Source organism: Pseudomonas sp. BE134 (assembly GCF_031456105.1).
In the GTDB taxonomy this organism is placed as follows: Bacteria; Pseudomonadota; Gammaproteobacteria; order Pseudomonadales; family Pseudomonadaceae; genus Aquipseudomonas.
This window is the reverse complement of the sequence record NZ_JAVDUA010000038.1, coordinates 1-56477: the sequence shown is the minus strand read 5'-3', so window position 1 is coordinate 56477 and position 56477 is coordinate 1. Positions and strand designations below refer to the sequence as shown.

General features: G+C 57.4%; 56 protein-coding genes and 1 pseudogene (1 of these 57 running past the window's edge). 31 read left to right on the top strand and 26 right to left on the bottom strand.

The features are described from left to right. The 5 genes from J2Y56_RS25685 to J2Y56_RS25665 form a co-directional block, all read right to left on the bottom strand. On the bottom strand, positions 1–1067 hold the beginning of the coding sequence (locus J2Y56_RS25685; RefSeq protein WP_310353466.1) for an MMPL family transporter. 1468 nt of this gene lie to the left of the window's left edge; only the first 1067 of its 2535 coding nucleotides appear in the window; the start codon lies at positions 1065–1067; its stop codon lies beyond the left edge, outside the window. Between the two features lie 15 nt (positions 1068–1082). Next, positions 1083–2171, bottom strand: coding sequence for a YCF48-related protein (locus J2Y56_RS25680; RefSeq protein WP_007945677.1), 1089 nt, complete (start codon positions 2169–2171; stop codon positions 1083–1085). Between the two features lie 149 nt (positions 2172–2320). Then, positions 2321–3679: a DUF1329 domain-containing protein gene (locus tag J2Y56_RS25675; protein ID WP_310353462.1), complete on the bottom strand. Its 1359-nt coding sequence runs from the start codon at positions 3677–3679 to the stop codon at positions 2321–2323. A gap of 54 nt (positions 3680–3733) precedes the next feature. Continuing rightward, positions 3734–5737, bottom strand: coding sequence for a DUF1302 domain-containing protein (locus J2Y56_RS25670; RefSeq protein WP_310339118.1), 2004 nt, complete (start codon positions 5735–5737; stop codon positions 3734–3736). A 131-nt stretch (positions 5738–5868) separates the two neighbouring features. Next, a complete protein-coding gene (locus J2Y56_RS25665) occupies positions 5869–6435 on the bottom strand; it encodes an alpha/beta hydrolase (RefSeq protein ID WP_007947448.1) in 567 nt (188 codons plus the stop codon). Positions 6436–6788: 353 nt separating this feature from the next. Here J2Y56_RS25665 and J2Y56_RS25660 point away from each other — a divergent pair, with 353 nt between their 5' ends. Continuing rightward, on the top strand, positions 6789–7823 hold the full coding sequence (locus J2Y56_RS25660) for an AraC family transcriptional regulator (protein ID WP_007947450.1): 1035 nt from the start codon (positions 6789–6791) through the stop codon (positions 7821–7823). 245 nt (positions 7824–8068) lie between these two features. Here the strand turns inward: J2Y56_RS25660 and J2Y56_RS25655 are convergent, their stop codons facing one another. From J2Y56_RS25655 to J2Y56_RS25625, 7 genes are all read right to left on the bottom strand, one after another. Then, complete coding sequence (locus J2Y56_RS25655; RefSeq protein WP_007947451.1) at positions 8069–9079, bottom strand: YeiH family protein; 1011 nt, start codon at positions 9077–9079, stop codon at positions 8069–8071. Then, positions 9076–9402: a Rieske 2Fe-2S domain-containing protein gene (locus J2Y56_RS25650; RefSeq protein ID WP_007947452.1), complete on the bottom strand. Its 327-nt coding sequence runs from the start codon at positions 9400–9402 to the stop codon at positions 9076–9078. Before J2Y56_RS25650 ends, J2Y56_RS25655 begins: the two co-directional genes overlap by 4 nt. After that, on the bottom strand, positions 9399–10061 hold the full coding sequence (locus tag J2Y56_RS25645; protein ID WP_007947453.1) for a DsbA family oxidoreductase: 663 nt from the start codon (positions 10059–10061) through the stop codon (positions 9399–9401). The genes J2Y56_RS25650 and J2Y56_RS25645 overlap by 4 nt, the downstream gene beginning before the upstream one ends. Then, the gene (locus J2Y56_RS25640; protein WP_007947454.1) at positions 10058–11386 is read right to left on the bottom strand and encodes an MFS transporter; all 1329 of its coding nucleotides are present in this window, start codon (positions 11384–11386) and stop codon (positions 10058–10060) included. Before J2Y56_RS25640 ends, J2Y56_RS25645 begins: the two co-directional genes overlap by 4 nt. 92 nt (positions 11387–11478) lie before the next feature. After that, positions 11479–12531, bottom strand: coding sequence for a 3-keto-5-aminohexanoate cleavage protein (locus J2Y56_RS25635; protein WP_007947455.1), 1053 nt, complete (start codon positions 12529–12531; stop codon positions 11479–11481). An 81-nt stretch (positions 12532–12612) separates the two neighbouring features. Then, the gene (locus J2Y56_RS25630; RefSeq protein WP_310353459.1) at positions 12613–13461 is read right to left on the bottom strand and encodes a TauD/TfdA family dioxygenase; all 849 of its coding nucleotides are present in this window, start codon (positions 13459–13461) and stop codon (positions 12613–12615) included. 13 nt (positions 13462–13474) lie between these two features. Continuing rightward, complete coding sequence (locus J2Y56_RS25625) at positions 13475–14455, bottom strand: quinone oxidoreductase (protein WP_007947457.1); 981 nt, start codon at positions 14453–14455, stop codon at positions 13475–13477. A gap of 453 nt (positions 14456–14908) precedes the next feature. Here J2Y56_RS25625 and J2Y56_RS25620 point away from each other — a divergent pair, with 453 nt between their 5' ends. The 12 genes and pseudogenes from J2Y56_RS25620 to J2Y56_RS25565 all read left to right on the top strand — a co-directional run. Continuing rightward, positions 14909–15589 carry a DUF3313 domain-containing protein gene (locus J2Y56_RS25620; RefSeq protein ID WP_007947458.1) on the top strand — a complete coding sequence of 227 codons (681 nt, stop codon included), beginning with the start codon at positions 14909–14911 and terminating at the stop codon, positions 15587–15589. A gap of 150 nt (positions 15590–15739) precedes the next feature. Next, positions 15740–16201, top strand: a complete 462-nt coding sequence (locus J2Y56_RS25615; protein ID WP_007947459.1) for a YMGG-like glycine zipper-containing protein — start codon at positions 15740–15742, stop codon at positions 16199–16201. A gap of 521 nt (positions 16202–16722) precedes the next feature. Then, on the top strand, positions 16723–17541 hold the full coding sequence (locus tag J2Y56_RS25610; RefSeq protein ID WP_007947461.1) for a transcriptional regulator: 819 nt from the start codon (positions 16723–16725) through the stop codon (positions 17539–17541). Further along, a complete protein-coding gene (locus J2Y56_RS25605) occupies positions 17538–18020 on the top strand; it encodes a hypothetical protein (protein WP_310353454.1) in 483 nt (160 codons plus the stop codon). The genes J2Y56_RS25610 and J2Y56_RS25605 overlap by 4 nt, the downstream gene beginning before the upstream one ends. Before the next feature lie 341 nt (positions 18021–18361). Then, positions 18362–18757, top strand: coding sequence for a hypothetical protein (locus J2Y56_RS25600; RefSeq protein WP_310339102.1), 396 nt, complete (start codon positions 18362–18364; stop codon positions 18755–18757). A 200-nt stretch (positions 18758–18957) separates the two neighbouring features. Beyond that, complete coding sequence (locus J2Y56_RS25595; RefSeq protein WP_310353450.1) at positions 18958–19923, top strand: helix-turn-helix domain-containing protein; 966 nt, start codon at positions 18958–18960, stop codon at positions 19921–19923. 319 nt (positions 19924–20242) lie between these two features. Then, the gene (locus tag J2Y56_RS25590) at positions 20243–21229 is read left to right on the top strand and encodes an EAL domain-containing protein (RefSeq protein ID WP_310353447.1); all 987 of its coding nucleotides are present in this window, start codon (positions 20243–20245) and stop codon (positions 21227–21229) included. A 100-nt stretch (positions 21230–21329) separates the two neighbouring features. Continuing rightward, positions 21330–21830, top strand: a complete 501-nt coding sequence (locus J2Y56_RS25585) for an outer membrane beta-barrel protein (RefSeq protein ID WP_007947469.1) — start codon at positions 21330–21332, stop codon at positions 21828–21830. A gap of 142 nt (positions 21831–21972) precedes the next feature. Then, positions 21973–22575, top strand: a complete 603-nt coding sequence (locus J2Y56_RS25580) for a hypothetical protein (RefSeq protein WP_310339093.1) — start codon at positions 21973–21975, stop codon at positions 22573–22575. A 1211-nt stretch (positions 22576–23786) separates the two neighbouring features. Then, positions 23787–23975, top strand: coding sequence for a hypothetical protein (locus tag J2Y56_RS25575; protein WP_007947472.1), 189 nt, complete (start codon positions 23787–23789; stop codon positions 23973–23975). A 364-nt stretch (positions 23976–24339) separates the two neighbouring features. Continuing rightward, the gene (locus J2Y56_RS25570) at positions 24340–25722 is read left to right on the top strand and encodes a DUF1254 domain-containing protein (RefSeq protein ID WP_310353443.1); all 1383 of its coding nucleotides are present in this window, start codon (positions 24340–24342) and stop codon (positions 25720–25722) included. A 184-nt stretch (positions 25723–25906) separates the two neighbouring features. Then, positions 25907–26101: pseudogene (locus J2Y56_RS25565) on the top strand (transposase); the annotation flags it as partial. 261 nt (positions 26102–26362) lie between these two features. Here J2Y56_RS25565 and J2Y56_RS25560 read toward each other — a convergent pair. Continuing rightward, positions 26363–27205 (bottom strand): nitrilase family protein, encoded by an 843-nt coding sequence (locus J2Y56_RS25560; RefSeq protein ID WP_310353440.1) that lies wholly within the window; start codon positions 27203–27205, stop codon positions 26363–26365. Further along, on the bottom strand, positions 27202–28701 hold the full coding sequence (locus J2Y56_RS25555) for a cytosine permease (RefSeq protein ID WP_007947476.1): 1500 nt from the start codon (positions 28699–28701) through the stop codon (positions 27202–27204). Before J2Y56_RS25555 ends, J2Y56_RS25560 begins: the two co-directional genes overlap by 4 nt. Before the next feature lie 146 nt (positions 28702–28847). Between J2Y56_RS25555 and J2Y56_RS25550 the strand changes: the two genes are divergently transcribed. The 3 genes from J2Y56_RS25550 (at position 28848) to J2Y56_RS25540 (ending at position 33858) form a co-directional block, all read left to right on the top strand. After that, complete coding sequence (locus J2Y56_RS25550) at positions 28848–29750, top strand: LysR family transcriptional regulator (RefSeq protein WP_007947477.1); 903 nt, start codon at positions 28848–28850, stop codon at positions 29748–29750. A 221-nt stretch (positions 29751–29971) separates the two neighbouring features. Then, positions 29972–32827: an MFS transporter gene (locus J2Y56_RS25545; protein ID WP_310353436.1), complete on the top strand. Its 2856-nt coding sequence runs from the start codon at positions 29972–29974 to the stop codon at positions 32825–32827. 17 nt (positions 32828–32844) lie between these two features. Continuing rightward, a complete protein-coding gene (locus J2Y56_RS25540) occupies positions 32845–33858 on the top strand; it encodes an ABC transporter substrate-binding protein (RefSeq protein ID WP_310353433.1) in 1014 nt (337 codons plus the stop codon). Between the two features lie 128 nt (positions 33859–33986). Here J2Y56_RS25540 and J2Y56_RS25535 read toward each other — a convergent pair whose 3' ends face one another. The 3 genes from J2Y56_RS25535 to ggt form a co-directional block, all read right to left on the bottom strand. Then, positions 33987–34166 (bottom strand): hypothetical protein, encoded by a 180-nt coding sequence (locus J2Y56_RS25535; RefSeq protein ID WP_007947480.1) that lies wholly within the window; start codon positions 34164–34166, stop codon positions 33987–33989. Positions 34167–34337: 171 nt separating this feature from the next. Then, positions 34338–34871, bottom strand: a complete 534-nt coding sequence (locus J2Y56_RS25530) for a cysteine hydrolase family protein (protein ID WP_310353428.1) — start codon at positions 34869–34871, stop codon at positions 34338–34340. A gap of 68 nt (positions 34872–34939) precedes the next feature. After that, a complete protein-coding gene (ggt, locus tag J2Y56_RS25525) occupies positions 34940–36667 on the bottom strand; it encodes a gamma-glutamyltransferase (protein ID WP_007947483.1) in 1728 nt (575 codons plus the stop codon). Between the two features lie 151 nt (positions 36668–36818). Here ggt and J2Y56_RS25520 point away from each other — a divergent pair, with 151 nt between their 5' ends. Beyond that, a complete protein-coding gene (locus J2Y56_RS25520; protein WP_310353425.1) occupies positions 36819–37334 on the top strand; it encodes a methylated-DNA--[protein]-cysteine S-methyltransferase in 516 nt (171 codons plus the stop codon). 176 nt (positions 37335–37510) lie between these two features. Here the strand turns inward: J2Y56_RS25520 and J2Y56_RS25515 are convergent, their stop codons facing one another. Together J2Y56_RS25515 and J2Y56_RS25510 are read right to left on the bottom strand one after the other, a co-directional pair. Continuing rightward, positions 37511–38098, bottom strand: a complete 588-nt coding sequence (locus J2Y56_RS25515) for an NUDIX domain-containing protein (RefSeq protein ID WP_007947485.1) — start codon at positions 38096–38098, stop codon at positions 37511–37513. A gap of 73 nt (positions 38099–38171) precedes the next feature. Then, positions 38172–38609 carry a hemerythrin domain-containing protein gene (locus J2Y56_RS25510; protein WP_007947486.1) on the bottom strand — a complete coding sequence of 146 codons (438 nt, stop codon included), beginning with the start codon at positions 38607–38609 and terminating at the stop codon, positions 38172–38174. A 145-nt stretch (positions 38610–38754) separates the two neighbouring features. On the opposite strand from J2Y56_RS25510, the gene J2Y56_RS25505 reads away from it, so the two are divergent. Next, entirely contained in the window at positions 38755–39180 is a 426-nt protein-coding gene (locus J2Y56_RS25505; RefSeq protein WP_007947487.1) for a GNAT family N-acetyltransferase, read from the top strand. A gap of 133 nt (positions 39181–39313) precedes the next feature. Here the strand turns inward: J2Y56_RS25505 and J2Y56_RS25500 are convergent, their stop codons facing one another. Continuing rightward, entirely contained in the window at positions 39314–39664 is a 351-nt protein-coding gene (locus tag J2Y56_RS25500; protein ID WP_007947490.1) for a hypothetical protein, read from the bottom strand. 142 nt (positions 39665–39806) lie between these two features. On the opposite strand from J2Y56_RS25500, the gene J2Y56_RS25495 reads away from it, so the two are divergent. The 9 genes from J2Y56_RS25495 (at position 39807) to J2Y56_RS25455 (ending at position 44808) form a co-directional block, all read left to right on the top strand. Then, positions 39807–40055: a hypothetical protein gene (locus J2Y56_RS25495; protein ID WP_027925145.1), complete on the top strand. Its 249-nt coding sequence runs from the start codon at positions 39807–39809 to the stop codon at positions 40053–40055. A 14-nt stretch (positions 40056–40069) separates the two neighbouring features. Further along, positions 40070–40399, top strand: coding sequence for a DUF6388 family protein (locus J2Y56_RS25490; RefSeq protein WP_007947495.1), 330 nt, complete (start codon positions 40070–40072; stop codon positions 40397–40399). Positions 40400–40424: 25 nt separating this feature from the next. Next, the gene (locus tag J2Y56_RS25485) at positions 40425–41129 is read left to right on the top strand and encodes a YoaK family protein (protein ID WP_310353421.1); all 705 of its coding nucleotides are present in this window, start codon (positions 40425–40427) and stop codon (positions 41127–41129) included. A 207-nt stretch (positions 41130–41336) separates the two neighbouring features. Continuing rightward, a complete protein-coding gene (gene tusD, locus J2Y56_RS25480) occupies positions 41337–41729 on the top strand; it encodes a sulfurtransferase complex subunit TusD (protein WP_007947497.1) in 393 nt (130 codons plus the stop codon). A 1-nt stretch (position 41730) separates the two neighbouring features. Continuing rightward, positions 41731–42093, top strand: coding sequence for a sulfurtransferase complex subunit TusC (tusC, locus tag J2Y56_RS25475; protein WP_007947498.1), 363 nt, complete (start codon positions 41731–41733; stop codon positions 42091–42093). Next, positions 42093–42386 carry a sulfurtransferase complex subunit TusB gene (tusB, locus tag J2Y56_RS25470; RefSeq protein WP_007947500.1) on the top strand — a complete coding sequence of 98 codons (294 nt, stop codon included), beginning with the start codon at positions 42093–42095 and terminating at the stop codon, positions 42384–42386. The genes tusC and tusB overlap by 1 nt, the downstream gene beginning before the upstream one ends. After that, complete coding sequence (locus tag J2Y56_RS25465; protein WP_007947501.1) at positions 42383–42718, top strand: TusE/DsrC/DsvC family sulfur relay protein; 336 nt, start codon at positions 42383–42385, stop codon at positions 42716–42718. Before tusB ends, J2Y56_RS25465 begins: the two co-directional genes overlap by 4 nt. Then, on the top strand, positions 42715–43716 hold the full coding sequence (locus J2Y56_RS25460; protein ID WP_007947503.1) for a glycosyl transferase family protein: 1002 nt from the start codon (positions 42715–42717) through the stop codon (positions 43714–43716). Before J2Y56_RS25465 ends, J2Y56_RS25460 begins: the two co-directional genes overlap by 4 nt. Before the next feature lie 90 nt (positions 43717–43806). Next, positions 43807–44808, top strand: coding sequence for a glutathione S-transferase family protein (locus J2Y56_RS25455; protein ID WP_310353415.1), 1002 nt, complete (start codon positions 43807–43809; stop codon positions 44806–44808). A 122-nt stretch (positions 44809–44930) separates the two neighbouring features. Here the strand turns inward: J2Y56_RS25455 and cysG are convergent, their stop codons facing one another. The 6 genes from cysG to J2Y56_RS25425 all read right to left on the bottom strand — a co-directional run bounded on the left by cysG (position 44931) and on the right by J2Y56_RS25425 (position 52559). Continuing rightward, the gene (gene cysG, locus J2Y56_RS25450) at positions 44931–46325 is read right to left on the bottom strand and encodes a siroheme synthase CysG (RefSeq protein ID WP_310353411.1); all 1395 of its coding nucleotides are present in this window, start codon (positions 46323–46325) and stop codon (positions 44931–44933) included. Further along, positions 46326–47606, bottom strand: coding sequence for a serine--tRNA ligase (gene serS, locus J2Y56_RS25445; RefSeq protein WP_310353407.1), 1281 nt, complete (start codon positions 47604–47606; stop codon positions 46326–46328). It lies immediately after the preceding gene. Between the two features lie 16 nt (positions 47607–47622). Then, the gene (gene crcB, locus J2Y56_RS25440; RefSeq protein ID WP_007947507.1) at positions 47623–47997 is read right to left on the bottom strand and encodes a fluoride efflux transporter CrcB; all 375 of its coding nucleotides are present in this window, start codon (positions 47995–47997) and stop codon (positions 47623–47625) included. Then, complete coding sequence (locus J2Y56_RS25435) at positions 47997–49319, bottom strand: replication-associated recombination protein A (protein WP_007947508.1); 1323 nt, start codon at positions 49317–49319, stop codon at positions 47997–47999. The genes crcB and J2Y56_RS25435 overlap by 1 nt, the downstream gene beginning before the upstream one ends. A 146-nt stretch (positions 49320–49465) precedes the next feature. Next, positions 49466–50089, bottom strand: coding sequence for an outer membrane lipoprotein chaperone LolA (gene lolA, locus J2Y56_RS25430; protein ID WP_007947509.1), 624 nt, complete (start codon positions 50087–50089; stop codon positions 49466–49468). Positions 50090–50153: 64 nt separating this feature from the next. Next, on the bottom strand, positions 50154–52559 hold the full coding sequence (locus J2Y56_RS25425; protein ID WP_033049517.1) for a DNA translocase FtsK: 2406 nt from the start codon (positions 52557–52559) through the stop codon (positions 50154–50156). A 307-nt stretch (positions 52560–52866) separates the two neighbouring features. Between J2Y56_RS25425 and trxB the strand changes: the two genes are divergently transcribed. The 4 genes from trxB (at position 52867) to infA (ending at position 55654) form a co-directional block, all read left to right on the top strand. Then, positions 52867–53826, top strand: coding sequence for a thioredoxin-disulfide reductase (gene trxB, locus J2Y56_RS25420; RefSeq protein WP_007947511.1), 960 nt, complete (start codon positions 52867–52869; stop codon positions 53824–53826). A gap of 64 nt (positions 53827–53890) precedes the next feature. Then, positions 53891–54571, top strand: coding sequence for a leucyl/phenylalanyl-tRNA--protein transferase (gene aat, locus J2Y56_RS25415; RefSeq protein WP_007947512.1), 681 nt, complete (start codon positions 53891–53893; stop codon positions 54569–54571). Positions 54572–54627: 56 nt separating this feature from the next. Beyond that, positions 54628–55335, top strand: coding sequence for an arginyltransferase (locus J2Y56_RS25410; protein WP_007947513.1), 708 nt, complete (start codon positions 54628–54630; stop codon positions 55333–55335). A gap of 100 nt (positions 55336–55435) precedes the next feature. Then, the gene (gene infA, locus J2Y56_RS25405) at positions 55436–55654 is read left to right on the top strand and encodes a translation initiation factor IF-1 (RefSeq protein ID WP_002553999.1); all 219 of its coding nucleotides are present in this window, start codon (positions 55436–55438) and stop codon (positions 55652–55654) included. Positions 55655–56477 lie beyond the last annotated feature (823 nt).

Sequence of the window (56477 nt, the reverse complement as noted above, 5' to 3'; positions counted from 1 at the left end):
CGGAAGGTGTAGCGTGCGGCGATCAGTTTGTGGGTGCCACGGGCGATGTCCTGCATGATGCCGTTCATCTTCTGCGCGGCGTGGGACACGCCGATGGCGAAGATCAGGAACGGAACCAGCACCGAGTACGGGTCGATGGCATAGCCCAGCCAGGCGACGATGCCCAGCTGCCAGACCACCGCGATCAGCGAACAGCCAACCACCAGCAAAGTGCTGCGAACGCAACGGGTGTAGGCGTAAATGATGATCAGCGAGGTGACCACGGCCAGGCCGAAGAACATCATCACCTGAATCAGGCCATCGATGAGATCGCCCATCAATTTGGCGAAACCGATCACCCGGACCTTGTAGTGGCCCTTGCCTTCTTCACCGGACTTGCGCGCGGCACTGTCACCGGCGTATTCAATCTTGTCGCGCAACTGCTCTTCGAGCATCTGCGAGAACTGGTGGTAGTTGATGCTCTGACCCGTGGCCGAGGCCTTGTCCAGCAGCGGCACGATCAGCATGCTGGATTTGAAATCGCTGGCCACCAGGCTGCCGACGATACCGGCACGGGAAATGTTCTGGCGCAGTTGCTCGATTTGTTCTGGCTTGCCCTCGTAGGTGTCGGGCATCACCGAGCCACCCTGGAAACCTTCCTCGGTGACTTCGGTCCAGCGCACCGACGGGCTCCACAACGACTTCATCCAGGCACGGTCGACGCCCTCGGTGAGGAACAACTGATCGTTGACCTGCTTGAGTACGTCCAGGTATTCAGGGTCGAAAATGTCGCCCTGGGTGTTTTCCACCACCACGCGCACCGAGTTACCCAAGCCGCGTAGGGAGGCGCGGTTTTCCAGGAAGTTCTGGATGTACGGCTGGCTCTGCGGAATCATTTTTTCGAAGCTGGGACGCAGCTCCAGACGGGTGACCGCCATGAAGCCCAGCACCACGGTGGCGAGCGCCATCATCAGCATGAATATAGGGCGGTAGTTGAACACCAGCCGCTCCAGCAGGTTGCCGGAACGACTGTCGAAATCACGCATGTCGCGGATCACCGGCATGGCTTCTTGTTTTATGTTGCCCATGTCTGGGTACTCGCTTTAAGGGTTCGAGGTCTTATCGACGGACAGCGCCAGGGCACCACGGAAACCACCCACTACCAGCGAGCCGTCGGAGGCCTCGGCGGCGCCGGCTACCGGTGTCGGTACGGGTTTCTGAACCAGGTGCAATTGCGCGCCAGTGCCCTGGCTGACCAGCATCTGCCCACCCAAGGTGAACAGGCGGTAGTCGCCACGGTCATCGATGAGGCCGGCGGTGATGCTGATGCGCAGGCCGCTGTCCAGCGCGGTCCAATTCTGGCCGCCATCGGTGCTGCGCAATACGTTGCCGCGCAAGCCATAGACGAGCACTTCACCCGGCTTGCCCAGCACGCCGAAGAAACTGCCCTGGTACGGCGTCTGCAAGGCGGCGAAGCGCTGGCTGGCGTCATCCCATTTGAGCAACAGGCCCTGCTCGCCGGCGATGTACAAGCCGTCACCGGTGGAGGCGATGGCGTTCAGGTGAAAGCTTTGCGGGTTGTCGGTGCGGTCCTGATACGGGGTCCAGGTTTGGCCACCGTCTTCAGTGCGCAGAATCAGGTTGAACACGCCGACCACATAGCCGACCTGCTCATTGGCAAACCAGACGTCGAGCAAAGGTTTGTCTGCGCCCTGTTCGACCAGTCGCTGGCCTTCGTCGGCCCAGCGTGACCATTCTTCGTTGTCAGGTTGGGCACTCGCCAACGCACCATAATGCTTGACCAGTAACTCACCGATTTGACGGCCGTCCAATTGCTTGCGCCAGGTCACGCCAGCATCATCGCTGTGCAACACCACGCCATCATTGCCGACCGCCCAGCCTTCCCTGGCCGATGGAAAATTCACAGCACTGAGATCGGCACTCACTGGCACAGCTGCTTGCTGCCAGTGTTTACCGCTGTCATCTGAATAGAGAATGTGTCCACGCTGCCCGACGGCTACCAATCGGTCGCCTGCGCGGGTCATGCCGGACAACGGACTTTTGACTGCCAACGCACTGACTTTGGCGGGCAGATCCAGCACATCGATATAGCCGGCCGCCTGAGTGACGCCCTGCGACAAGACAAGCACGGCGCCGAACGCCAATTGCAGGTACTTTTTATACGAACCCATACCGCGTCCTCTTGGGAAAACCGCGTCAGGGACTGCAACGTGCAGCCCGACGTTAAAAACTGTCGCCGCGACGATCGGCTTGCACCGATCTGCGCGTGGTCACACGGCCTTGTGGGCCGTGGACCGTTGGACGCTTTGTTACGGTTTGCTTAGCGAATGCCGGCGCCCGCCAGGGACTCCGACGACCACTGTGCCTTGGAGAGCGGATCGATGTACTTGATGCCGCCGTACGGGCCGACTACGCCGTTGATGTTGTAGGAACCGCCCACCAGGTCATAGATCATGAACGGAGTGGAGTCAGGAACCTGCTTGTCATAGCTTTGGCTGAGGAAGGCGAACGAACCACGGTAGAGCTGACCACGGGCGTCATATTGATCCGAGGCCAAAGCGGTCCAGCTGTCTTCGTCAAGGTAGAAGCGACGCTTCTGGTAGATGTGACGAGCGCCGGCCTTGAGGTTGCCCTCGACCACCCATACACGGTGTTTTTCCCAACGCACGAACTCTGGGGCCAGGTGGTTCGGAGTCGTGATCGACTTCGGATCCTGGACGTAGGTCAGCTTGTAGGTGTTGTAAGGCACGATCATTTCTTGCTTGCCGACCAACTTCCAGTCGTAGCGATCCAGCGCACCGTTGAACACGAAGACGTCGTCGTAAGTACCGGCGCCGGCGGTGCCTGGGTTAGGCGTGTCGTAGGCCAGGTTCGGTGCCAGCTTCACACGGCGCTGACCAGGCAAGTACTGCCAGGCACGGCGTGGTTGTTGCAGCGGGTTGGCGGCGTCTTTGAGCATGACCGCTTCGCCGGCACGACGCGCCGGGCCGGTGTACTGCAGCTTCATCTGGTAGTACACGTCGGCACTGCTGATCGGCTGAGACAGGTTTTCGTAGATCGGATAGGAGATGTTCGCCTGTCCGGTGGTCGCCAGGCTTGGAACACCGGCGGAGTCAACGTTCCAGGAGTCGTACTTGGAGCTGATGCTCACGCCCTGATAACGCAACAGGAAGTTCCACATCGCTTCGTTACCCGATTGCGGGATCGGGAACGGTATGCCCGGCAGCACGTTGTCGATGGCCAGGCCACCTTCCAGGGACTTGGCGCCGGTGGCGTTTTTCACGCCGTTATCGAGGATCGCTTGAGGCAGCGAGACGGTACGGTGAGTCGGGTACACCTCGACCTTGAACGTCGGGAAACGCTTGGCCAGTTCCGCCGTGGTGGCACTGAGCAGGCCCTTGTACTGATCAACGTTTTTGCCATCGATGACCAGCACCGGTTTTTCATTGGCAAACGGATCCGGACGCATGCTGTCACCGGATTTGAAGCTGGCCGGCGGCGTGGTCAGACCACCATTGTAGGCGGGGATGGAGCCATCGGCATTACCGGCTTTTTCAGCGCCGACCAGGGTCAGGTTGCTACCCAGTTTGGCGGCGTCTTGAGCCGATACAGCGGCATGGGCCTGGGCGGCGACGATCATCGCCAGCGAGGCAGCCAACACGGTTTGTGCAAATTTCATATTGTTATTCTCCTGCTTGCATTGAGCAAATCAGTGGTGAATCAGAGTTGTGAATCAAAAGGTTGTTTTCATCGTCAGGTAAACAGCGCCACGGTCCTCAGTCGTTGCGCCACCACCGGAGAAGGACGAGTAGCCTCCGGCGTAACAGGCGTAGTTTTCGTTGCCGCTAAAGGCGTTCGGCGTCGAGCCATCACCACCGGTCGGACCGGTGCTCACGCCACTGGTGTTGCACTTGTCGGTTTGGCCGAAGGAGTCCACGTACTTCAGGTCGACAAAGTATTTGTTGTACACCACGGCACCGAGGCCGACGGCGTAGTTGCCGGTATCCTTGGCACCGCCACCGGTCACCGGTGACACGCCGTCCAGGCCGACGTTGACGGACATCGGTGCGTTGAGGTCGACACCCGGGAACACCTGGTACCAGGTCGGAGTGAAGTTGACCGCCAGGCCCCAGTTGTCACGGGTCGGCTGGTCGATGCCGCGATAGGTGCCTTTGCCTTTGTAGAGCGCTTCGTTCTTGTCATCGAGCTGGAGCAGGTTGCTGTAGTACAGCTCGGCCAGCACCGTTGCCGAATCGAACACCGGCATTTTCGGAATGGTCATCAGACCGTTAAGGGTCCAGTGCAAGGTGTCGCCGGTAGCGCTCATGCTGTCGCCGCGGCTCGGGGTGTCGTAGATCACACCGGTGGAAGCGGTGCGCGCCGGCAACAGGCCGAGGCCCTGGCCCAGGCCCAACGGGCTGTTGGTGCTGACGATGGCCGGGATACTGGCCAGCGGCATGTTGTGACGGATGTTCAGGTCCGAACCCACACTGATACCGCCGACATCCTTGGACAGGCTCAGACCGGCAATCTTGATGTTGTCGGCATAGGCCAGTTGATAGGTGGCGGTGCTCAACGAGTTGAGCGTGTTGACCACTGCCGGCACTTGCCCGGCTGGCCGAGTGCCGTTCGGGTTGGCCGAGCTCAGGCCTCTGGCATCCAGCCAGGCTTGCGGCAGGATTTCCGAGGTTTCGCGGTAGTAGACGCCGAGCGTCCCGTCCAGCCAGGCCGGGGACCACTTGGCCATCACGCCCCAGTCACCGCTGCTGTGCGGTTCCAGGTCATTGCCGCGACGCACGTTGGTCAACCCATTGCACGGTGCCAGACCACAACCCAGCGGGCTGCCCGGAACCACGGCGTTGGTGTTGCCCAACAGAAACGATTTCGCACCGAAGCCCACCAGGTCGGAACCACCGTAGTAGGTGCCCGCTTCCGGCAGGCGAGCGGCGTCCCAATCCAGGAAGTACTGGGCACCCACGGTCAACTCGGGGTTGACGGTGAACGACATCGACAACTGGTTACGCGGAACGAACAGCTCCTTGGCTTCCGTGCCCGGCGATGCAGCCAGTTTGGCCAGGTCGAGGCCGGACTGGCCGTAGCTGATCGAGTGCACCGGGTTGAGAATGGTCTCGCCCCAGAACACGTTGTGCTGACCGGCCTTGGCGCTGAACAGAGATTCTTCGCCCACTTCGGTGCTGTAGAACACGAACGCATCGAGAATTTCGCCAGACGGACCGCTGTAATAACGCTGAGCGTAGTTGCTCAGGTGCGGGCTGCCAAAACCGACGTTGTCGTTGGTGACGCCGGCCAGACGTGGATCGTTGGCGACCAGGCCGGAGCGTGAGTCATTGCCGTTCACGAACGGGTTGGAGTTGGAGCCGGTGTTGGCATACGCCTTGTCGTACCAGCTGGCGGCACTGACGCGAAAGCCCATGGCGTTTTTGTAGACCACGTCCATTTCGGTCAGCAGGTCGACACGGTTGGTGATGTTGGTGCCGGACTTGCGGAAGTTGTAATCGCCATCGTTGTTGTTTGGCGTTCCCAACATGCGCTTGTCAGCACTTTCGGTGCGCACACCGTAGTTGTACTTGATGGTGTTATCGATACGCGCGGTCCAGTCCGGGTTGCCCGTATCCAGTTCAACCGCCTGGGCGGTCGGCATGGAAGCCGCCAGGATGGCCGAAGCCAGCAAGGTGTAACGCGAAACCGTGAAGCCTTGATTCTTATTGTTGTGCATTGCGTTGTTTCTCCGCCTTTTGTATTTGTTTTAAGCGCAGCAGCCCTCACGCATTCCCTTGTACCAGGGACTTGCGCTTCTCAGGAGTGAGGGCAAATGCCGGTTGGCTTACAGCCAAGTCGGCGCCTGAACTACTGATCCAATTCCAGGATGAGCGCTTCCGCTTCTGGCCAGTGGCCAAATCCTGCAGCTGGATTGAGATGGCCTACTGCGCCAAAATTGCGCAGTTCGGCACCCCAGCCTTGAGCCATGCGAGTGACGGCGTCCAGACTGGCAAGGTGATCATTGGTGCTGCCGGCCACCAGGCTTGGGAACGGCAACGTACCTTTGGGTAGCGGATCCCAGCCATGGGCCCGCAGAGATTCAGAAGTGGGGTAGCCTTGCGGCCAGGTAGCCTCGAGGTCGGGTGGCGCGGCCAGCAGAGCGCCCTTGATCGGACGACTGTGCAACGCTGCCCAGTGCGCGACCATCAGAACACCGGCACTGTGGGCGACCAGAATCACCGGCCCTTCGATCTGCTCCAGTTCGTGCTGGATCGCACGAACCCGTGCAGCGCAGTCGAGCTTGTCGGTTTCCAGCGGCGGAACGCTGCGTACTTTGCAGAGTCTGGCTTCAAGCAATGTCTGCCAATGCTCGGCCACATGCTCACGCAGGCCCGGCACGATCAAAACGGTTGCAACAGTATTCAGTTTGTCCACGTCAGCACCTACGCTTTCTCGATGACTCGACTGACTCGTTGGTCAGCGATTTTTGTTGTGTTGACATTAAAGTTCCCCCACCCCCAACGCTTTTCATTGGACGTCAGCCACTTTTCTTTTCATGACAAATTTCACGGCGCCGACATGAGGTGCCCGCTGGTCGAAAATCACAACGGGTTTGCCCAAGGCCACTGTAATCAATACGTGAGCGGTTTTATCTCGATGAGACGGGGCAATTAGAGTCACCACAGGGCGCACGCCGGCGCTTACGCAACAAACTTTCCATTTCATGACGTGCTGGATATAGTCGCCACGCTCATTTCCACCTCAACCGGCCCAGGGAAGACCCACGCATGACCAAGCTTGTTCGCGCAGCTGTCTTGACCAACTACCTGGAGGTCACCCAGTACCTGGGATTTAACCCGCGCGATGTACTGGAAGCCAACGGCTTGAGCAGGGCTCAGTTATTAGCACCGGAACATCGGATTCCCATCGATTCGGCCGTGCGTGTGCTGGAAGATTCAGCCGTCGCCAGTGGCTGCCAGAGCTTCGGCCTGAGCATGGCCGAGTCGCGCCACCTCTCGGACTTCGGGGTGGTCAGTTTGTTGCTCACTCACCAGCGTACGCTGCGAGAGGCCTTTGAGGTCATCGCGCATTACCGTCACTTGATGAATGATTCGCTGGCCATCTTCATTGAAGAGGCCGGCAAAATGGTGATCATTCGCGAAGAGGTGGTGACCGACACGCCCATGGCCTCCCGGCAAGCCAACGAACTGGCCATCGGCGTGATGTTCCGTTTGTGCGCGGCTTTGCTCGGTGCACACTGGAGCCCCTACAGCGTCAATTTCACCCACCAGCCGCCGGACAACCTGCAATTGCATCGCCGCCTGTTCGGCTGCACGCTGGAGTTCGGCAGCGAGTTCAACGGCATTGTCTGCCCCAATACCAGTCTGGACGCGACCAACCCCCACGCCGACCCGGCCATGGCTCGTTACGCTCAGGGTTACCTCGACTCGCTGCTGAGTGATGAAGGGCCGTCGTTGCTGTTCGAGGTGCGCAAGGCCATTTATGTGCTGCTGCCCATGGGGCGCGCCACCATTGAGCAGATCGCCCAGACCCAGGGCATGAACGTACGAACGCTGCAACGTCGCCTCAAAGATGACGGCTGCGCCTTCAACGACCTGATCAACGACGTGCGCCGCGATCTGGTCCTGCGTTATCTGGAGAATCCGAATTATTCGCTGGGGCGCATCGCCGACATGCTCGGGTATTCCATGGCGAGCTCCTTCACACGCTGGTTCATCACCCAGTTCGGCATGCCACCCGCCACTTGGCGCGCACAAAAGCAAACGCCCTCAAAACCGCTCTCCGACGCCAAGGAATACTGAGCGAGCCGTACCAGCACCCTCCCCCCCTGAATGTACCGCCCACCCGAGCGCAACCCTGAATATGGGGCTGGCGCCGGGAGGCATCCTTCAAGTCGTGACTTTGGTTCAGAATCCGAAACATAAAAAACGGCGACTGCTTGTACAGTCGCCGCAAAAAGCCGGTGTTTGTGACACCGACCGAGGCCCGCAAAGCGCTGAGGAGTCAAACGCAATGCGGCCCTGCTGTAAACGGATTCAGGTCCGGCTTAGAACATCCAGCGCAGCATCAGCAGGACCAGGACGACGAGGAACACCGTCTCCCCCACCATCAGGAGGATGGGCTTGATGCCTACGGAGGCCAGTTCCTTGAGTTGAGTCTTCATGCCCAGGGCACTGATGGACACCACCAGGCACCAGCGCGACAGTTCATTGACCGTGCCTTGCACCGCTGGCACCACCCAGCCTGTGCTGTTGATGCACGCCAGCAGCAGAAAACCGACGGCGAACCACGGCAGCAGAGGCGGTCGCTTGCCTCCGGTCTCGACGCCTTGCATACGCGTCACCATGGCCGCACAGACGATCACCGGCAGGAGCATTGCGACCCGCATAAGCTTGACCACTGTGGCCGTGTCGCCCGTTTCGGTCGACATGCTGTAACCGGCACCAACCACTTGGGCCACATCGTGGATGGTGGCGCCGAGGAATATTCCCGCCATTTGCGGTGACAATGAAAACCAGTTGGCAATCATTGGATAAACGATCATTGCCATGGTCGACAGCGCCGACACACCAATGACGGTAAACAGTGTGGCGCGTTCTTTCTGCGGATGATTAGGCAATGCCGCAGCCAGCGCCAAAGCAGCGGAAGCGCCGCAGATCGCCGTCGCGCCACCGGTGAGCATGCCGAACAAACGCTGGAAACCCAGCAGCTTGGCCGCGATCACCGAAACGCCAATGGTCACCACCACCAGAGTCACCACCAGCACTACCGGCTTCCAGCCCAGCGCGGCAATCTGCTCAAGGGTGATACGCATACCCAGCAGGGCCACGCCGATGCGCAACACGGTGCGCGCGGTAAATTCGATGCCGGCCTTGCAGACACCCTCTCCCGCCAGGAAGTTCAGGGCCATGCCCAGCAGCAAGGCAAACAGCATCACCGGCGCTTTGTAGTGCTCGGACAAAAAAGTAGCGGCTGCCGCCACGATCAGACTGACGATAAATCCCGGTGCCAGTTCGCGTGTTCGGCTATGGATACGGGAAAGAGCGATGGCGCTCATGGCGCGGACTCCTCAGAAGCAATAACGATAAAGGCCTGGTCGTCGACAACTTCGACCGGGTAGTTGATGACCTTGAGCTGGGTGGAATTGAGCAAGTAGCCGCTGCGCAGATCGAACCGCAGACCATGAGCGCAGCATTGAATCACCCGACCCTCAAGACGCCCGCCACAGAGCGAGGCGCCCTGATGCGGACAACTGTCATCGATGGCAAACAACTCGCCCTCGACGTTGAACAACGCCAGGCTTTTGTTCTCGAACTCAAACAGTGCACGACCGCCCGCCTGCGGGAGTTTTCCCGTGGGCACGGGGACACGACGCGTCATGACGAGGACCGCACGCGCTGGCGCTCCAAGGCTTCGTACATAGTGCCCAGCAGCACCTCGGCAGGCTGCGCGCCGGTCATCGTTAATTGGCCGTCAAACTGAAAACTTGGCACGCCGCTGGAGGCCCCTATCTCGTTACCGACAAACGGACCGGATTCGTCTTTCAAGTAATCCCTCACCGCATCAGCGTCATAACCGCACGATTGGGCGATGGCGATCAAGGTCTCGCGGCTACCCAGGTCCTCGCCGTTCTGGAAGTACGCCGCGAACAGTCGCTCAAGCAACAGATCGCGCTGAGCCGAACTGCCTCGTGAGTTGGCGTGCGCCAACAGGCGATGGGCATCAGCGGTATTAGGCATCGTGGCAATGCGACTCAAGTCGATGGCCACCCCTACCGCCTGTGCGGCCCGCTGCACCTGGCCCTGACGCATCGCCACCGCTTCGGCACTGCCCAGACGGTTGAGGTAGAACTCGGCGAACGGTTCGCCCTGTACCGGCAGGTGCGGGAGCAACTGCACCCCATGCCACACCGTGGTCACCAGCACATCCGGTTGCTGCGAGCGCAGCAACTCCAGAGCGCGCTCCAGTTGGCGTTTTCCGATCAAGCACCAGGGGCAGATAAAATCGAAAAACACATCGATACGCAAACGACCACTCACACCTTCACCTCTACAGCTTTACTGACCGAATCGTTGACACTCTCACCCGCCAGCCGGGCGATATCCTTGTGGTAATGGCACTTGGCAAAAAAGAACACCGCCGCTGCCGCAATACTCACCAGCGGTACTAGCTGGAAGGCCGCCTGCAAGCCGATCATGTCGGACACCTTGCCGGTAATGAACGGGCCAGGCGCCAGGCCGAGCAAGTTGTTGGCCAGGGTCAGCGTGGCAAACGCCGTACCGTGCACCGAATAGTGAGTCAGGTTGGCTACCATCGCCCCGGCAGGTCCGGTGGTGCCGGCGGCAATCAACATACCCAGGCAAATCAACAGCAATTGCGCAGGTCCTGGCGGCAAGGCGAACGCCGCCGAAAGCAGCAGGCAACTGCCCAGGCAATAAGCGATGGCCAGCGCGACCTTGCGCTCGGCCGATTGACGACACATGCGATCGCTGAGCATGCCGCACAGGATCATCCCGGCGCCGCTGCACAGGACGATGATCGCCGCAACACCGCCAGCCTTGCCCGGCGCCATCTCGTAATAGCGATTGAGGTAGCTTGGCATCCACACGATCACGGTGCCGCCAACGAACAGTTGCAAACCACTGCCGATGTAAGCCGCAATCACCGAAGGGCTGGAGCACAATGTGCGCAATGGACGCTTGACCGCCGCGCTGACTTTTTTGCCGGCCTGCGCCGCACGCTGAGGCGCAATGCGTGCTTCCTTGACAATGATCGGGTACAACACCGCCAGCACCAGACCAAACAGGGCCATGCCGGCAAACGACCAGCGCCAGCCGAGCTTGGCCGCAATAGCACCGCCCAAGGCCATGCCCAAAACCGAGCCAAACATACCGCCGGCCATAAAGGCACTGGCCAGCGTTGCACGCATGTGTTTCGGAAACACCGAAATCACCACGGCAATACCGACGCTGCCATAGGCAGCCTCACCGACACCCACCATGAAGCGGGCAATAAACATTTGCTGGTAGTCCTGCGCCAATGCGCAGCCCAGCGTGGCGATACTCCACAACAGCGCCATCAGCGCCAGACTTTTAACCCGACCGAAGCGGTCAGCCATCAATGACAATGGAAAGGTCAGCAAGCCGACCATCAACGCCACGATGCCGCTGAGCAAACCGAGTTGGCTGTCAGTCAGGGCCCACTCGCCCTTGAGCAACGGAAATACTGCGTTCAGCACTTGGCGGGACATGTAATCGGAAATCAACAAACCGAACGTCAGTGCGAAGACGATCCAGGCATATTTGCGCGCAACACTGACACCATTGGAGTCATCATCGTCAGCGGCGATTGGGTGAAAGGCCATGCAGCCTCCTCGAAACTTTGCTTTATTGTTGTTATCGAGCGAATTGCTAAACAGCGAGCGAGAGGTCATCGACCTCCCGCCCTCGCTGCCGGTCAGCCGCGTTGCGGCACACCTTTCTGCCCAGCCTTGCGGTTGGGGGCCATGCCGTTGGCCAACAGGGTTTCTTCGATAGTTTCGTACTTCTCACCAATGCGATAAATCGCGCGGGCTTCTTTGCCGGTGGCGATTTCGCGACCCAGCTCGTGAGCGATGCGCACGGTTTGCTGGATCTGTGCAACCGAACCGAAACGGTCGCCCTTGTGATCAATGATGGTGTCTTCATTGCCCACACGCGGGTGCATACCCATGGCCATCGCCATGGTGTTGAACGGCAGCACGTTCTTGAGCAGCGACTCGGACGTCAGGGTGCAGCCGTCTGGTACGCGGTGGATGAAGTTGAAGAAGTTGAACGGATTAGGACCGTCGAAACCGCCACCGATTCCGATCCAGGTCAGGTTCAATGGACCTTTGTACAGACCCTTGCGCACCATACGCTGCAGAGTTTCCAAAGCGTGCATGCCGGTCAGCTGGAAGTGCGGCTGGATGTCATTGTCCATCAGACGCTTAAGGTGCTCGATAACCCAGGCCGGGCCGGCCGGTACGGTCATTTCGCTGTAGGCAGCCTGATAGGCAGGGTTGGCCAGGGAAGTGCCTTCCAGGTATTCCGGATACAGCAGTTCCATGATGTTCATCTGGGTGGTGTTGATCGCCACCGTGACCTGATCCGGTTTTGGCGTCAGCTCGGCCAGCATGTGGCGGGTATCGTCGGACAACCACAGCGCGGCTTCACCATCGCTTTCAGGGGCGAAGGAAATCGAACCGCCGACCTGGATAATCATGTCCGGCACTGCTTCACGCACGCCGCCAATCAATTCGTTGAACTTGGACAGACGCTTGGAACCCTTGCCGTCCAGTTCACGCACGTGCAGGTGCAGAACCGTGGCGCCGGCTTCATAGCACTCGACCGCTTTCTGGACTTGCTCGTCCATGGTCAGCGGGATGTCTTCCGGGAAATCTTCCGGCATCCACTCAGGGCCGTACGGGGCCACGGTGATGACCACTTTTTCCATGTTTTCCGGGTGCAGGGAATCGTCGAAGAATTGCATGAGTTACTCCAATTTTTATGGTTGTCCGCCTGCCGGTCATGCCTGGCAGGCGACTCTACGAGTGCTAATACAGGGGTTCGATCAGAACGTCTTGTCACCGATAATCCCGGCACGTTCCATCTTGCGATGGCACGGCGGGTAATCCATGACCGCGTAATGCTGGGTACTGCGGTTGTCCCAGATCGCGATGCTGTTTGGTTTCCAGCGCCAGCGCACTTGATACTCAGGGATGTACGCCTGGCTGATCAGGTAGCGCAGCAACTCGCCCGCACCAGGGTTTGCGTCCTGGCCGAAACGCACCCGGTCAGGGGTGTGGTAGTTGCTGAAGTGGGTGGTGAAGGCGTTGACGAACAGCACCTTTTCACCGGTTTCCGGGTGAGTACGCACCACCGGGTGCTCGGCATCCGGGTACATCGCCTTTAGCGCCAGACGTTTCTCGATCGGCATGGCCGCACCGAAGCTCGCTTCGATGCTGTGGCGGGCACGCAGATCGGCGATCTTCACCTTTACGTCTTCAGGCAAGTTCGCATAGGCCTGGACCATGTTGGTCCACATGGTGTCGCCGCCCACGGGCGGGCACTCTACGCAACGCAGCACACAGCCCATCGGTGGGGCGTCGCGCCAAGTGGCGTCGGTGTGCCAGGCGTTCTCGTAGCGGTCCATTGGCTGGTCCGGATTCTTGTAGATGCGTACCAACCCTGGATGATCCGGGTCACTGCCGGCCACCGGATGATCCTCAAGCTCGCCGAAACGACGGGCGAAAGCCACGTGATCAGCGCGGCTGATGTCCTGATCACGCAGGAACACCACCCGATGCTTGACTAACTGGGCACGAATCTCGGCAAACAGACCGTCGTCATGCACCGCGTCGGCGAGGTTGACGCCGATCAGTTCGGCGCCGATGTTGTAGGTCAATTGTTCGACTTTCATGACTGGCCGCTCCTTAAACGATGAAAATCGAAGAGCCAGTAGTCTTGCGTGACTCTAGGTCGCGATGCGCCTGGACAGCGTCTTGCAAGGCATAGTGCTGATTGATTTCGATCTTGATCCGACCGCTGCCGACATGGTCGAACAACTCGCCGGCCAGGTCGGCTTTTTCCGCCGGGTCTGCGATGTAGTCGGCCAGGGCCGGACGGGTCAGGAACAGCGAACCCTTCATTGCCAGCAGTACCGGGTCGAAGGCCGGGATCGGGCCGGACGCAGTGCCGACGCACACCATCAAGCCGCGACGCTTGAGCGAATCCAGGGAACCCATGAAGGTGTTCTTGCCAACGCTGTCGAACACAACGTTGACACCCACGCCGTCCGTCATCTCGCGAACGCGCTGGGCAACGTCTTCATGGCTGTAATTGATGACGTGGCTGCAACCATGGGCCAGGGCAATTTCACCCTTGGCTTCGGTGGACACGGTACCGATGACGTTCACGCCGAGCAGCTTGGCCCACTGCGAAACGATCAGGCCCACACCACCCGCGGCGGCGTGCAGCAAAATGGTGTCACCGGCCTTGAAGTCGTAGATGCGGCGCATCAGGTACGACGAGGTCAGACCACGCATGGTCATGGCCGCGGCCGTTTCGAAGCTGATGGTTTCCGGCAACTTGATCAACGGCGCAGCCGAGATCAGACGCTCGGTGCTGTAGGCACCCAAGGTGTTGAGAAAACCGGTATAGGTGACGCGATCACCTACTTGAACGTTGGTCACGCCTTCACCGATGGCCTGGACCACACCGGAAGCCTCAACGCCCATGCCGTTTGGCATAGGGATCGGGTAGGTGCCATTGCGGAAGTAGGTGTCGGCATAGTTCAGGCCGACCGCTACATGACGAAGACGAACCTGGCCAGGACCAGGATCGCCTACTTCGACGTCTTCATAACGAAGGACTTCGGGACCACCGGTTTCGTAAAAGCGAACGGCTTTGGCCATGATTTCTTATTCTCCAATCTGCAATGTTGGGTGCGTCGAATTGCGCTGATTGGACTGTAGGATGCCGCCCCTGGAGCCGCTTCTCATCAGACGACAATGGCTTTTCATTTCGTGACAGGGGCCCAGTGTTGCGAGATATCCAAGGCCTGTGGCGGATGCACGGCATCGCGCAACGGGAGATTTGCGGGTCAGCAGCTGTTGATGGACATCATACGGTAACGCTGCGCTGTCGCCATTGCGATCAGGGATTGCTCACAGATTGAAACGTTCTGTTCACATAGCCGCCGTCCATAAGAGGCCCAGGATCGGATACGTACTGGCGGGGTAATTTAATAGTTTTTGAGGGTTATTGATTCGGATTTTCCCACCACTGCGGGCAGCATCCGCCCCAGCCAGCACCTGGGACCAGGTCGGAAACTGAATGACAACTTTCATTACTTGAGAACAGAACACATGAGCATGTCGAATAGATGGATTGTGGGTATTGCTTTGAGCTGCGTGTTTCAGGTCGGCTGTGTCTCGAAGGTGGCGCAGCAGGAGCAATATTCGGGCTTCCTGGCCAATTACCAGGGACTGGAAGAACACACCACGCCGAGTGAACAGAAGGTGTTGCGTTGGGTGAAACCAGGGTTTGATCCTCATGCTTATTCCACTGTCGTGTTCAAGCAGGTAGAGCTGTACCCGGCGCCAAAACCGACCGACCGCGTCAACTTGCAAACCCTGCAAGACGTCCAGACCATGGCCAGCAACAGTGTCAGGAGCGCCTTTGCCCCCTCCTACACGATCGTCTCCAATGCACAGCAAGCACCCGCCGCTTCGCGGACATTGATCCTGAATGCAGCGATCACCGAGGTCAGCGCCACCAACGAGGGCATGCATTGGTATGAAGCCGTGCCGATCGCCGCGATTGTCGGTGCAACACAAGCAGCCACCGGTCATCGCGATCAAACGGCCGAACTGTACCTCGAAGCCGAACTGATGGATGCCAAAACCGGTTTGCCGGTCGCCAAGGCGGTACGCAAGGTATTCGGCGAGACCTTGAAAAACGCCAGCCAGCCAATCGCCGCCAATGACTTCAAGGCCGCCCTCAAAAGCATGACGAACGACATGCAGACGCTCCTTTCCAAGCAGTAATAACCGCGCCATACCCCATTGCAAATGTCGAATTGTCTGCCACCCATTGTCATGGAGCGCATCACGATGCAGACAGGCATGGGGTTTTAGCTGCGCCTCCCTGAACAATCCGTTAAGCCACGTAACGATCTCTAACAAGAGTCCGACTTGATGAAACGACTGACCTTGACCTTATCGGCCATTGTATTGCTCACCAGCTCTAGTGCGTGGGCGGTGACACTGGTTCCACTCAAAGGCCAGACATCCCAAATGATTTCTCAAGACACCAGCGCCTGCCAATCACAGGCCAATGCCCAATTCCCGACGCAAAACACAGTGCCATCTGGTGGGCGGATAAAGGGCGCTACCACCGCCGCGGTAGCCGGGGCGGCTGCAGCGGAAGTTCGGGGCCGGCAACATGACAACGTTTATGACCAGATCGACGACGATATCAAACAAGATTATCGCCAGAACCGTGCGCACAGCGCGGCAGCAGCCGGCGCAGTGGTCGGGGCATCAAGACAACGTCAGGAACGCCGACAGAACCTTGGGACCACCGAGCAAACCATCGCCGCCAACAACTCGGTATACAGCAGTTGCCTGCAACAGCGCGGCTATAACGTTTTGCCTTGATCCTGCTACTTGCGCCCGAACAACTTAATTAATGTAACTATATAATTAATAATTACCCCTTCATGCAATCACCCTATCAAGTTCACCCAGTCTCTGAAGTAACTTAACTGTCCTTATCCTCTGCCCCAGCCTGCACCTCACTCAAAATGCCGGGGCTCAGTTTGTTGCGGGTCGCAAAAAATATCGCCTCAGTAAATGGGAATCACTACTGCCAGGCCACAAGCTTGTGCGCGCTTGATGGAAGCCAGTCTCAAACCCTGCCTTGCAGTTTTCGGATAGCGCACATTATTCGTACCGAGCATCATCATTGACCTCGATTGATACCCCGTGGATTACCCTTGCTTGATTCCAGTGAGATTTTTGATAGGCTATTTCAGCATTGTCTAGTGGCTCTCTCTGCACCTTCCGCGCATGCCCGCTCGTAGCCGCTCATCCCCTCCGACACAAATGTATTACGTCAAATCCAGCCCATCAAAACCGACTTTGATACCCAGCCAGATCCACCTGAACGAAGGATTCCCATGCGTTACGCCTTCAAGTTGAAAAACGGGGCAATGACCCTTTTCGACCCAGACACCGCCTTGCTTTCCATTACGACACCCCATGGAGATGTTCAAAGCACCACGATAGGTAGAGCGGAATCGCGCCTGCTGGACCTGCTGCTAACGGAACCCGGCCAGACAAAAAGCCGTGAGGAGATAATCGATTACACCTGGAACGACCGCGTCGTCGCTTCCGGCAGTTTGAATCAGGCCGTTTTCTCACTTAGAAACATTTTGAACGACAGTCGAGATCACGAGATTTTGATGACGGTCCCTCGAAGAGGCTATTGCTTCAACCGTCACTACGTCGTTGACCCACAAACAGTGCCGCCCGCTTCAAATGAAGCCGTGCAACCTTCAGTGCCCGCCATTGAAGTGCTTCCGTCGAGCGAAGTTGATGAAGTCCTGGTGCCTTCAGAAAAACCCCTAAAAGCAACTTACGTTAAAAAAGCCCTGTCAGTCGCTTATGTCGTGACTTTGGGTGTTTGTGCCTTCACCGGGTTTCATTCAGGCTTCGACACACCGAAAATAGAAATTTCCAGTGTAAAAGTAAACGAATTAGTCATCCATGCAGTAGGCAACAGCGTCGAAGAGGCTCAATCACTGCGGGATCTTTCGGTTAAACAGGCTCAACAGCTTTCGCCAAACTTAAAGGGTCAGGTTTGGTTGAATCTCTTTAAAACAAACTACTCTGTTTCGTGCATTCGTCCGGACCTGAGCACTGCAAACCTACAATTGAATCGCGACCAAAAAGACCTCGCCTTGATGATCCAACAATGTTTGGAAGCAACGCCATGAAGCCAACAATACCTTCAATTGCTCACTGGATCGTGCTGGGTATTATCAACGCCGCCTGTATTTTCTCTTTGATGTATTCGCCCTCTTATTACATGGAAAATACCAGTTATCAAACAATCACCCGTCAATGGCTCGAAGATTTGAATCAACTCAACACGGAAGAGTATCTGACCATAGGGCACGGGCGACTTACGCAAACCACACTGGAAAGCCTGAACGGAAAAATCCGCAACGCTACGATCACGGCGGATATCACCCGGGAAAGCAATCGTCACGTTCAGATAAAAATAAACAACGTCAAACTTAGCCAGGACAACGAGCTATTCGCCATTGAAAAAACACCCGATCTCTTTTTTCGACGCCAGTTCGTTCTGCAGGAAGGCGCTGTTCTAAACTACGAATTAATCCCGACCACCAATAAAAAAGCCGTTTGCTTTTATGTGCACGATCTTGGCCGCTTGCGTTGCATGAATCACTAAGCCCTCTGTTGCCCATCACGTCACGCACATTCGGCCAGACAACAGGTCTTGATACGCCTTACCCCTCTGAAGCCGGCTCAAACAAGAAAAATAAGAATTACTGATTTGAGTCAGGCGCCCCACCCCCTCAATCTCTCCTCTATAGTTTCCGGAGCCGTGGTCTCTCCCTACAGTGAACCCGGCCTTGACGACATTTTCCAATAAACCTGCCACTCCGAAAATATGAGTTTTTGACTTTGATAAGCCTCGTGGAAGCGAGACTATCCACAGGCCAGGCCGTAACAGTGATGCGGCTGACACTTTGCTCTGCCTGAAAAGCCATTAATAAGGAAAGCACGTCAATGCAGCTAAAAAACCTCGCAACCGTATCGTTTGGTGTATTGCTCTCTGTGAAGGCCATGGCCTATGAAGATGAGCCTCAAAGTGTCGAACTGACACGTATTGAAAGCAACAAAAAAACACTGAGCGATGAAAAAACCAGATATAAAATCTGCAACAACTATCGCGTTAATGATTTGTTTGCCTATGATGCTGCAGCCATCGGTCCAACCCGCCAAAAAACGGCCATCTTTGGTTCTAAAATAGCGCCATGCAAACTCCAAAGCCTATTGGACATCGCTCCAACCGATGCGTACGTTTTTTCAGCAGCGTTGCAACTTGCGCCAGAGTCGTTGGTCTCGGCCTCTGAAAAAAATGACAGCAATGATAACGCCGAGTCAGGTACCTTCGCGTCATAGTTAACACACTGGATGTGAAGATTTAGAAATAAACGAATTGTTACACTCAGCGTTTATTTTCTATGGACGTCACTGGCGAGGAGCGGTCAAATGGATCGCTCGTCAAACGCTCCCGACTGATAGGCGTTAACGACCGATATCAGCGTCTTTGACAAAATATTACTTAGCACTATCCATTCAGCTGAAGAGCGTTCAATTCCATGAGCATCCCCGATGAAGTCTTTCGTGTAACCTCTACACCTGCGGACAACCTCAATCGAACAATTGGCCGATGGGAAATGAACCTCGTCCCATCCGAGCGTGAAGCCAGTATTCGACAGCATAAGCTCATTCAGACACCCAAGCTCCAATGCAGTCGACTGGAGTTTGATTCAGCGATCACTATTATCAGCGCAGTGCCTCATGGCTATGTCACTTTTGCCATTTCACAGGCTTCCGTTGGTCGGCCTATCATCAATAATCATGAGTTACGACCTAACGAAATCATCGTGCTGACTAGCGATGAGCCCGTGCATTACACCTGCGAGCCTAATGAAACTCTTCTCACCCTTACCACGACGTTAGAACATTACAAACAGTGCCAGGAAAGCCACTCAACGATCGATTTGCTTGCAAATCGGAAGGACTACCGTTTTCAGGTTGCAAATTTCAAATCAATGCAATCTGCCATTCAAGCCATCAATACCCACTTTAACAACGCCAATAACCTACCGTTAGAACAGCGCGACTGTACAGAAGCTTCAGCCATTGAAAGTGCCTTGCTGACTTCTCTACTCCGGGTATTGACACCTGCTGGTCGCGCGTCGCTTAAAGTCCCGACAAGAAGAAAGGTCGCGATGGCAGCGATAGAATATATTCATGGCAACCTGAAAAAGGCACTTAGCATGAAGGCACTGGTAAAACAGCTTCAAACGACAACTCGCACCCTGCATCATGGATTCGTCGAAACATTCGGGATTTCACCGATCGCCTACGTTCGGAACTTAAGACTCGCCAATGTCCGCCGGGACTTGGTCCGTAACACATGGCCAACGGTTACCGAAACCGCGATGTACTGGAACTTCCAGCATCTAAGCCGGTTTTCCAAGGCCTATCAGGATGCTTACGGAGTGACACCCTCCGAAACCACCAGGCGCAACGCTGCAAAACTGTCGAAGCCCAACTGATCAATATGTTCGATGGCAGGCGACGCTATTCTGGACAACTCTAACAATCAACCCCTCCAGAAGACGCCGCTCACCAAAAAATAACAATCAATAATTTTCATCCACCCTTCTAAACCAGCAACATTTCTTACTTCTAATTCAAGGGGGTAAGCATGCGCTATCGATTACATTCACTGCCGCTTAAGAAAAAAATCATATTTTGTCTTGTCGCCTATTTGTGTGGTGTCGCACTGGCATGGCTGATTGACTACTCATAACGCGCAACTTACTTCTTCAGTCCAAGATCCCCGCATCTAAAATCATGTGTTTCGGAGTTTTTATGGTGGCGGCGTATAACGCTTTGCTCGGAAGGCAGACGTTGGCTTTATGCACAACGGTTGCTGCTTGTTCGGCCGTATGGTTGGGCCCCGAAAGCCTTGCAGGGAATCCAGGGCTCAGTTGGATGCTTTTTATTGCGTTGGCTTTGATACCGGGAGCTATGTTTTACACCGCACGGAGGATTCAAAGGTACTGCACCTCTCCTGCAGCTCAGCTTCGCAAGGCCATTAGCGCGAACGAGCTGGATATTCACTACCAGCCTATTATCAATTTGCGGACGGGTAAGCTGGTCGGTGCGCAATCGCTTTCTCGCTGGAGCTTAAACGGGGCAGCCATTCCTGGGGACGTATTCATCGCGGCGGCAGAGACGGCAGAAAAGTCCGACCTGATTTGCGAGCTTACGCGCTCGGTCATACGCCGGGTTGCAGAGGATTACTGCACCCATCTTTGGGCGTGTAAGGATTTTTACATCACAATCAATCTTTCCGCTCAAGACATACTCGATCCTACCTTTCCAGACTTTGTGGCCAACATCCTGGCAACGTACAACTTGCCGACCTCGGTAATGGTCTTTGAAGTCACCGAAAAAGCCTTCTTGAGCCCGATAAGCGCAGCGACTCAACTGAACAGACTTCGAGCGTGCGGGCATCGTATTGCCATTGTTGACGTAGGCTCCAGCTACTCCGGTCTGGCGTTCATCGAATCAGTACCTGTCGACATACTGAAAATAGATCTTGCCTCCATCACACAGGACACCCTCTTGGCCAAGGATGCGCTGTGGCGGCATATTGCCAAAATTGCCAGGACTTTAGAGCTCAACGTCGTCGCCGAGGGTGTGGACACGCAACAGCAACTATCGCACTTGATTTCAGAAGAAGTGGGGTTCGCGCAAGGCTGTTTGTTTTCCAAAGCGCTCTCTGTTCGTGCATTGGCAAGACGGTATTTTTCAATGTCCGGCGAACATCAATACTTTCACGGATTGAAGTGACTCAAAAATATAAATCAATGACTTCTATCAGTGTTCCCGATCATTCAAATTCTCGGCGAACACCTCACCATCGACACTCTGTAGAAGGACTTCACCTCACATGCTTTTTCGAAACCTTGGCTTCGTCTCACTGCTTTCGTTGCTGTCTTTTCAGGCACTCGCGGATGACAGAGGTTTGTATCTTGGAGCTGGCGTAAGCAACATTGAAACCGACAAATCCCATCTGAGCGATGACGACACCAGCTACAAGGTTTTTGCCGGCTATCGTCTCAACGGCTATCTGGCCTTCGAGGGCGCCTTTGTTGATCTCGGCCAATTCGAGGACAAGAATCTTGATTTCGATGGCAAATCTGTCCAGGCCAGCGCCCATGTCGGCTTTCCGCTGGGAGACCGCGTGCGCCTTTACGGCAGCGTCGGTGCTCATGCCTGGGATGCTGACGGCAATGCCAGTGATGATGACACTGGCGTGGATCTGACCTACGGTGCCGGCGTTGAATTTGATGTGTTTCGCAACATTGGTATCCGCGCTGAATACGAAGTACTGGAAGTCGGCGACATCGACCTGAATCAAACAACGGCCTCTGCTTTTATTCTCTTTTAATGCCCACCTGAGTTGAGCGGCCATGCTGGTCGCTCAACGCCTCCCCCTGACAAACACTCCGTGACCTCGCAGATCAGCATTACACAAGTTCTGTGCTGCAAGCGCAGGGCTACGAACACCCTTATTTTTTTGAGGGCTATGGATGAAACAAGGACGAGTTTGGGTACTGCTACTAGTGTTTTCGATCTTGACGGGCTGCACGACGTCGCCACCAAAGGATCAGAACAATCTGTGCAATATTTATCGTGAGTACCCTGACTGGTACGAAGACTCGCTAGAGATGCAAGAAGAATGGGGCACACCTCAACACGTTGCGATGGCGATCATGAAGCAAGAGAGCAGTTTCGTCTCCGATGCATTGCCTCCCCGTGACTACGTGCTTGGGGTGATTCCCTGGGGTCGTGTCAGTTCGGCTTATGGTTATGCGCAAGCCCTGGACCCTGTCTGGGGTGAGTACAACGATGCAACCGGCAATGGCGGTTCGCGTGACAACTATGATGACGCGATGATGTTTATCGGCTGGTACACCACTGGCACCCACAGCCAGCTTGGAGTCTCCAAAGAGGACGCCTACAACCAGTACCTGGCTTACCATGAAGGGCGAGGCGGCTTTCGTCGTGGCACCTATCGCAACAAACCCTGGTTGATGCAGGTGGCACGCAAAGTAGAACAACAGTCAAAGAACTACCATTCACAGCTCAAGCAGTGCCGCGCAGAGCTGGAGGATGATCGCAGCTGGTTTTAGCCCCTTGATTCTGGACCGATCAACATCTGCCGACTGTCACACCGTCGTCACATCCACCCGGCACAATGCGATCAGCCAAAAGGATTTGGCTACGTGCATAAAGAGCCCGGCCACTGCGCCGGGCTTTTTCGTTTCTGCGGCAGTCTTTTCACGAAATGCTCACATCATGGAGCGCAGATTGAGCAGACAAAAGGATTTGACCCCATACAGAATGCCCGCCTCGCGCGGGCTTTTTGTTTTCAGACTCCCTATCCCCTGCCCGCTTGTATGCCGCTAAGGTTGCCCCCTCCGATTTCTTGATGCTTCAGCGGATGCCATTTTCCGGGCCTGGCTATGCCCCAAAGTCCCGCGATGACCGGTATTGAACCGTGAGGGTTGAATGGCGTCCAACTGAAATGAAACGCATCAAGGGGATGAGGCGATGGAAACGCGTGCAGTGATCAGGTTTTTTGCAGCTTATTTGTCCGTCACTCTAACCATCGCATGGGGTGTCGCCGAGGCATCACCCTGGATCGCCTCTCATATCCTCATGAAGTGGATGCTTTAGCGCATCATTGATCGTCCACTGGAACCTGGTACTGAGCATGACCAGCATCGAAGATCAGTTGACGCAGGCGTATTCGGCAAGCGCACTTTGAAGAGTTTCAGAATTCAGTCGTTCGCATTCTGCATTGGCCTCAATTCGTGTCGAATAGCAGATTTTTAACCTGCACTTACCTTCATTGTCGTAGATGTCGAAATCGATAGGGGCCGTCGTGCAATAAAAGCGTGTCCCACAGCGCGTTGATCCAGTTTCCTTTGGTATCGAGGGAACGACAACGAATCTCGCCATTATGGTTTTTCCCTGTATTGCCCGCCTGTCATGTACTAAAGGAATAGCGGCTACTAGCCACTAGATCAAGTGATCACCTTGAGAATCCGATGAGCAGTTGGGTGGTGTGAGCCCCCCGCCCCCTATACCCCAAGCTATTCGCAACAAAAACCTGAGAGAGCCTTGCGCGACTGTCCCCCCTTCTGGAATGCACACCTTTTTGAATATGGAGAACAAAGAAAAAACTGAATTTTTTATCTTCCTTTCAAATAGTCAGCTATGACTCAAGAACAGGTAGGGGCTATTGCGCATCAAATCATAAGCGACATCAAGAGCGCGAAGGTTAAGTATCCCTGGCACGGCGGTGATTTGTAGTAGATCTCGATCGAGGGTTGACGGCATGGCGCACTCACTTCACTACCAGATCGGTGAATCCATCCGCACCATCGAGGCCGAGGTGGGGAAGCTGCACGATTTAGCGGCAACGCTCAAAAACTCAGGAAATAATGAGTTGGCGTGGGCAATCTCGCAGCAGGCACAAAAGCTTATTGAGGCGGCAGTAGGGCTAAGAATGGCTATGGCTGGATGAGACATTCATCAAGGGCAGGTCGGGCGTCAGATTGGACGGCGATACTGCGTCAGACACCTAGTAATGTCTTGAAAAGCTGCCGGCATCTCGGCAGCGCTTTTTGAATTGCCGCATATACTGACCGAGCAATCCGGGTTTGCCATCCATGTCGTATTCTCCTCGCACAGTGTCGCGTTCGGAGTGACATCTTCGGACAAGACAAAGACTTACAGGAAGACAAAAGGCGAGATGCGTTATCAGGTCGTGAACAGCGCGACCCTTCATATTGCCTCATTAATGGTTAGTTGATCGATTCACTACCCGATTCAAGGAATGGAGAAGCAGGTTTATGAAAAACCCACTACCGAGAGCCATTGGCTGTGCAATGTTATTGCTCACCTCTTTTACATCGACCCTCACCCACGCAACGGACATCACTCCCGCCGAAACGAAAGCCATCGCCGAGGAAGGCTACATTTACGGTCTGCCCATCGTGATGAACTACGCAATCATGTACGACTACGCGGTGGACAAGAACTCGAGCCAGTTCAAGGCGCCGTTCAACCAGATTGATAGCCTGCATCACGTTGCTACCTACCAGGACACGGCCATCATCTCGCCGAACAGCGACACGCCCTATTCCCTGATGTTCATGGACGTGCGTAGCGAGCCTATCGTGCTCTCGGTGCCAGCGGTAGAGAAACCGCGCTACTACTCGGTGCAGCTCATCGACGGCAATACTTACAACTTCGGTTACATCGGCAACCGTACCACCGGCAATGAAGCCGGCGATTACATGGTGGTCGGCCCCGAATGGAAAGGAGTGACTCCGCCGGGCATCAAGAAGGTGTTTCATTCCCGCACGCAACTGCCCTTCGCGATTTATCGAACCCAGCTGTTCAATCCAACTGATATGTCGAACGTCGAAAAGATCCAGTCCGGCTACAAGGCACAACCGCTTTCCGCCTATCTCAAGCAACCCGCACCGCCTGCCGCGCCGCCGATTGATTTCCCGAAGATCGACAAAGACCTGGTGAAGACTGATTTCTTCAAGTACCTGGGCTTTGCCTTGCAGCTCGATCCCGCCGCACCGGATGAAGTGGCGATCCGCGAGAAGCTTGCCCGAATCGGCGTAGGGAAGGATTTTAACTTCCAGGCTCTATCGGCCGAGCAGAAGGCCGCCATCGTTCAGGGCATGCAGGCCGGGCATGCGAAGGTCGAGGATGGGATCAAGAATCTCGGCACGAAGATCAACGGCTGGAACATTACCGGTGCCGGTGGCAACAGTGCCTTTTATAACGGCGACTGGCTGAAGCGCGCTGCCGTCGCGCAAGCGGGCATCTACGCCAACGATGCCGATGAAGCCACGTATCCGATAACCAGTACCTTACCCAATGGCGAGCCACTCGACGGCAGCAAGCACAACTACACGCTCACCTTTCCTGCCGGGCAACTCCCGCCAGTCAATGCCTTCTGGTCGGTGACGATGTACGACGGCAAGTCGCAATTACTGATCAAAAATCCGATCAATCGCTACCTCATCAACGCACCAATGCTACCCGACATGAAGAAGAACACCGACGGTTCGCTGACGCTGTACATCCAGAAGGATTCACCTGGCACAGACAAGGAAAGCAACTGGCTGCCTGCACCGAATGATCTGATCTACATGGTGATGCGCCTGTATTGGCCGAAGACGGAAACACCTTCCATCCTGCCTCCTGGCAAAGGGACGTGGAGTCCACCGCAGATCGTCAAAGTTACATGACCCGCTAACAACCGTATCCAGCGGACGGCTCTGGTAAGCCGCCGCTGGCCGGAGCATCAGATTGTTACAGCCGATCAAAGAATGGCCAATAACCGCGCTAGTAATGAGTAATCGCTAAGCTTGAATCGCGTCAACTTCGTCCAAAGTTTCTTAAATCGACAAAAAGGGGATGGATTTATTATTCAACGCTATCGAGAGCATCAATGCCCAATTGCGCAAGATCATCAAGACAAGAGGACACTTTCCAACCGACGATGCCGCGACGAAGTTAATCTGGCTGGCGTTGCAAAATATCACCGCCAATTGGGGCAAACCGGCACATGACTGGAAGAACGCCATGAATCAGTTCGCGGTCTTGTACGGAGATCGATTCATCAGGCGACAAAAAGGACACAAAAAGGGGACGGATTTATTATTCCGTCACCTTTTGGGAAATAAATCCGACCCCTTTTTCTCTGTTTTAGTTCGGGGGGCCAACGGCCCCCCAAAGCCATGACGTGGGAAGCTGGAAGCAGCCACACACTACGTTTGCATGGCTTAAAGAGTTCACAATGGCAGCTTTTCACCCGAGGCAAATTGATCAACACGCACCTCACCAGACTGCTCTGTGTAGATGTAACCAAAAAAAATCTCCCTACCGCTATCCCCCCCCAATCAGCCCATACAACCCCTCCCGCCGATCCCCATGCAAATCATTGCGCGCGCTAATCCGCTTATTCCTTGCCTCCCCAAGATTCAACGTCGCCAACAAAATCCGCTCCCCACCCTGCTCCACCGGCCCCGCCAGCGGATACCCATCCGCATCAACAATCACCGAACCCTGCACCCAACCCACTCCCCGCTCATGCCCATGTCGATCACAAGCAGCAATAAACATCCGATTCACCGAAGCATTCGCCTGAACCCGCACCACTTCTGCCGGACGCTCAGTCGGCGGCCGTGGCCCATCCGGCCAGTTAACCGGCGCACAAAGCAAATCCGCGCCGGCCAGTGCCGGAAGCCGCACCCATTCAGGAAATTCCAGGTCGTAGCAAATCAACATCCCAATTCGCCCATGCACCGTTTCCACCACCGGCGGCGCCGCGTTGCCAGCGCTGAAGATTTCGCTCTCGGCATCCCACAGGTGGGCTTTGCGGTACACAGCACGCAACCCTTGGGCATCGATCATCGCCGCACTGTTGGCCAGCTCATCACCCTCCAGTCGCTCGCAAAAACCGCCGACCACAACAATGTTCAGTTCGCGGGCGAGTGCTGCCCACAGGCGCAACGTTGGTCCTTCAACCGTTTCCGACAACGACAACGCTTCACTACGGTCATTGAACACATACCCGCTCTGCACCAGTTCAGGCAGCACCACAATCTGCGCGCCTTGATGGGCCGCGGAACGAATGGCGCGTTCGGTGAGTGTGCGGTTGAACGCGAGGTCGCCGATTTTCGGTGCCACCTGGCAACAGGCGACCACGGTGTTTTTGGCAGTGTTCAACGCACCTCCTCCGCAGTCGGTTTGGTCATGGCAATGATGTCGCTCTCGGTAATCGCGTCGATGATCCGCCGTTCGGACGCGAGGTCGAGCGAGCGGCTGAGGAGGTAGTACGTCAGGCCCGAGACCAACAATCCCACCAGCCAGGCGATGTCCACGCCTTCGAGCATGCGCGCCAGTGGGCCGACGAATACTTCTTTGTTGGCGGCGGCATCGAATATGTAGAAGAACGGCACCATTGCGGCGAAGCCGATCAGGTACGAGACGATGCCGCGAAATTGCCAGGCGCCGTAGATGCCGTTCGGGGTGAAGAAGTGCGGGATCGCGTAGCGGCCTTTGCGCACGAAGAAGTAGTCCACCAGGTTGACGGCGGTCCAGGGCACGAGGAAGTAGAGCAGCAGCACGAGGAAGGTGTTCAGCAGCGCGATGCCGTCGCCTTTGATCGACAGCACGCAGGTCAGCAGGATCACGCTGATCGCGATGATGGACAGGATTCGGGCGCGGGGTGACGGGGTGATTTTTTTGATCGAGTCGACGCCGGTGAGCAGGGTCAGCATGGCGCTGTAGGTGTTGAGCGCGATGATCGGCAGGAAGCCCGCCACCGAGACGATCACCAACACATTGCCCAGCCCCGGAATCATCGAAGAGCCGACCTGGTTCAACGCCACCAGCGCATCCACCGCTTTCAACTGCTGCGCCAGCCAGGCACCGAGGCCGATCATCCAGCCGCCGGACAACGAGGCGCCGATGAACACGGCAGCGATCAGTTTTGGCCGGCTGGTGTTTTTTGGCAGGTAACGGGAATAGTCGGACACGTAAGGCGCATAGGAAATGTTGTAGCTGGCGCCGATGGCGAACAAGGTGGCGAACGCAATCCAGCTGAAGCCGAGATCAGTCGCCGGGGTGACACCCTCTTGGCCTGCGCCGAACATCAGGGCGATCGTGACCAACGCATACAGCGGCAACGTGGCCAGCAACGCCCATTTGAAGGCTTTGTGCATCAGGTCATGGCCGTAGATCGACAGCAGCGCACCGATCAGCACCACCGCCACCGCGACTATCGCCGGGTCGATGCCGAACACATGTTCGAGGCCGTTCATGATCAGCGAGATGTTCACCACGTTGAAACCGACGAACACAAACATCGTCGCCATCAAGGCCAGGATCACCCCGCGATAACCGAACTGGGCGCGAGACTGGATCATTTGCGGCAGGCCCATCTCCGGACCTTGCGAACCGTGGAAGGCCATGAAAATGGTGCCGAACATAATGCCCAGCGCACCGGCCAGCATCGTCCACATCGCCGACAAACCGAGACTTGGGCCGACAAAGCCGATAGAGATGGTGAAGAAGTGAAAGTTGCCCAGAAACCAGAAAGGGCCCTGGCTGCTGAGTTTGGCGTGACGTTCGTTTTCCGGAATGTAATCGATCGAGTGGCCTTCGATGGCCAACCCGCTGCTCGCTTCGAAGGCGTGCGCAGACTGTGAGGACCCTGACATACGAATGTTCCTATGCTGGTAATTGTTGTTTTTATGGGCAAAGCGCCGGTTTCATTGCAATGTAGGGCGTTGGTCAGGGCGATTAAATATCGCAGGCGCACTGTTTACATAGACCCGCGTCTATGTGGCGAACCTCGGAGGCACTCATGCTGGGCGCTGTATCGGAACTGGATCTGCGTTTGATCCGGGTCTTTCTGACTGTCGTTGAGGCGGGCGGAATCTCGGCCGCGCAGACGGCGCTCAATACCACGCAACCTACCATCAGCGCGCAATTGGCGACGCTGGAAGCGCGGGTCGGATTTCGCTTGTGCGAGCGTGGGCGCGGCGGGTTTTCGGTGACGCCCAAGGGTGGGCAGTTTGTCGATGCGGCGCGGCGTTTACTGGCGGCGGCCGAGGGCTTTCGGGTCGAAGTGCAGCACATCAATCGCAAGGTATCGGGCAACATCAACATCGGCTTGCTCGGTCAAATCGATCCGTCCGCCAACAAGCACATCGCCCTGGCCATTGCTCGGTTGCGCTCACGACATGAGGGGTTGTACTTCCACTTCACCGAACTGTCGTCTTCGTTGCTGGAAGAGAAAATCATCAACGGCCACATCGATCTGGCCATCGGTTACTTCTGGCACCGCTTACCCAACATCGATTACTACCCCTTGTTCCAGGAAACCCAAATCGCCTACTGCGCACCGGCGCACCCGCTGTTCGACCACGTGGGTGCGCTGAGCCGCGATGACGTGCGCAATTACGATTGGGTCTGGCCCAGCCACCCCTTGCCGGAAATGCCCGCGCCCACTTCCATCGAGCGTTTGACTGTGCTCACCGACAGCATGGACGGCGCCGCCCTGCTCATTCTGTCGGGGCAGCATTTGGGTTTTTTGCCACAGCACTACGCGGCCAAACATGAACAGTTGGGGCAGTTGCATCCGCTGAATCCGGAGCAGTTGCGCTATGAGGTCGGATTCCATGCGGCGGTTCGACATTCGGCGCGGCAACGGGAGGTGGTGAGTGCGTTCCTGGTGGAGTTGATTGAGATTTTTGCAGCTGGGTGAGTTCACAAGCAGCCGAATGGCGGCTTCGAGGCTGGCAGGCGGTACATCAGCATCGGCTTGCTGGTGCTGACGGCGATTGTCTGGTCCTGCGCGGGATACTGATCGGTCGGAAAAAGCCCAGTGCCCAGTTACTGCTAGGCTGTGTATCACCTGATCGTTTTGGAAGTTTGTCAGGCTGGTAGTGGGGTTTTTCAAAGGCCTGCTAGGGGAGTGTGAAGGTAATGCGAAACCTCAGTTTGCATCTAAGGTGTTGGATCGCATTAACCGTCACCATTGCAACGGTACTTACCATCCTGGCGGTACTGGTAATTCTCCAGCACGACGCCATGCTTTCACATTTGACACGCCAAAGGCTATCGGTTGTGGCCGAGGCAACTGCTGCACCGTTTCGTGATGTGGCGGCCATGGGGCTTCCAATCACATCAGTGCGCAACGCTGAAGGCCTGCTCAGTCGCGCCAAGGAAACGGATCCTGATATTTCCGCCATCGAATTGTTGAGCGCATCCGGGGATATTATTAAGTCCACCGGTGAGAAGCTTGACAGCGAACTTGCAGATGAACTGTCGCATGCGCAGGTATTGAATAAGGATGGCAAGTGGGACCTTGAAGACACTGATTCGGTGGCCAGTGGGCGATCCATAGTGAATGAATCGGGCACTCTACTTGGCAGCGTCGTTGCGATTTATCCAAAAAAGGAGCTGCAAGACCGATCGGCACACATTCGCAAAGACATCACACTGGCCGCCGTTGCCTTGCTGGCCATCTTTTCTGCTCTTTCCTTTCTGTTGTTCAGGTTGAAACTACTTGGCGCTATCGGCGGCGTCATTTCCCTGCAGGCGGGACTCAAGGACACCTCAGGCGAAGCGTCTGCGGCACATTCAGATGTTTCAAACAAGAACCCTACAGGAGAAGACTATGGCTTTTTGACACAGGAAGTCATCACACTTCACAACGATCTCATAGGCGCATCGAAGCAGTACAAGGCTGCAATGAAGGAGATGGGCTATTGCGCTGCAGAGACCATAACGCCAGCGTCACCCTTTTCAAATCCGGAATTACTCAATACTCAGTTGATCGCAATACCGCAAACCGTGCTCGATCGAAACGCCGCACGCCAAATCTTGCCCTGGGCGGCTGCCTTGGTGATCGGCCCGGCACTGTTGCTGGGCGTGGTGGCGTATATAAGCGTCGGTCAATCCTTTCATCCAGAGCTTGTCAAACGTACCCAACTCATCGGCACGATAGCCGATGCAACCATGCAGCGCACCGTCAACGCAGGTGTGCCGATTGAAAGCATGGTGGGCGGGACCGAATACTTCCGACACCTCCTCGCTGAGTTTCCGGAAATTTCTTACTTCGGCGTGTCCACTGACTACCCAATCATTGAAGTAGGAGAAGATCAACACACCGCAAGCACCCTCAACCGTGCTCTGAGCAATACCCATAAACTTCCGATTTATCTCAATGGCAAGGTCGTTGGAACCGTCACAACGCAATCCAATTCAGCCTATATCGCAGAGCTGTTCAAAAGTGTCGCTCTGGATCTTGGTGTGATTATTATCGTGATAGTGCTACTGGCACTTGAATTAATTGCGGTCATGATGAGTGTGTCTCTCACGGCACCTCTGAACAGGCTTCACTACATTGTTGCGCTACAAGCCGCAGGAAATTTTTCGACCTGCATAGCTTCTTTGAGCAGGGATGTGGTCGACCAGGTGAGTACCTGCCTCTCCGAGCGTGCAAAAGCTCTCCATGCCATGTTTCAGCGTGCACGGCTGGCTGCCGTAAATGGCACACCCCCCTTGGCTGAAACCGTCGATTTGAATTCAATCGGCAAAGCGTTCGGCCTTCACGATATTGGCCCACGCTGGATTCGTTTTTGCAGCCTTATCGATGTGCGTCTCGCATTATTTCTATTCGCCGCCGCCGATGAAATGGAGACGTCTTTTTTTTCCATATTCGTCAAGTCTGCACACAATCCGATACCTTGGTTGAGCGAGGGTGCGGTCACCAGTCTGCCGCTTACGGCATACCTTATTGCGGTGCTGACCGTGACACCGTTTGTTCGTCCACTTTCAGAACGTTTCGGCCACCGCAGACTTTTCCTGGTGGCCGCCGCAGCGACGGTAATCGCAAAGCTCGGTATGTGCGTTGCCGGAAATGTCCCGGCGATCACTTTTTTTAACCTGATGTGCGGCGCGGGATATGCATTTGCGTCTTTGGCCTGCCAGGATTACGTACTGGACGTAGCGCACAAGGACGAGCGTGCACGCTCGTTAGGTTTATTCTCCGCGGCTATGTTTGGCGGTATTTTTGCTGGCTCTGCGCTAGGTGGCATCCTCGCCGATCGGCTCGGATATTCAGCGGTATTTGTCATTAGTGCCGCGCTGATTCTGGTTTCCGGAGCACTCATCTATTGGCAACTTCCCCACCAGCGCCACGTTGACAGCCGCAAGACAGATAGACCGAGGCGATCAAGTAAGGATGTCTTCGCGACTTTTCGAAATCCGCGTTTTGCAAGCCTTGCATTTGGCATCATCGCGCCTCAGGCAATTTTGGATATGGTGTTCATCTCGTATTTGCTCTCACTACTAATGGAGTCGCTTGGAGCCAGCGCAGCGGACATTGGTCGATTACTCATGATCTATTTCTTGATGATCATTATTTCCGGCTCGCTGTACGGAAAACTGGCCGAACGTGGCGTTAGTGCCCGCAACATTGTGCTTCCGGGTTCTTTTATAGGAGGTACCTCGTTGCTCGTTGCCGCCACCTGGCCAAGTATAGGGATGATGGGGTTCGCGATGATTGGCGCGGGCGTTGGCCATGGCTTGGTACGAGGTCCCCAGACTGCAATGGTCATGGATGTTGCCGAAACTTCGCTGGCCCATTTAGGCACCAATTCTGCGATTGCTGCCGCGCGCATCACCGAACGGAGCGCAAGCATTGTGGCGCTAGTCTGCATTGCCACTGCTGCCGACTACATTGGCTATGTCGGGGCCGTTTACACCATCGCAATCCTCGTGCTGTCCGGAGCGCTTCTATACCTGTCAGCATCAAACCCAAGTCGTGATAGTTAAATCAGAAGGGAACATTTATGACTGGCTATAGAAGGGTGTGTACGGCACTACTGCTTATGGGCTTTGTGGGGACTGTTGCGCCTCCGTTCGTGAATGCAGCCGCAAAGAAGACGATCATGATGGTGGCTTGGCTAGGCTGCGAAGACGTTTGTAAAGGGGTAAAGGAATACATCGCAGAGAACAATATCGATGCGGAAATTCTTGTTCGTGACGCCTCGCAAGACAAGAGCAAACTGCCTGCGTTTGCAGCAGAGGCCCGCGCGTTGAATGTCGATGCCGTGATTACCTGGGGCACTAAAGCAACGCTGGGGATGATCGGCACTCTCAATGATCATGACCCCGGATTTTTGGTTGATATCCCGGTTATTTTTACCGTGGTTGCCGATCCGGTTGGCAACCACATCATTCAAAGCTATGAAAACACAGGAAGACCTAACGTCACCGGGACTCGCAATCGCGTGCCAGAAGCAGTAAACATAAAAAGCATTCAACGGTATATGCCTGGTTTCAGTCACCTGGGCATGATCTACGATACCAGCGAGCCCAATTCCGTGAGCAAGGTTGCGGAAATGCAGTCCCTCACCGATCAACTCAAGATCAAGTTCGATGCCTTGCCTCTTGATAAGGGCGTTGATGGCACACCGACGGCCGAGTCGATTGCCACGAATATGGCGCAATTGAAGGCCAAAGGGGTTCAGTGGGTGTATTTGGGCTCAAGTACGTTCCTGGAAAAGCAGGGAAAAATCTTCACAGAGTCCGCGGTGGAAAATGGCATTGCGGTACTGAGCCCTTACGAGCACCTCGTGAGTGAATCCCAGGCTTTGATGTCTGTTGCCGCACGCGATTTCGACGTCGGAAAACTGGCTGCCAAGCAAGCCGTCCGGATCGTCGTAGAGGGGAAAAAGCCAAGCGACTTGCCTGTGCTTGCGATCGATCAGTTTGCCTACATAGTCAATATGACGGTGGCAAAAAAGCTTCAACTCTATCCGCCAGTGGATTTTCTGCAGTTTGTAGAAAAGGTTGAAAACTAGCGCCGCATTGTCGTAATCAAACCGGTTCTGTAGTCAGATGCGGATTCAGCCGAGGACAGGACGTCGATTCGGGCCACCGAGCAGTGAATCAGGGGACGACAACATATCTGTCCCCTTTCAGACCTTTTTCAGACCTGTTCTTCAAGCACGCCAAAGCGCAGGTCGTTGGTCACGTAATCCGCAGGGAAGACATCCTGATCAAGCTGGAACAGCTCTTTGTGCTGCTGCGAACTCTCGTTGAGTGGGCCGTCGAGACTCACGCCTGTCAGCTCGGCGAGAAGTTCGCCAATCAGTTTTTCTACGCTCATTTTATTGTTCTCTTAACGACTGAAGGTGAGTGCGGTCGAGCCGCCGAATTGCGGGGCTTGCAGCGCAGTTCGTAAGGAGAATTTAATAGGCGCGGACGTTATCAATTTTTCAATCGGCGACAGCGCTTTTTCATTTCATGACAATTTATGTCCGTTGATCCGGCAGTGGATTCAGATGCGGATTTGTCCCGCTGGCATGACATCGATCCGCGCAACCGAACCGGTCAGGTGCGCCAGGTCCTTGTTGTGCTCGGCGATGATCTCCTCGGCGCTGAGGCTGCCGTTGTCGACGGTGGAATGCGCGTCCGCCGCCAGCACCACGTCGTAGCCCAGTATCAGTGCCTGGCGCACGGTCGCGTTGACGCAGTAGTCGGTTTGCAGTCCACAGATGATCAAGCGCTCGATTTCTTCTCTCTGCAGCAGTTTTTGCAGTTTGGTCTGGTAGAACGAATCCGGTGTGGTTTTACGTACGCGAATATCCTCGGGCTCGGTCTCCAGCCCTTTAGCCAATTGCCAGCCGGCGGTGTCGTGCACCAAAGGACCGTTCACTTCTTCGTGCTGGATGAACACGACCGGCACCCCGGCTATCCGGGCCCGGATGCTCATGTGGTTGATGTTCTCGATGACACGGTTGATCTCAAAGCACTCCTCCTCGCCAGCGCATAGCGCCTGCTGGACGTCGATGATTAACAGTGCTGTGGCCATGATTCGCTCCTTGAACAATCAGTGAATCAGGGGACGAAAACAGCGCCGTCCCCTTTCCAACTCAAGCGTTAGTAGCCGAGCGACAGCCCGGTGTTGCGACGGGGATCGTTGGCGCCGTAGAAGCGGTTTTTGCCGACCGGTTTTCCTTCCAGTGAAGGCGCGCCGACCAGGATCGCCGCCACGTGGTTGGCATCCTGTGGCCCGGCGAATTTATGCCCCCAGCTTTCGAGGATCTTCACCGTGTCCGGGCTGGTGGTGAAGGTCTCCAGGTTGGTTTCTTCCGGCAACCACTGCTGGTGGAAACGCGGTGCGTCCACCGCTTCCTGGATGTTCATGCCGTAGTCGATGACGTTGAGCATGGTCAGCAAGGTGGCGGTGATGATGCGGCTGCCGCCGGGAGTGCCGACAACCATCACGACTTTGCCGTCCTTGGTGACGATGGTCGGGCTCATCGACGACAGCGGTGCTTTACCGGGGGCGATGGCGTTGGCCTCCCCTTGCACCAGGCCGTACATGTTCGGTACACCGATTTTCGCAGTGAAGTCGTCCATTTCGTCGTTGAGGATGACCCCGGTTTTGCTGGCCATGACACCGGCGCCAAACCAGTCGTTGAGGGTGTAGGTCACCGACACCGCGTTGCCCCATTTATCGACGATGGAGTAGTGCGTGGTGTTGCTGCCTTCATGGGGCGCTACGCCAGGTTTGATCTCGCTGGACACGCCGGCCTTTTGCGGCTTGATCGCTGCGCGCAGTTGGGTGGCGTAGTTTTTATCCAGCAGGTGGGCGATCGGGTTTTTCACAAAATCCGGGTCGCCGAGGTAGCTGTTGCGGTCCACATAGGCGTGGCGCATGGCTTCGATCTGATAGTGCATGCCTTGGGCCGAGTGGTAGCCCAGGTCTTTGATCGGGTAGCCTTCGAGGATGTTCATGATCTCGCAGATCACCACCCCGCCGGAGCTTGGCGGCGGTGCCGAGACTACGTGGTAGCCACGGTAATCGCACTCGATCGGCGCCAGCTCGCGGGTTTTGTATTTGTCTAGGTCGGCCTGGACGATGATGCCTTTGTTGGCCTGGCTGGACGTGACGATGGCGTCGGCGACCCAGCCTTTATAGAAGCCGTCGGAGCCCTTTTCGGAAATTTCCCGCAGGGTCTTGCCCAGATCCTTCTGCACCAGTTTTTGACCGACCTGCATCGGCTCGCCGTTGCTCAGGAAAATCGCGCCTGAGTCCTTTATGTCTTTCTTGAACACGTCGGTGGCGTAGTCCAGCAATTCGACATCACCCTGCTCCAGCACAAACCCGTCTTCAGCCAGTTTGATCGCCGGGGCGATCACCTCCTTGCGTGGTTTGGTGCCGTACTTGCTCAGGGCCAGTTCCATGCCGGACACGGTCCCCGGTACACCGACGGCCAGGTGGCCACGGGTGCTGAGGTCCGGGACAACATTGCCTTCCTTATCGAGGTACATGTTGGCGGTGGCGGCCAGCGGGGCTTTTTCACGGAAATCGAGGAAGGTCTTGCGCCCGTCCGCCAACTGAATGGTCATGAAACCGCCGCCCCCCAGGTTGCCCGCCGCGGGGTACACCACCGCCAGCGCGTAACCCACTGCGACGGCGGCATCGACGGCGTTGCCGCCGTTCTTGAGCACATCGACCCCCACTTGGGAGGCCAGATGCTGGGCGGTGACCACCATGCCGTTTTCGGCCGCGACGGGGGCAACGGAGGCTGCGTGGGCGGTCAGGCAGCTGAGCGCCAATGAAGTCGCGATGAGCGATTTGGCAAAAGGTTCGTACTTCATGAGTCGTTCTCTTTTTTTGTTTTCAGGCTCTGTGAAAAACAGAGTGATCGGTTCAAAAGCACAGGCAAGTATGGTCGCGATTGCGTATTGCGCCTCCCGGTCGAGGCAGTATGCTGAGCCTCTGTTCAGCCCTTCTGCGGAGTCCGCCAGCATGACCTACACCTTCACCACCCTGGCGTCTCCGGTCGGCGAACTGAAGCTGGTGGCGAAAGATGAGCGACTGGCGGCCATCCTCTGGGAAAACGACAAACCGAACCGGGTGCGGCTGGGCCCGATGCACGAAGCCCCGGACAACCCGATCCTGATACGCGCCGTTCGGCAGTTGCAGGAATACTTTGCCGGCACGCGAAATAGCTTCGAGCTGGAACTGGATTTTGCCGGGACGGACTTCCAGAAGAAGGTTTGGCAGGCGCTGCTGACCATCCCGTTCGGAGAGACGCGCAGCTATGGCCAGATTGCCGAGCAGATCGGCAATCCGAGCGCGGTTCGGGCGGTGGGCGCGGCGAATGGCAAGAACCCGATCTCGATTGTTGCCCCCTGCCATCGGGTGATCGGTGCCTCGGGCAAGCTCACCGGTTTTGCCGGCGGGCTTGAGGCGAAGGAGCGGTTGCTGACGCTTGAAGGGTGCGAGTGGTCAGGCGCCAGCAGAACGGGTGATCTGTTCTGACTGACCGGAACACCTGTAGCAGCTGCCGAGCCTGCGAGGCTGCGTTCGGCGGCGAAACCGTCGTAATCCGAGCGCACTCGATCTAGCTGATGCACCGCGCTGCCCACATCCACGGCAGCGGCCCGCATCAAACGCAGCCTCGCGGAGCTCGTCAGCTGCTACAGGGACAGTGTCGGTCAGGTGAAGATGTCCTTCATCGCCGCATATTGCAGGAGCATGATGGTCTTGGCGTCGCAGATCTCGCCGCGATAGAACGCTTCAAGTGCCTCGTCGAATGGCCACTCCAGCACTTCCAGTTCTTCGGTTTCTTCCTCCAGCCCACCGCCCTCGCTGACTTTTGAAGCCGCATCGTACTCGGCAATAAAGAAGTGCAGCTTTTCAGTGACCGAGCCGGGGCTCATGTACGACTCGAAGACCTTCTGCACATGGTGCACGCGGTGACCGGTTTCTTCCTCGGCTTCGGCGCGGATGCGTTCTTCGGGATCGGCACCCTCAAGCAATCCGGCCGCCACTTCGATCAGCAAACCGTCGTGACCGTTGACGAACACCGGCAGCCGAAACTGGCGCGTCAGCACCACGGTTCGCTTTTCGCGATTGAACAACAGAATCGCCGCGCCGTTGCCCCGGTCATAGACCTCGCGGGTCTGGCGCTGCCAGTCGCCATTGTTGCGCTGATAGTCGAAGGTGATTTTCTTCAGCAGATACCAGTTGTGGGACAACACCTGGGATTCGATGATGTTGACCCGTTCGGCTGTGTTCGCCATGACAGCGCATCCTTTTTTTCGTCAGAGGCGGCCATGGTAGGCGAAAACGAAAAAGCCGGGCATCCCCCGGAGCTCAGGACAGCTGCGCCTTGTATTCCTTCTCATACTGACCGGCGAGTGTCTCTTTCTGTTTGTCATCGAGCAGCTTGCCTGCCATCTGGAAGAACTTCTGCTCTTCCTCTTCCAGGTGGTGATGCACCTTCTCGCTCAGTTTTTTCGCGGTTGCCAGCCACGCCGGGCTGGACATCTCGGTCTCGTCCAGCTCTTCCATCATCTCGTCCATTTCGTGGTGTTCGGCGATGGCGTGGCGGCTCAGGTCGACGCCGTTGTCGAACTCCATCAGCGGAATATAGAAATGGCGTTCCTCGGCGGTTTCATGGGCCTGAAGTTCGGACTTGAGCTGCTTGTAAGCCTCGACCCGCTCCGGGGTGTCACCACTGGTTTTGATCAGCGCTTTGGCATAGCTGCGTTGACGCTCGTGGCTTTCACGCAAGGCTTCGAAAATATTCACGGGGTGTCCTCATTGGTCGCGCTCTGAAATGACGCTGTTTAGGCTAGACATCCGCGCGACGGCGACGGTTCCACTGGTGTCGAGGGATAGAACAATCGCCGGGAGCGCGATAGGCTCCAGACTCATTGCCATAAGGAAGTAGCTCATGACCCTGCGAATCGAACGCTCGCAAAACCCCACCGATGAAGAACGCGAGGCCATCCTCACGCCGCTGCGCGCCTATAACGAGGCCCAGGCCGGCCCGTCCAATGCGCAACTGCTGGCGCTGCTGATACGGGACGACAACGGCGAGATTCTCGGCGGGTTGTACGGGCGGTTTTTCTACCAGTGGTTGTTCATCGAACTGCTGTCCGTGCCTGAACAGGCCCGGGGACAAGGCATGGGTTCGAAATTAATGCAGATGGCCGAAGACCTGGCGCGGGAAAAGGAATGCGTGGGGATCTGGCTGGACACCTTCGAGTTTCAGGCGCCCGAGTTCTACAAACGGCTCGGCTACAGCGAGCTGGGCCAGATTGCCGACTACCCGCCGGGGCACAAGCGCTACTTTTTTCAGAAACACCTGACCAATTAATCAAAACACGCCCCCCTGTGGGAGCGAGACCGGCTTGCCGGCGATAGCGGTGGATCAGTCGACATCAATGTTGAATGAATAACCGCCATCGCGAGCAGGCTCGCTCCCACAGGGGTACTGCCTCAGCTCATGTTTACAGGCAAGTAGCCAACGCCGCCAATCGGCGCTTGGCGACGAAGTCGTCATGCTGCGCGTAGTAATTCAACACGGTGCCGGAAGCGTCGGGGGTCACGTCCACGAAGGATTCCGCCGACCGTGTGTAGACCGTCGAACCGCCATTTTTACCGGGCTCCAAATAGGCCGCAGCATCCACACCGAACACCGCTTCGTCCTGCCAGGAAAACTGCACGCACTCGGCCACGATGGCATGTGGCTTGGTCGATTTCAGGGTTTTGTACGGAGTCTTGGTGCGAGCATCGTCCATCACCGAGCCCGCGCAGCCCGCCAGCAACGTTACAGCCAGCGCCACCATCACAATTCGCATTACGTTCGCTCATCAAGAAAAAGCGGACTGTATCACCGTGGCGCGGCGTTTCGTTCTGCTTTACTTCATTTATACCGCGACACCGCGTACCTATTCGCGCACCCTGTCGCGCCATAAACGCCGCATTTTTCTGGAAGCCCCAATGACACCCAACGCCGAATTCTACAAACCGACCCCTGAATACGCCGACAAGCTGATCAGCCAGATCGGGCAGACACCGTCCTGGATCGCCAAGCGCATTGGCGTCACCGACAAGCGCATCCGTTACATCCTCGACGGCGAACGCACCGTCAAAGGCGAAACCACGCCGATCAAGATGACCTACACCGAACAATTCGCCCTCGAATGCCTGGCCGCAGCAGCCAAGGCTAGCAAGAAACAATCTTCGTAACCCAAGGAGCGACCATGGCGGCAACCGATCAGCAACACGAGCAGGCGCTGAAGAAGTTTCTCGATGAGCGCCCTGAACTGCGCGATGAGCTCGACAACCTCAACCCGCTGCTGGCCCAGGCCAAGGGTGAGACCTCGGCGCAGTACCGCGATGAGCGACTGCATGAAGCCTTCGAAGCTGAAGCCGAACGCCAGGGACTGTTCGCCTGGGAGCTGACGCTGCAGCTGACGGCTGCCACACCAGAGGACTACGAGGCCCAGCGCCGGGAAGTGCACATCGAAGTCGCAGAGATGGCCGGTATGGACTGGCTGGACTATTGCGAGCTGTATGGGATAGAACCATAACCACTGCTCAAGGGTACCCTCGCCGATGCTGCCTTCCACCTCCTCAACCCACGCCAGCCCTGGCCACCTGCACACACAAAAGTGGCGCGGGCGTATCGGCATGACGCTAGTGGCCATGCTCTCGGTACTCGCCGGCATGACCGACGCCATCGGCTTCATGGCCAGCGGCGATTTCGTCTCGTTCATGAGCGGCAACACCACCCGCCTCGCCGTCGCCATCAGCGTCGGCGATCTGGGGCTGACCGGGCGACTGCTGCTGCTCGTGGCCACCTTCATCGCGGGCAATGCCCTGGGCATTATCGTCAGCCGCCTCGGCGGGCGACGAGCGCTGCCGTTGATGCTGAGCATCGCCGCGCTGCTGTGCGCCGCAGCGATCTGGCCTTTTGACGAACAATTACCCGCGTTGCTGGCCGCGATCATCGCGATGGGCATGCTTAATGCCGCCGTCGAGCAAGTGAACGGCCTGCCGGTCGGCCTGACCTATGTCACCGGTGCTCTCTCGCGCTTCGGACGTGGGCTGGGCCGCTGGCTGCTCGGGGAGCGGCGCGATGGCTGGAAGGTGCAGCTGATTCCGTGGACCGGGATGTTTGCCGGAGCTGTCCTTGGGGCGGTACTGGAACATCATTTCGGGCTCAAGGCGCTGCTTGCCAGCGGTTTGCTGGCGGGCGTGCTGGGGGTGGTGTCGTTGAGAATTCCGCGGCGGTGGCAGTTGGGGTATATGCCGCGCTGATTTTAATGTTGCCTGACAGGCAGCCTTCGCGACCAAGCCCGCTCCCACATTAGATTTGCGATGGATCATGATTTTGTGATCGACAGAAATCGAATGTGGGAGCGGGCTTGCTCGCGAAGGCCGCAACTCGGTCCCAAGAGAAATCGCCCTTCGCCGCCCCGTCGATAAAGCTTTATCATGGCCACAGTTTTGCTGATCGAGTCCGCCATGAAGTTCGCCATCGCGCTGTTTTCCGCCGCCCATGCGCCCTCCTCGCGCCGTGCCTTGCTGTTCGCCCAGGCTGCGTTGGCCGGTGGGCATGAGATTGTCCGGCTGTTTTTCTATCAGGACGGTGTCCACAACGCATCCGCCAGTGTAGTCACGCCGCAAGATGAACTGGACCTGCCCAAGCAATGGCGTGCGTTTGTCGGCGAGCATCAACTGGACGGCGTTGTGTGTATCGCCGCCGCCCTGCGCCGTGGTGTGCTGGACGAGGAAGAAGCCGGGCGTTATCAGCGTGACGCAGTTGCCGTGGGCGCTCCGTGGGAGTTGTCCGGCCTCGGCCAGTTGCATGACGCGGTGCAGGACGCTGACCGCTTGATCTGTTTTGGGGGCGCGTGAGATGGCTAAATCCTTGCTGATCATCAGCCGTCAGGCGCCATGGTCTGGGCCGAATGCCCGCGAAGCGCTGGACATCGTGCTCGCTGGCGGTGCTTTCGATCTGCCGATCGGCCTGCTGTTTCTCGATGACGGGGTGTTCCAGCTCGCCGCGAAACAGGACGCCAAAGCGCTGCAACAAAAAGACCTCAGCGCCAACCTGCAAGCCTTGCCGATGTTCGGTGTCGAGGAGCTGTTCGTTTGTGGCGAGAGTGCCGCAGAACGGGGGCTGGACCCTTCCTGTTTTTCACTGGAAGAAGCCCGGGTACTGACCGCCCACGCCATCACCGCCCTTATTGACCGTTACGACCAGGTGATCACCCTCTGATGTCGACTTTGCATGTGTTGTCTCATTCCCCGTTCGGCGACGATCGCCTGTCCAGTTGCCTGCGCGTGATCGGCGCCAGTGATGCGCTGCTGCTGAGCGGCGACGCGGTCTATGCCCTCCAGCCGGGTACCGCGCCTTTCAGCACGCTGAGTACTCGCGGCCTGCAACTGTTCGTACTGGCCGAAGATGTTCAAGCCCGGTCCATTGATATACCCGACTGGGCCAAGGCCATCGATTACCCGGCCTTCGTCGAGTTGTCGATTTACCATGACAAGGTCAACAGTTGGCTATGAACTCCCTGACAGTGGGCGCTCGCGCCGTCTTGTTGGACAAGGACGGGTTCCTGGTCGAATTGAGCGACTGGTCCGCCGACGTGGCCAGTGCCCTGGCCGCAGCCGAAAACATCGAGTTGAGCCCTGAGCATTGGGAAATCCTCGAACTGCTGCGCGGCTTCTACAACGAATACCAGTTGTCGCCAGCCACCCGCCCGTTGATCAAATACACCGCGTTGAAGCTCGGCCCGGAAAAAGGCAACAGCCTGCACCTGAACCGATTGTTCAAAGGCACCCCTGCCAAACTCGCCGCGAAACTGGCGGGCCTGCCCAAACCGACGAATTGCTTATGACCGACTTTCCAGCGCTGACCCTCGAAACACCCGCCGAGCACCCGTTCGCCCAGTTTGTGCGAATCCTCGGCAAAGGCAAACGTGGCGCCCGCGACCTGACGCGCGAAGAAGCCCGCGACGCCATGGGCATGGTGCTCGACGACAAGGTCGAAGACACCCAGCTCGGCGCATTTCTGATGCTGCTGCGGCACAAGGAAGAAAGCGCCGAGGAAATGGCCGGCTTCACTGAAGCCCTGCGTGAACGTTTGCAGGCTCCTGTCTTGAATGTCGATCTGGACTGGCCGACCTATGCCGGCAAGAAGCGTCACCTGCCGTGGTACCTGCTGGCGGCCAAGTGCCTGGCGCAGAACGGCGTACGGATTTTCATGCACGGTGCCGGCGCGCACACGGCCGGGCGACTGTACAGCGAACAGCTGCTGGAAGGACTGAACATTCCCCTGTGTCGCGACTGGCAACAGGTGGGTGCGGCGCTGGATAACGGCGGCCTGGCGTTCATGCCGCTGGTGGATTGGGCGCCGCAACTGCAGCGCATGATCGACCTGCGCAATACCCTGGGCCTGCGCTCACCAATCCACTCCCTCACGCGCATCCTCAATCCGTTAGGGGCTCGTTGCGGCCTGCAAAGTATTTTCCACCCCGGCTACCAGGCCGTGCACCGCGATGCCAGCGGCTTGCTGGGCGACACAGCGATTGTGGTCAAGGGCGATGGCGGCGAGATCGAGATCAACCCGGACGCCGACAGTCACCTGTATGGCACCACGGGCGGTGAAAGCTGGGACGAAGAATGGCCTCAAATGTCGGCCCAGCGTCACGTCAAACCTGCCGCGCTCGACCCTGAGCATTTGAAGGCGGTCTGGCGCGGTGACGTGGTCGACAGCTACCCGCAAATGGCCCTGATTTCGACCATGGCCCTGGCGTTGCGTGGGCTCGGTCAGTCCCGTGATCAGGCGTTCGAAACGGCCCAGAAGTACTGGGACGCTCGCGATAGATCAATTTAATCGATCATAACCCTTCAACCTTTGCGCTTTTTTATCGAACCTATCCGAATAAACTCCTCTCCAACGCTTATCGGTTGAGGAGTCCTGAACATGGGTTTGTTAGTTGAAGGTCGCTGGCATGACCAGTGGTACGAAAGCAGCAAGGACGGCGCGTTTCAGCGTGAACAGGCGCAGCGCCGCAACTGGGTGACCACCAACGGCGAGCCAGGTCTGACGGGGGTCAGTGGCTTTGCCGCTGAAGCGGGCCGTTATCACCTCTACGTGTCGCTGGCCTGTCCGTGGGCGCACCGCACATTGATCCTGCGCAAACTCAAAGGCCTCGAAAGCCTGATCGACGTGTCGGTAGTCAGTTGGCTGATGCTGGAAAACGGCTGGACCTTCGACCAGAGCCTGGGCTCCACCGGCGACAAACTCGATCATCTCGACTTCATGCATCAGCGCTACACCGCCGATACTGCCGACTACACCGGCCGCGTCACGGTACCGGTGCTGTGGGACAAACAACAGAATCGCATCGTCAACAATGAATCGGCGGAGATCATCCGCATGTTCAACAGCGCATTCGACGACCTGACCGGCAACGACCTGGATTTCTACCCGGCGCCCCTGCGCGGTGAGATCGATGCGTTGAACGAACGGATTTACCCGGCGGTGAACAACGGCGTGTATCGCGCCGGGTTTGCGACCTCGCAACAGGCTTATGAAGAAGCGTTTGATGGCTTGTTTGAAGAACTGGATCAACTGGAGCAGTTGTTAAGCGCCAATCGTTACCTGACCGGTGAATACCTGACCGAAGCGGATATTCGGCTGTTCACCACGCTGATTCGTTTTGACGCGGTGTACCACGGGCACTTCAAGTGCAACCTGCGGCGGATTGCCGATTATCCGAATCTGTCGAACTGGCTGCGGGAGATTTATCAGTGGCCGGGGATTGCCGAGACGGTGGATTTTGAGCACATCAAGAACCACTACTATGGCAGCCACAAGACCATCAATCCTACCGGAGTGGTGCCGAAAGGGCCGGAGCAGGATTTCACTGCACCGCATGATCGGGAACGGTTGATCGGTAAAGGGGTTTGGCGCAGGGCCTGACAGGTGATCGTTCCCACGCTCCGCGTGGGAATGCATCCCGTGACGCTCTGCGTCACCCTTGAAGCGGAACGCGGAGCGTCCCTGGCGGCATTCCCACGCGGAGCGTGGGAACGATCAGTGACTCAGACCTTCGCCTGAGCACCCTCGAACCACGCCAGTTTCTCGCGCAGTTGCACCACTTCCCCGACAATCACCAATGTCGGCGCATGCACTTCATGCTCCGCCACCAACCGTGGCAAATCCGCCAGCGTGCCGGTAAACACCCGCTGATTGACCGTGGTGCCCTGCTGAATCAACGCCGCCGGGGTATCCGCCCCGCGACCGTGCTTGATCAACTGTTCGCAGATGACCGGCAAGCCCACCAGGCCCATGTAGAACACCAGCGTCTGCGCCGGCGCGACCAGGTCGGCCCACGGCAAATCGGAGGAGCCGTCCTTCAAATGCCCGGTTATAAACCGCACCGACTGCGCATAATCACGGTGAGTCAGCGGAATCCCGGCATACGCCGCGCAACCGCTGGCGGCCGTGATACCCGGCACCACCTGGAACGGGATGCCCTGGGCCGCCAGTTCTTCGATTTCTTCGCCGCCGCGACCAAAGATGAACGGATCACCGCCCTTCAGCCGCACAACCCGCTTGCCCTGTTTCGCCAGGTCCACCAATTGCTGGTTGATCTGATCCTGTGGCACCGCGTGATCGGCGCGGCGCTTGCCGACATAGACCCGCTCGGCATCGCGACGGCACAGCTCCAGAATCGCCGGGGCCACCAGGCGGTCATACAGCACCACGTCGGCTTGCTGCATCAGGCGCAAGGCACGGAACGTCAACAGGTCGGGATCACCCGGCCCTGCACCAACCAAATACACCTCGCCGGTCGTGACATCCGCTTCGCCGTCGATTTTCGCCTGCAACAGTCGCTCGGCTTCGGCACCCTGCCCGGCCAGTTGCCGGTCAGCGATCGGGCCTTGGAATACGTCCTCCCAGAATCCGCGACGCTGCTGCACATCCGGAAACAGACCTTTGACCTGATGGCGAAAACGCGCCGCCAGACCCGCCAGTTGGCCGTAGGTGGACGGTATCCAGGTTTCAATCTTGGCGCGGATCAACCGTGCCAGCACCGGCGCATCGCCGCCGCTGGACACCGCAATAATCAACGGGGACCGATCGACAATCGCCGGAAAGATCACGCTGCACAGGGCCGGCGCGTCCACGACGTTGACCGGTACACAGCGCCGATGGGCATCGGCGGAAACTTGCGCGTTCAACGCCTCGTCATCGGTGGCGGCAATGATCAGCCCGCAACCGTCCAGATCCGTCTCGGCATAACCGCGCAACACACACTCGCCACCGCTGCCGGCCACCAGTTCGCGCAGTTGCGGTTCGATTTCAGGTGCAACCACCCGCAGCAGCGCACCGGCATCGGCCAGCAGGCGGGATTTGCGCAAGGCAATTTCCCCCCCACCGACGACCAACACACGACTGCCGCGCAGGTTGTGAAACAGCGGCAGATAGTTCATTTAGCCGATGACCTCAAGGCCACCCATGTATGGCTTCAGGACTTCAGGCACACGGATCGAACCGTCGGCTTGCTGATAGTTTTCCACCACGGCCACCAGGGTACGACCGACCGCCAGGCCGGAACCGTTCAGGGTGTGAACCAGCTCAGGCTTGCCGGTTTCCGGGTTGCGGAAACGCGCTTGCATACGACGGGCCTGGAAATCGCCGCAGTTGGAGCACGACGAAATCTCGCGGTACTTTTCCTGGCTCGGAATCCACACTTCCAGGTCGTAAGTCTTGACTGCGCTGAAGCCCATGTCGCCGGTGCACAGCGCCAGGGTGCGGTAAGGCAGCTCAAGCAGTTGCAGGATTTTCTCGGCGTTGGCGGTCAGGCCTTCCAGCGCTTCCATCGACGTCGATGGCTCAACGATCTGGACCATTTCCACTTTGTCGAACTGGTGCTGGCGGATCATGCCGCGGGTGTCACGACCCGACGCGCCGGCTTCACTGCGGAAACATGGAGTGTGGGCGACGAACTTGATCGGCAGCAGTTTCGAATCGACGATTTCGCCCGCGACGATGTTGGTCAGCGACACTTCGGCAGTCGGGATCAGGTACAGATCGGCTTCGCCTTCGCGAGTGATCTTGAACAGGTCTTCTTCGAATTTCGGCAGTTGACCAGTGCCTTGCAGTGCAGGGGCCTGGACCAGATAAGGTGTGTAAGCCTCTTCGTAACCGTGCTCGGTGACGTGCAGGTTGATCATGAACTGCGCCAGGGCGCGGTGCAGACGGGCAATCGGGCCTCGCAGCAAGGCGAAACGCGCGCCGGACAGCTTGGCGGCGGTTTCGAAGTCCAGCCAGCCGAATTTCTCGCCCAGGGCGACGTGGTCCTGAACCGGGAAGTCGAACGCTGTCGGGGTGCCCCAGCGGCGTACTTCGACGTTGCCGTCTTCGTCGTCGCCAATCGGCACCGATTCGTGCGGCAGGTTCGGAATGCCCAGCAGGATCGAATCCAGATCGGTCTGGATTGCGTCCAGCTCGGCTTTACCGGCGCTCAATTCGCTGGCCATGCGCTCGACGTCCGCCATCAGTGGCGCGATGTCTTCGCCGCGCTGCTTGGCCTGACCGATGGATTTGGAACGGGCATTACGCTCAGCCTGCAGTGCTTCGGTGCGGGTCTGGACGGTCTTGCGCTGTTCTTCCAGCGCTTCGATGCGCGCAACATCCAGCGTGTAGCCACGGGATGCCAGGCGGTCCGCTACGTCCTGAAGGTTGCTACGTAACAGTTTGGAATCGAGCATGTCGGTTTCTCGTTTATCAAAGTTTGGTCAAGGACAGGCCGGCCCAGGTGGCAAGCAGCCCGCCGAATACGCTGAGCGCCGCATAGCCCAAAGCCAGCGGCACTTGCCCGCTTTCCAGCAAGCGCACCGTATCCAGTGAAAAGGATGAAAAAGTCGTCAGTCCTCCGAGGAAGCCGACGATCAACCCGGCACGCACCTCAAACGGCACCTCCGGGCGTATCAAAAACAGACCGTATAGAACGCCGATCAGCAAACAGCCCACGATATTAACGGCCAGCGTAGCCGTATAGAAGTGCCGTGGCCAATTAGCGTTGATCCAGTTTCCGGTTGCGAACCGCAACAGCGTGCCGGCAACACCACCGATGGACACCGCGATGACCAATGGAATCACTATTTTCTCCGCTGCCGGGGGCTTAAACGGTCAAGTTGGGCGAGGTGATTGAGCTTCTCGCCGATCTTCAGCTCCAGACCCCGTGGTACCGGCTGATAGAACGGCTGCGGTTCGAGTGCTTCCGGGAAATAATCTTCGCCCGCCGCGTAGGCATCCGGCTCATCGTGGGCGTAACGGTATTCGTCGCCATAACCGAGTTGTTTCATCAATTTGGTCGGGGCGTTGCGCAGGTGCAGCGGCACTTCCAGCGAACCGTGCTCGGTGGCGCTGCGCATCGCGGCCTTGAAGCCCATGTATACCGCGTTGCTTTTCGGCGCGCAGGCCAGATACGTAATGGCCTGGGCCACCGCCAATTCACCTTCGGGGCTGCCGAGGCGCTCCTGCACTTCCCACGCCGCCAGGCACAGACTCAGGGCGCGGGGGTCGGCGTTGCCGATGTCTTCGCTGGCCATGCGCACCACGCGCCGGGCCAGGTACAGCGGGTCGCAACCGCCGTCAATCATCCGCGCGAACCAATACAGCGCGCCATCGGGGTTGGAGCCGCGTACGGATTTATGCAGTGCGGAAATCTGGTCGTAAAACGCTTCGCCGCCCTTGTCGAAACGTCGACGGGTATCCCCGAGCAGACTTTGCAGCAGATCGACGCCGATCTCGCTGTTGTCTTCGGCCAGGTCCGAGGCATTTTCCAGCAGATTCAGCAGCCGTCGGCCATCGCCATCGGCGGCGGACAACAGCATCTGGAAGCCTTCATCGCTGAGGGTCAGTTGCCGCTTGCCCAGGCCACGCTCTTCGGTCAGTGCGCGATGCACCAACTTGCGCAGGGCCGCTTCGTCGAGGCTCTTGAGCACATAGACGCGGGCCCGGGAGAGCAATGCGTTATTGAGTTCGAACGAGGGGTTTTCGGTGGTCGCGCCGATGAAAATCAGCGTGCCGTCTTCAACGTACGGCAGGAAGGCATCCTGCTGGGACTTGTTGAAGCGGTGCACTTCATCGACAAACAAAATGGTGCGCCTGCCGTACTGACCGGCCTGTTGCTTGGCGATTTCCACCGCCTGACGGATTTCCTTCACACCCGCCAGCACCGCCGAGACCGTTTCGAAGTGCGCATCCGAGACTTCTGCCAGCAGCCGCGCCAGGGTGGTTTTGCCCACGCCCGGCGGGCCCCAGAAAATCATCGAATGCAGGGCACCCTGCTCCAGGGCTTCGCGCAACGGCTTGCCGCGAGCCAGCAGGTGTTCCTGACCGACGTACTCGTCCAGATTGGCCGCACGCAGGCGGGCGGCCAAGGGCTGAGCGATCGGGGCGCTGCGAAACAGGTCCATCACTACTTGCGAAACCTCACTATTTGAACACTGCAGGACCCTGTGGGAGCGAGCCTGCTCGCGAAAGCGGCGTGTCAGACAACATTGATGGCACTGACACTCCCTCTTCGCGAGCAGCCTCGCTCCCACAGTTTAATTAAGCGGCGTTACTCCTGGATCACGTCCGCACCCTTGGGGATATCGAACTTGAATTTGGATGCAGGGATCGGTTCGTTGGCCTTCACACCGGTGAACAGAATATTGGTGCGCTGACCGACGCTGTCGATCAATTGCATGTCATTGACCAGACCGTTGCGGAACGACAGGCGCAGGCTGTCGAACAGGGTGTCCTTGGTTTTCGGCTTCAGGGTGAAGTCGATCACACCGCCGGCTTCCTTGGCGCTGATGTCAAAGCTCTGGCTGATCTTGGACACGTCACCGGACAGCAGCAACGCCGGGGTCTGAGTCAGGCGCATGTCGAGGGTCTTGATAGTGGCCTGCTCCAGGTCCGGATCCCACAGGGTGACCTTTTTGCCATCGGAGACCATAGTCTGCTCGGCCGGCGGATTGGTGTGCCAGTAGAACAGGCCCGGGCGCTGCAGCGACATGTCGCCAGCGGTTTCCTGCAACTGGGTACCGCTGCCATCGAGGGTCAGCTGGGAAAAACGCGCAGTCAATGTCTGGGATTTTTCCAGCAATTGGGTCAGGCGCGCCACATCCTTGTCATCGGCGTGGGCCGAGAGCGTGGTCAAAGCCAGTACCGGCAGCAACAGCATGCGGATAAGACGCATGGGAGTCCTCATAACATTCGTGGGGGATCGGGCGGCGTGTGTGCGCCTCCCTATTCAATTCAAATCAGTCGCGCACCGGGCCCGGGGCCAGGACTTCACGCGAACCGTTGGTGTTCATGGACGTCACGACCCCGGCCATTTCCATGGCTTCGATCATGCGCGCGGCGCGGTTGTAGCCGATTTTCAGTTTGCGCTGAACCGCAGAAATGGACGCACGACGGCTTTCCAGTACGAACTGCACCGCCTCGTCGTAGAGCGCATCGGTTTCGGCATCATCATCGCCACCACCACCGCCATTCTCAAAGCCGCTGCCGGCCTCTTCGACACCGGCGAGGATGTCGTCGTTGTATTCCGGCGCGCCGCGCAGTTTCCAGGCCTCCACCACGCGGTGAACCTCGTCATCGGACACGAACGCTCCGTGAACACGAATCGGCAGACTGGTGCCCGGCGGCATGTAGAGCATGTCACCGTGACCCAACAGCTGCTCGGCGCCACCCTGGTCGATGATGGTCCGGGAGTCGATCTTGCTCGACACCTGGAACGCCATGCGCGTCGGGATATTCGCCTTGATCAGACCGGTGATCACGTCCACCGACGGACGCTGGGTGGCGAGGATCAAGTGGATACCGGCGGCACGGGCCTTCTGGGCGATACGGGCAATCAGTTCTTCAACCTTCTTGCCGACGATCATCATCATGTCGGCGAATTCGTCGACGACCACGACGATGGTTGGCAGCTTGGTCAGCAGCGGAGCTTCGTCGTGAATGCTTTCGCGCTTGTACAGCGGATCGGTCAGTGGCGTGCCGGCGTCCTGGGCTTCCTTGACCTTGGCGTTGAAGCCGGACAGGTTACGTACGCCCATCTTCGCCATCAGTTTGTAGCGACGCTCCATCTCCGCCACGCTCCAGCGCAGGGCGTTGGCCGCGTCCTTCATATCGGTCACAACCGGGCACAGCAGGTGCGGAATGCCTTCGTAGATCGACAGTTCAAGCATCTTCGGGTCGATCATGATCAGCTTGGCGTCTTCCGGGCCAGACTTGAACAGGATCGACAGGATCATCGCGTTCACACCCACCGACTTACCGGAACCGGTGGTACCGGCCACCAGCAAGTGCGGCATTTTTGCCAGGTCGGTGATGACCGGCTTGCCGCCGATATCGTGACCGAGGGCCAGGGTGACCGGCGACTTGAAGTTGTCGTACTCGGGGGTCGACAGCACTTCGGAGAAGCGCACGATCTGCCGGTCTTCGTTCGGGATCTCGATACCGACGGTAGTCTTGCCCGGAATCACTTCAACCACACGCACGCTGGTCACGGCCAGGGAGCGCGCCAGGTCTTTCGCCAGGTTGGAGATGCGGCTGACCTTAACGCCTGCGGCCGGCTGAATTTCGTAACGGGTAATCACCGGGCCTGGGTGAATCGAGTCCACCGAGACTTCGACGCCAAATTCCTTGAGCTTGATTTCCAGCAAATGGCCAACCGCAGCCAGGGATTCGGGCGAGTAATTGAGTTGTTTCTTTTCCGCGGGGTCGAGAATCGAGATCGGCGGCAAGGTGCCTTCCACGGCGCTGTCGACGAACAACGGAGCCTGTTTCTCTTTTTCCACACGCTGGCTCGGTGCGGCCGGTTTTGGCGGCGCAGGGGCAATAACGGGCGGAACCTGCTTCTCGCGTTCCGACATGTGCTTGCTCAGGGCTTGCTCACGTTCGATCAGGCGTTCCTTGACCTTGGCCTGCTCGCGCTTGTCGGTGACGGTGGGTGCGACCACCTCATGCACGCGGTCGTCAACCTCACGCAGTTGCGCCACCAGTTGCTTGCGTTCGTTGCGGGCCGCCCACCAGCGATTGGCCGCGCCCTGGAACAGTTCGAACAGGTCGAGGGTGATCTTGCCGGTGAGGTCCATCACCTTGAACCACGACAGGTCGGTAAACACCGTCAGACCGAACAGGAACAGAGCGATGAAGAGCAAGGTGCTGCCCTGGACGTTCAGCGCGTTCCTGGCCAGATCGCCGAGGCTTTCACCCAGCGCACCGCCGGCACCCGCCGGCAGGCCGGTGGCGGCATGGAAATGTATGTGCGCCAGCGCAGCACCCGACAGCACCAGGAACACCAGGCCAATCAGGCGCCAGGAGAACAGCCAGCCGCTCCACTGCCATGGCTCGTGGCGCTGACGGAAGATCTGATAGACCTTGACCGCGAGCAACAACGGGAAGATGTAGGCGAAGTAACCCAGCACCATGAACAGGATGTCGGCGCTGTAAGAACCGGCGGGGCCGCCGAAATTCTGCACGTCATCGATCTTGCTGTTATGGCTCCAGCCCGGATCGTCCTTGCCGTAAGTCAGCAAGGCCATCATCAGGAACAGGCACAAGGCGCCAATGGCGATCAATGCACCTTCCTTGAGCCGGTAGTGCAAATGCTGGCGCCAGAGCGGAACGACTGTTTTGGGTGCTGCGGTGGATTTCTTCAAAACGTTACTTTTCCTGCGCCTGGGGCGCGTCCATCTGTTGAATGACTATAAAAAACTGCCCAATCCAGGCAGGTAAAAAAGTTAACAGGCGTAACCGGGACTACTTTTAACACTGCACCCGGTGTTTTATAAACACGGAGCGCACTGCTTATTTTGTTACACCCCACCTTGCACGCAGGCATTGTACGGGTTTGCCCGCCCGATGCCATGCTTGAGGCGCTGGATGTAGCATAGCCAAAAGCACCATGGCATGCGGTCAATTTGAGCATGCATTCTCTTTCGTGACAAAGGCTTATGAGGTGTTTTTATGAGCGAAGCGAAGCATTCACGCCTGATCATTCTGGGTTCCGGCCCCGCCGGTTACAGCGCAGCCGTTTATGCCGCCCGCGCCAACCTCAAACCCGTTGTCATTACCGGCATACAGGCAGGTGGCCAGCTCACCACCACCGTCGAAGTCGACAACTGGCCCGGCGACGTCGAAGGCCTCACCGGCCCGGTGCTGATGGAACGCATGCAACAACACGCCGAACGCTTTGACACAGAGATCGTCTACGACCACATCCATACCGCCAAGTTGCAACAGCGCCCCTTCGAACTCATCGGCGACGGCGGCACCTACACCTGTGACGCCCTGATTATCGCCACCGGCGCTTCGGCGCAATACCTGGGGCTGCCTTCGGAGGAAACGTTCGCCGGCAAAGGCGTTTCGGCCTGCGCGACCTGCGACGGGTTCTTTTATCGCAATCAGGTGGTGGCAGTGGTCGGCGGCGGCAATACCGCCGTCGAAGAAGCCTTGTACCTGTCGAACATCGCCAAGGAAGTCCATCTGATTCATCGCCGCGATAAATTGCGCTCGGAAAAGATCCTCCAGGACAAACTTTTCGAAAAAGCCGCCAATGGCAACATTCGCCTGCACTGGAATCAGAATCTGGATGAAGTGCTGGGCGATGCCACTGGCGTGACCGGTGCCCGCCTGCGCGACAGTCAGACCGGAGAAACCCGCGAATTGGCACTGTCCGGGGTGTTCATCGCCATCGGCCACAAACCCAACACCGACCTGTTTGTCAATCAACTGCCCATGCACGACGGTTATCTGCGGGTCAAAAGCGGCAACGAAGGCGACGCCACTGCCACCGCCATCCCCGGCGTGTTTGCCGCCGGCGATGTTGCCGATCATGTTTACCGCCAGGCCGTCACGTCGGCCGGGGCCGGCTGCATGGCCGCGCTGGACGCCGAAAAATACCTCGACGACATTCCCGGCGTTTAACGGCACACTTCAAGGCGGGCGCACCAGCCCGCCACCACCCTCCCCTTCTGCAAGCCCGGATGCCATGCTGACTTGGTTACAACGCAATACCCTGACCTTCCCTCCGCTGGAAAAAGCCATGCGCGACCCCAACGGGCTGCTGGCTGCGGGTGGCGATCTGTCCGCCGACCGTCTGATTCAGGCCTATCGCCACGGTTGTTTTCCGTGGTTCTCCGAAGGCCAGCCAATTCTCTGGTGGTCGCCGGATCCGCGCACGGTGCTGTTTCCCGACGAGCTGCATGTTTCCCGAAGCCTGGGCAAATTGCTCCGTCAACAGCGCTATCAAGTGACCTTCGATCAGGATTTCGCCGCCGTCATCCGCGCCTGCGCCGCACCGCGCGATTACGCCGACGGCACCTGGATCACCCAGGCCATGCAGGACGCTTACATAGAACTGCACAGGCGTGGTCACGCGCACTCAGTGGAAGTCTGGGACCAGGACGAACTGGTCGGCGGGCTGTACGGCCTGGCGATGGGTCAGCTGTTTTTCGGCGAGTCCATGTTCAGCCGGGCCGACAACGCGTCCAAATATGGCTTTGCCACCCTGGTGCGTCATCTGAAAGACTCGGGTTTTGTGCTGATTGACTGCCAGATGCCGACCGATCATCTGCACAGCCTTGGCGCAAGGGCGATTCCTCGCCGCGAATTTGCTGGCTATCTCGCGCAGCATCTGGATCAGCCCAGTCGCGCAACCTGGGTTTGCTGAGCGACTTTTGCGCGCTTGGCTTACACTTAATTCAAAGCTTATCCCGAGGGTTGATCATGACCGAGCTGGCGCGCTTGAAGTTCTATGCCACTCAGCCCCACTCTTGCAGCTATCTGCCAGATGAACAGGCCACGACCCTGTTTCTCGACCCTAGCCAGCCCATGGATGTGCATGTCTATGCAGATTTGTCTGAAATGGGTTTTCGTCGCAGTGGCGATCATCTTTACCGGCCACATTGCCAAAACTGCAATGCGTGTGTTCCGGCGCGTATCCCTGTGGGGCAATTCACCCCCAATCGCCAACAGAAACGCATTTTCAAACGCAATGCCGACCTGCAGGTTCGCCCGGCCCGGGCACAATTCACTGAAGAGTATTTTGGCCTCTATCAGCGCTATATCGAACAGCGTCACGCCGATGGCGACATGTACCCGCCGAGCCGTGATCAGTTCGCAACCTTCCTGGTGCGCGACTTGCCATTCTCGCGCTTCTACGAATTTCGTCTCGAAGGACGGCTGCTGGCAGTGGCCGTCACCGACTTACTGCCGAACGGTCTGTCGGCGGTGTATACCTTTTACGAACCCGGCGAAGAACGCCGCAGCCTGGGGCGCTACGCGATTCTTTGGCAGATTGGCGAGACGCGCCGCCTCGGGCTGGAGGCCGTCTACCTCGGCTACTGGATCAAAAACTGCAAAAAGATGAGCTACAAGACCCAATATCGGCCTATTGAGCTGCTGATTAATCAACGCTGGGTCATCCTGAACTAGAACCCCTTGGCTTAAACCCCATTTTTCGGGCACAATGCACGCCGCTTTTGCCTGGCGCAGTTGCACCGGGCCATTCATTGGACACCGAGGGCTTTACTGCATGTCGAAAGAAGACAGCTTCGAAATGGAAGGCACTGTCGTCGACACCCTGCCCAACACCATGTTTCGTGTGGAGTTGGAAAATGGGCACGTCGTAACCGCGCATATCTCCGGCAAGATGCGCAAGAACTACATCCGTATTCTTACCGGTGACAAAGTGCGCGTCGAGCTGACGCCCTATGACTTGAGCAAAGGGCGCATCACTTACCGCGCTCGCTAATCAAGTCAATACAAAACGCCCGGTTTATGCCGGGCGTTTTTGTTTGTCTGCGATTTGGTGGGGTTTTGGGTTCTTGGGTTTTGGGTGTATATCCGTTGCTGCGGTAACGGCTGCTTAGGGTTTCGCTCTTACAGCGACTCACTTTTCCAGGCGCCGAAAAGTAAGCAAAAGGCTTTGCCCCGGCGTACGGCACTTCGCCAAGGCTCAGTGTTCCCTCGCTACGGTATCCATCAGGGGACATCGCCTACGCTCTGCTTCGCTACGACCTCCTCTCGATGTGTTCGGCTTCGCCGAACGGCGCTACGCGCCTGATCCCCTGATGAACACCTCCACTCGGCCTGCCGAAGGGGCAAAAGATCAAAAGCAGAAGCAAGATCTAAAGCCACAGCCAGCCAGTTCAAAAGATCGCAGCCTCGTTTCACTCGACAGCTCCTACAGGGCATCGGCGTACACCCGCCCTTCACCACTCAACAGGCCGAGCGTTAGCTCGCCTGCAGCTTTTGATCTTGATTCACCCGCCCCTTCGGGAGGCTGAGTGGAGGTGTGCATCCGGGGAGTGGCGCGCAGCGCCGTTCGACGCAGTCGAACACGCTGCATGTAGGTCGAAGCGAAGCCGACCGGAGGGCAGTATCCCCGGATGGATACCGGAGCGAAGGTACGCCGAGCCCTAGCGAGGGGCCGGACGCTCGGGGCGAGCGTTTTTTTGCTTACTTTTTTTAGGCGCGTGTAAAAAATCGGCATAGGAGGCGGCCATCTGGCCGCGCCCCTGCCACACCACCCGGCATGCGGGTCCGCACCGGGCGGTTCGAGAAGTTGAGGTCAG

What these genes read in the sequence shown, in the direction of transcription:
- J2Y56_RS25615 (WP_007947459.1), top strand. Translation starts at nt 15,740, where the DNA reads ATGAAACGACTGACCTTGACCTTATCGGCCATTGTATTGCTCACCAGC.
- J2Y56_RS25585 (WP_007947469.1), top strand. Translation starts at nt 21,330, where the DNA reads ATGCTTTTTCGAAACCTTGGCTTCGTCTCACTGCTTTCGTTGCTGTCT.
- J2Y56_RS25535 (WP_007947480.1), bottom strand. Translation starts at nt 34,166, where the DNA reads ATGAGCGTAGAAAAACTGATTGGCGAACTTCTCGCCGAGCTGACAGGC.
- J2Y56_RS25540 (WP_310353433.1), top strand. Translation starts at nt 32,845, where the DNA reads ATGACTGGCTATAGAAGGGTGTGTACGGCACTACTGCTTATGGGCTTT.
- J2Y56_RS25545 (WP_310353436.1), top strand. Translation starts at nt 29,972, where the DNA reads ATGCGAAACCTCAGTTTGCATCTAAGGTGTTGGATCGCATTAACCGTC.
- infA (WP_002553999.1), top strand. Translation starts at nt 55,436, where the DNA reads ATGTCGAAAGAAGACAGCTTCGAAATGGAAGGCACTGTCGTCGACACC.
- J2Y56_RS25675 (WP_310353462.1), bottom strand. Translation starts at nt 3,679, where the DNA reads ATGAAATTTGCACAAACCGTGTTGGCTGCCTCGCTGGCGATGATCGTC.
- J2Y56_RS25680 (WP_007945677.1), bottom strand. Translation starts at nt 2,171, where the DNA reads ATGGGTTCGTATAAAAAGTACCTGCAATTGGCGTTCGGCGCCGTGCTT.
- J2Y56_RS25660 (WP_007947450.1), top strand. Translation starts at nt 6,789, where the DNA reads ATGACCAAGCTTGTTCGCGCAGCTGTCTTGACCAACTACCTGGAGGTC.
- J2Y56_RS25460 (WP_007947503.1), top strand. Translation starts at nt 42,715, where the DNA reads ATGACCGACTTTCCAGCGCTGACCCTCGAAACACCCGCCGAGCACCCG.
- J2Y56_RS25590 (WP_310353447.1), top strand. Translation starts at nt 20,243, where the DNA reads ATGGTGGCGGCGTATAACGCTTTGCTCGGAAGGCAGACGTTGGCTTTA.
- J2Y56_RS25620 (WP_007947458.1), top strand. Translation starts at nt 14,909, where the DNA reads ATGAGCATGTCGAATAGATGGATTGTGGGTATTGCTTTGAGCTGCGTG.
- lolA (WP_007947509.1), bottom strand. Translation starts at nt 50,089, where the DNA reads ATGCGTCTTATCCGCATGCTGTTGCTGCCGGTACTGGCTTTGACCACG.
- cysG (WP_310353411.1), bottom strand. Translation starts at nt 46,325, where the DNA reads ATGAACTATCTGCCGCTGTTTCACAACCTGCGCGGCAGTCGTGTGTTG.
- J2Y56_RS25505 (WP_007947487.1), top strand. Translation starts at nt 38,755, where the DNA reads ATGACCCTGCGAATCGAACGCTCGCAAAACCCCACCGATGAAGAACGC.
- ggt (WP_007947483.1), bottom strand. Translation starts at nt 36,667, where the DNA reads ATGAAGTACGAACCTTTTGCCAAATCGCTCATCGCGACTTCATTGGCG.
- J2Y56_RS25465 (WP_007947501.1), top strand. Translation starts at nt 42,383, where the DNA reads ATGAACTCCCTGACAGTGGGCGCTCGCGCCGTCTTGTTGGACAAGGAC.
- J2Y56_RS25410 (WP_007947513.1), top strand. Translation starts at nt 54,628, where the DNA reads ATGACCGAGCTGGCGCGCTTGAAGTTCTATGCCACTCAGCCCCACTCT.
- J2Y56_RS25575 (WP_007947472.1), top strand. Translation starts at nt 23,787, where the DNA reads ATGGCGCACTCACTTCACTACCAGATCGGTGAATCCATCCGCACCATC.
- trxB (WP_007947511.1), top strand. Translation starts at nt 52,867, where the DNA reads ATGAGCGAAGCGAAGCATTCACGCCTGATCATTCTGGGTTCCGGCCCC.
- J2Y56_RS25570 (WP_310353443.1), top strand. Translation starts at nt 24,340, where the DNA reads ATGTTATTGCTCACCTCTTTTACATCGACCCTCACCCACGCAACGGAC.
- J2Y56_RS25580 (WP_310339093.1), top strand. Translation starts at nt 21,973, where the DNA reads ATGAAACAAGGACGAGTTTGGGTACTGCTACTAGTGTTTTCGATCTTG.
- J2Y56_RS25635 (WP_007947455.1), bottom strand. Translation starts at nt 12,531, where the DNA reads ATGCAATTCTTCGACGATTCCCTGCACCCGGAAAACATGGAAAAAGTG.
- J2Y56_RS25610 (WP_007947461.1), top strand. Translation starts at nt 16,723, where the DNA reads ATGCGTTACGCCTTCAAGTTGAAAAACGGGGCAATGACCCTTTTCGAC.
- serS (WP_310353407.1), bottom strand. Translation starts at nt 47,606, where the DNA reads ATGCTCGATTCCAAACTGTTACGTAGCAACCTTCAGGACGTAGCGGAC.
- J2Y56_RS25625 (WP_007947457.1), bottom strand. Translation starts at nt 14,455, where the DNA reads ATGGCCAAAGCCGTTCGCTTTTACGAAACCGGTGGTCCCGAAGTCCTT.
- J2Y56_RS25490 (WP_007947495.1), top strand. Translation starts at nt 40,070, where the DNA reads ATGGCGGCAACCGATCAGCAACACGAGCAGGCGCTGAAGAAGTTTCTC.
- tusB (WP_007947500.1), top strand. Translation starts at nt 42,093, where the DNA reads ATGTCGACTTTGCATGTGTTGTCTCATTCCCCGTTCGGCGACGATCGC.
- J2Y56_RS25520 (WP_310353425.1), top strand. Translation starts at nt 36,819, where the DNA reads ATGACCTACACCTTCACCACCCTGGCGTCTCCGGTCGGCGAACTGAAG.
- J2Y56_RS25455 (WP_310353415.1), top strand. Translation starts at nt 43,807, where the DNA reads ATGGGTTTGTTAGTTGAAGGTCGCTGGCATGACCAGTGGTACGAAAGC.
- J2Y56_RS25485 (WP_310353421.1), top strand. Translation starts at nt 40,425, where the DNA reads ATGCTGCCTTCCACCTCCTCAACCCACGCCAGCCCTGGCCACCTGCAC.
- J2Y56_RS25600 (WP_310339102.1), top strand. Translation starts at nt 18,362, where the DNA reads ATGCAGCTAAAAAACCTCGCAACCGTATCGTTTGGTGTATTGCTCTCT.
- J2Y56_RS25640 (WP_007947454.1), bottom strand. Translation starts at nt 11,386, where the DNA reads ATGGCCTTTCACCCAATCGCCGCTGACGATGATGACTCCAATGGTGTC.
- J2Y56_RS25655 (WP_007947451.1), bottom strand. Translation starts at nt 9,079, where the DNA reads ATGAGCGCCATCGCTCTTTCCCGTATCCATAGCCGAACACGCGAACTG.
- J2Y56_RS25605 (WP_310353454.1), top strand. Translation starts at nt 17,538, where the DNA reads ATGAAGCCAACAATACCTTCAATTGCTCACTGGATCGTGCTGGGTATT.
- J2Y56_RS25670 (WP_310339118.1), bottom strand. Translation starts at nt 5,737, where the DNA reads ATGCACAACAATAAGAATCAAGGCTTCACGGTTTCGCGTTACACCTTG.
- J2Y56_RS25530 (WP_310353428.1), bottom strand. Translation starts at nt 34,871, where the DNA reads ATGGCCACAGCACTGTTAATCATCGACGTCCAGCAGGCGCTATGCGCT.
- J2Y56_RS25555 (WP_007947476.1), bottom strand. Translation starts at nt 28,701, where the DNA reads ATGTCAGGGTCCTCACAGTCTGCGCACGCCTTCGAAGCGAGCAGCGGG.
- J2Y56_RS25435 (WP_007947508.1), bottom strand. Translation starts at nt 49,319, where the DNA reads ATGGACCTGTTTCGCAGCGCCCCGATCGCTCAGCCCTTGGCCGCCCGC.
- J2Y56_RS25550 (WP_007947477.1), top strand. Translation starts at nt 28,848, where the DNA reads ATGCTGGGCGCTGTATCGGAACTGGATCTGCGTTTGATCCGGGTCTTT.
- J2Y56_RS25595 (WP_310353450.1), top strand. Translation starts at nt 18,958, where the DNA reads ATGAGCATCCCCGATGAAGTCTTTCGTGTAACCTCTACACCTGCGGAC.
- J2Y56_RS25495 (WP_027925145.1), top strand. Translation starts at nt 39,807, where the DNA reads ATGACACCCAACGCCGAATTCTACAAACCGACCCCTGAATACGCCGAC.
- aat (WP_007947512.1), top strand. Translation starts at nt 53,891, where the DNA reads ATGCTGACTTGGTTACAACGCAATACCCTGACCTTCCCTCCGCTGGAA.
- tusD (WP_007947497.1), top strand. Translation starts at nt 41,337, where the DNA reads ATGAAGTTCGCCATCGCGCTGTTTTCCGCCGCCCATGCGCCCTCCTCG.
- J2Y56_RS25515 (WP_007947485.1), bottom strand. Translation starts at nt 38,098, where the DNA reads ATGGCGAACACAGCCGAACGGGTCAACATCATCGAATCCCAGGTGTTG.
- J2Y56_RS25630 (WP_310353459.1), bottom strand. Translation starts at nt 13,461, where the DNA reads ATGAAAGTCGAACAATTGACCTACAACATCGGCGCCGAACTGATCGGC.
- tusC (WP_007947498.1), top strand. Translation starts at nt 41,731, where the DNA reads ATGGCTAAATCCTTGCTGATCATCAGCCGTCAGGCGCCATGGTCTGGG.
- J2Y56_RS25650 (WP_007947452.1), bottom strand. Translation starts at nt 9,402, where the DNA reads ATGACGCGTCGTGTCCCCGTGCCCACGGGAAAACTCCCGCAGGCGGGC.
- J2Y56_RS25500 (WP_007947490.1), bottom strand. Translation starts at nt 39,664, where the DNA reads ATGCGAATTGTGATGGTGGCGCTGGCTGTAACGTTGCTGGCGGGCTGC.